At 72.2% G+C, this 56,991-nt stretch carries 43 protein-coding genes and 2 pseudogenes; 19 read left to right on the top strand and 26 right to left on the bottom strand.

Going from position 1 to position 56,991, the window contains the following annotated elements:
* Positions 1 to 118: pseudogene (locus DQ384_RS26040) on the top strand (IS5/IS1182 family transposase); the annotation flags it as partial.
* 59 nt (positions 119 to 177) lie between these two features.
* Positions 178 to 1,767: an FAD-binding oxidoreductase gene (locus tag DQ384_RS26035; protein WP_220183129.1), complete on the top strand. Its 1,590-nt coding sequence runs from the start codon at positions 178 to 180 to the stop codon at positions 1,765 to 1,767.
* Positions 1,768 to 1,893: 126 nt separating this feature from the next.
* On the opposite strand, the gene DQ384_RS26030 is transcribed toward DQ384_RS26035, so the two are convergent.
* From DQ384_RS26030 to DQ384_RS25975, 12 genes are all read right to left on the bottom strand, one after another.
* Positions 1,894 to 3,882 carry an acetoacetate--CoA ligase gene (locus DQ384_RS26030; RefSeq protein ID WP_114031493.1) on the bottom strand — a complete coding sequence of 663 codons (1,989 nt, stop codon included), beginning with the start codon at positions 3,880 to 3,882 and terminating at the stop codon, positions 1,894 to 1,896.
* Between the two features lie 187 nt (positions 3,883 to 4,069).
* A complete protein-coding gene (locus DQ384_RS26025; protein WP_245966784.1) occupies positions 4,070 to 4,777 on the bottom strand; it encodes an HAD family hydrolase in 708 nt (235 codons plus the stop codon).
* A 280-nt stretch (positions 4,778 to 5,057) separates the two neighbouring features.
* Positions 5,058 to 5,699 carry an HAD family hydrolase gene (locus tag DQ384_RS26020; protein WP_114031492.1) on the bottom strand — a complete coding sequence of 214 codons (642 nt, stop codon included), beginning with the start codon at positions 5,697 to 5,699 and terminating at the stop codon, positions 5,058 to 5,060.
* Positions 5,700 to 5,815: 116 nt separating this feature from the next.
* The gene (locus tag DQ384_RS26015; RefSeq protein WP_114031521.1) at positions 5,816 to 6,322 is read right to left on the bottom strand and encodes a DUF6912 family protein; all 507 of its coding nucleotides are present in this window, start codon (positions 6,320 to 6,322) and stop codon (positions 5,816 to 5,818) included.
* A gap of 381 nt (positions 6,323 to 6,703) precedes the next feature.
* Positions 6,704 to 7,354, bottom strand: a complete 651-nt coding sequence (locus tag DQ384_RS26010) for an HAD family hydrolase (RefSeq protein ID WP_114031491.1) — start codon at positions 7,352 to 7,354, stop codon at positions 6,704 to 6,706.
* A 51-nt stretch (positions 7,355 to 7,405) separates the two neighbouring features.
* Positions 7,406 to 9,148 (bottom strand): glycoside hydrolase family 3 protein, encoded by a 1,743-nt coding sequence (locus tag DQ384_RS26005; protein ID WP_114031490.1) that lies wholly within the window; start codon positions 9,146 to 9,148, stop codon positions 7,406 to 7,408.
* 173 nt (positions 9,149 to 9,321) lie between these two features.
* Positions 9,322 to 10,998 carry a phosphoenolpyruvate--protein phosphotransferase gene (gene ptsP / locus DQ384_RS26000; RefSeq protein WP_114031489.1) on the bottom strand — a complete coding sequence of 559 codons (1,677 nt, stop codon included), beginning with the start codon at positions 10,996 to 10,998 and terminating at the stop codon, positions 9,322 to 9,324.
* Positions 10,999 to 11,106: 108 nt separating this feature from the next.
* Positions 11,107 to 11,364 (bottom strand): HPr family phosphocarrier protein, encoded by a 258-nt coding sequence (locus DQ384_RS25995; protein WP_114031488.1) that lies wholly within the window; start codon positions 11,362 to 11,364, stop codon positions 11,107 to 11,109.
* Between the two features lie 60 nt (positions 11,365 to 11,424).
* Positions 11,425 to 12,081, bottom strand: coding sequence for an HAD family hydrolase (locus tag DQ384_RS25990; RefSeq protein ID WP_245966783.1), 657 nt, complete (start codon positions 12,079 to 12,081; stop codon positions 11,425 to 11,427).
* 112 nt (positions 12,082 to 12,193) lie between these two features.
* Positions 12,194 to 12,643, bottom strand: coding sequence for a PTS sugar transporter subunit IIA (locus tag DQ384_RS25985; RefSeq protein ID WP_114031486.1), 450 nt, complete (start codon positions 12,641 to 12,643; stop codon positions 12,194 to 12,196).
* An 84-nt stretch (positions 12,644 to 12,727) separates the two neighbouring features.
* A complete protein-coding gene (locus DQ384_RS25980) occupies positions 12,728 to 12,964 on the bottom strand; it encodes a PTS sugar transporter subunit IIB (protein ID WP_114031485.1) in 237 nt (78 codons plus the stop codon).
* A gap of 40 nt (positions 12,965 to 13,004) precedes the next feature.
* Entirely contained in the window at positions 13,005 to 14,039 is a 1,035-nt protein-coding gene (locus DQ384_RS25975; RefSeq protein WP_114031484.1) for an SIS domain-containing protein, read from the bottom strand.
* A gap of 155 nt (positions 14,040 to 14,194) precedes the next feature.
* Between DQ384_RS25975 and DQ384_RS25970 the strand changes: the two genes are divergently transcribed.
* The 3 genes from DQ384_RS25970 (at position 14,195) to DQ384_RS25960 (ending at position 16,912) form a co-directional block, all read left to right on the top strand.
* Positions 14,195 to 14,935, top strand: coding sequence for a GntR family transcriptional regulator (locus tag DQ384_RS25970; protein WP_245966782.1), 741 nt, complete (start codon positions 14,195 to 14,197; stop codon positions 14,933 to 14,935).
* A gap of 31 nt (positions 14,936 to 14,966) precedes the next feature.
* Positions 14,967 to 16,301, top strand: a complete 1,335-nt coding sequence (locus DQ384_RS25965) for a PTS transporter subunit EIIC (RefSeq protein ID WP_114031482.1) — start codon at positions 14,967 to 14,969, stop codon at positions 16,299 to 16,301.
* A gap of 110 nt (positions 16,302 to 16,411) precedes the next feature.
* Entirely contained in the window at positions 16,412 to 16,912 is a 501-nt protein-coding gene (locus tag DQ384_RS25960; protein ID WP_114031520.1) for an Rv3235 family protein, read from the top strand.
* Positions 16,913 to 17,001: 89 nt separating this feature from the next.
* Here DQ384_RS25960 and secA read toward each other — a convergent pair whose 3' ends face one another.
* Positions 17,002 to 19,803 (bottom strand): preprotein translocase subunit SecA, encoded by a 2,802-nt coding sequence (secA, locus tag DQ384_RS25955; RefSeq protein WP_114031481.1) that lies wholly within the window; start codon positions 19,801 to 19,803, stop codon positions 17,002 to 17,004.
* A gap of 306 nt (positions 19,804 to 20,109) precedes the next feature.
* Here secA and DQ384_RS25950 point away from each other — a divergent pair, with 306 nt between their 5' ends.
* Together DQ384_RS25950 and DQ384_RS25945 are read left to right on the top strand one after the other, a co-directional pair.
* Positions 20,110 to 20,391 carry an HGxxPAAW family protein gene (locus DQ384_RS25950; protein WP_114031480.1) on the top strand — a complete coding sequence of 94 codons (282 nt, stop codon included), beginning with the start codon at positions 20,110 to 20,112 and terminating at the stop codon, positions 20,389 to 20,391.
* Between the two features lie 63 nt (positions 20,392 to 20,454).
* Positions 20,455 to 21,708, top strand: a complete 1,254-nt coding sequence (locus DQ384_RS25945) for a winged helix-turn-helix domain-containing protein (RefSeq protein WP_114031479.1) — start codon at positions 20,455 to 20,457, stop codon at positions 21,706 to 21,708.
* 86 nt (positions 21,709 to 21,794) lie between these two features.
* Here the strand turns inward: DQ384_RS25945 and DQ384_RS25940 are convergent, their stop codons facing one another.
* The 6 genes from DQ384_RS25940 to mtrA form a co-directional block, all read right to left on the bottom strand.
* Entirely contained in the window at positions 21,795 to 22,499 is a 705-nt protein-coding gene (locus DQ384_RS25940) for a response regulator (RefSeq protein WP_114031478.1), read from the bottom strand.
* Between the two features lie 140 nt (positions 22,500 to 22,639).
* Complete coding sequence (hpf, locus tag DQ384_RS25935) at positions 22,640 to 23,302, bottom strand: ribosome hibernation-promoting factor, HPF/YfiA family (RefSeq protein WP_114031477.1); 663 nt, start codon at positions 23,300 to 23,302, stop codon at positions 22,640 to 22,642.
* Positions 23,303 to 23,869: 567 nt separating this feature from the next.
* Positions 23,870 to 24,574, bottom strand: coding sequence for a ComF family protein (locus DQ384_RS25930; protein WP_114031476.1), 705 nt, complete (start codon positions 24,572 to 24,574; stop codon positions 23,870 to 23,872).
* 115 nt (positions 24,575 to 24,689) lie between these two features.
* Positions 24,690 to 26,462 (bottom strand): LpqB family beta-propeller domain-containing protein, encoded by a 1,773-nt coding sequence (locus tag DQ384_RS25925; RefSeq protein WP_114031475.1) that lies wholly within the window; start codon positions 26,460 to 26,462, stop codon positions 24,690 to 24,692.
* Entirely contained in the window at positions 26,452 to 28,212 is a 1,761-nt protein-coding gene (gene mtrB / locus DQ384_RS25920) for an MtrAB system histidine kinase MtrB (protein WP_114031474.1), read from the bottom strand. The genes DQ384_RS25925 and mtrB overlap by 11 nt, the downstream gene beginning before the upstream one ends.
* Positions 28,213 to 28,247: 35 nt before the next feature.
* On the bottom strand, positions 28,248 to 28,925 hold the full coding sequence (gene mtrA, locus DQ384_RS25915) for an MtrAB system response regulator MtrA (protein ID WP_114031473.1): 678 nt from the start codon (positions 28,923 to 28,925) through the stop codon (positions 28,248 to 28,250).
* Between the two features lie 306 nt (positions 28,926 to 29,231).
* Between mtrA and DQ384_RS43725 the strand changes: the two genes are divergently transcribed.
* Genes DQ384_RS43725 through DQ384_RS25885 form a run of 5 tightly spaced genes read left to right on the top strand, consistent with a single transcriptional unit; the run spans position 29,232 to position 35,212 of the window.
* The gene (locus DQ384_RS43725; RefSeq protein WP_114031472.1) at positions 29,232 to 30,830 is read left to right on the top strand and encodes a DUF7847 domain-containing protein; all 1,599 of its coding nucleotides are present in this window, start codon (positions 29,232 to 29,234) and stop codon (positions 30,828 to 30,830) included.
* 20 nt (positions 30,831 to 30,850) lie between these two features.
* A complete protein-coding gene (locus tag DQ384_RS25905; RefSeq protein WP_245966781.1) occupies positions 30,851 to 31,525 on the top strand; it encodes a DUF4129 domain-containing protein in 675 nt (224 codons plus the stop codon).
* Entirely contained in the window at positions 31,522 to 32,721 is a 1,200-nt protein-coding gene (locus DQ384_RS25900; RefSeq protein WP_245966780.1) for a DUF4350 domain-containing protein, read from the top strand. The genes DQ384_RS25905 and DQ384_RS25900 overlap by 4 nt, the downstream gene beginning before the upstream one ends.
* On the top strand, positions 32,718 to 33,839 hold the full coding sequence (locus tag DQ384_RS25890; protein WP_245966779.1) for an AAA family ATPase: 1,122 nt from the start codon (positions 32,718 to 32,720) through the stop codon (positions 33,837 to 33,839). The genes DQ384_RS25900 and DQ384_RS25890 overlap by 4 nt, the downstream gene beginning before the upstream one ends.
* Positions 33,839 to 35,212: a DUF58 domain-containing protein gene (locus DQ384_RS25885; protein WP_114031469.1), complete on the top strand. Its 1,374-nt coding sequence runs from the start codon at positions 33,839 to 33,841 to the stop codon at positions 35,210 to 35,212. The genes DQ384_RS25890 and DQ384_RS25885 overlap by 1 nt, the downstream gene beginning before the upstream one ends.
* 15 nt (positions 35,213 to 35,227) lie before the next feature.
* Here the strand turns inward: DQ384_RS25885 and DQ384_RS25880 are convergent, their stop codons facing one another.
* On the bottom strand, positions 35,228 to 38,893 hold the full coding sequence (locus DQ384_RS25880; protein WP_114031468.1) for a WD40 repeat domain-containing serine/threonine protein kinase: 3,666 nt from the start codon (positions 38,891 to 38,893) through the stop codon (positions 35,228 to 35,230).
* Positions 38,894 to 38,964: 71 nt separating this feature from the next.
* On the opposite strand from DQ384_RS25880, the gene DQ384_RS25875 reads away from it, so the two are divergent.
* From DQ384_RS25875 to DQ384_RS25855, 6 genes are all read left to right on the top strand, one after another.
* Positions 38,965 to 41,703 (top strand): AfsR/SARP family transcriptional regulator, encoded by a 2,739-nt coding sequence (locus DQ384_RS25875; protein WP_220183128.1) that lies wholly within the window; start codon positions 38,965 to 38,967, stop codon positions 41,701 to 41,703.
* A gap of 95 nt (positions 41,704 to 41,798) precedes the next feature.
* Entirely contained in the window at positions 41,799 to 42,368 is a 570-nt protein-coding gene (locus DQ384_RS41515) for a hypothetical protein (RefSeq protein WP_181871409.1), read from the top strand.
* Between the two features lie 380 nt (positions 42,369 to 42,748).
* Positions 42,749 to 44,659: an adenylyl cyclase gene (locus DQ384_RS25865; RefSeq protein ID WP_114031466.1), complete on the top strand. Its 1,911-nt coding sequence runs from the start codon at positions 42,749 to 42,751 to the stop codon at positions 44,657 to 44,659.
* A 165-nt stretch (positions 44,660 to 44,824) separates the two neighbouring features.
* The gene (locus DQ384_RS25860) at positions 44,825 to 45,808 is read left to right on the top strand and encodes a metallophosphoesterase (protein WP_114031465.1); all 984 of its coding nucleotides are present in this window, start codon (positions 44,825 to 44,827) and stop codon (positions 45,806 to 45,808) included.
* A 96-nt stretch (positions 45,809 to 45,904) separates the two neighbouring features.
* On the top strand, positions 45,905 to 46,063 hold the full coding sequence (locus DQ384_RS41510; RefSeq protein ID WP_181871408.1) for a hypothetical protein: 159 nt from the start codon (positions 45,905 to 45,907) through the stop codon (positions 46,061 to 46,063).
* 565 nt (positions 46,064 to 46,628) lie between these two features.
* A complete protein-coding gene (locus DQ384_RS25855) occupies positions 46,629 to 50,078 on the top strand; it encodes a discoidin domain-containing protein (RefSeq protein WP_114031464.1) in 3,450 nt (1,149 codons plus the stop codon).
* 33 nt (positions 50,079 to 50,111) lie between these two features.
* Here the strand turns inward: DQ384_RS25855 and DQ384_RS25850 are convergent, their stop codons facing one another.
* Positions 50,112 to 51,101 (bottom strand): stage II sporulation protein M, encoded by a 990-nt coding sequence (locus tag DQ384_RS25850; RefSeq protein ID WP_114031463.1) that lies wholly within the window; start codon positions 51,099 to 51,101, stop codon positions 50,112 to 50,114.
* A gap of 37 nt (positions 51,102 to 51,138) precedes the next feature.
* On the opposite strand from DQ384_RS25850, the gene DQ384_RS25845 reads away from it, so the two are divergent.
* Entirely contained in the window at positions 51,139 to 52,089 is a 951-nt protein-coding gene (locus tag DQ384_RS25845) for an RDD family protein (RefSeq protein ID WP_245966778.1), read from the top strand.
* 165 nt (positions 52,090 to 52,254) lie between these two features.
* On the opposite strand, the gene DQ384_RS25840 is transcribed toward DQ384_RS25845, so the two are convergent.
* The 5 genes and pseudogenes from DQ384_RS25840 to DQ384_RS42335 form a co-directional block, all read right to left on the bottom strand.
* Positions 52,255 to 53,217 carry an ABC transporter permease gene (locus DQ384_RS25840; protein ID WP_114031462.1) on the bottom strand — a complete coding sequence of 321 codons (963 nt, stop codon included), beginning with the start codon at positions 53,215 to 53,217 and terminating at the stop codon, positions 52,255 to 52,257.
* A 3-nt stretch (positions 53,218 to 53,220) separates the two neighbouring features.
* Entirely contained in the window at positions 53,221 to 54,216 is a 996-nt protein-coding gene (locus DQ384_RS25835) for an ABC transporter permease (RefSeq protein ID WP_181871416.1), read from the bottom strand.
* Positions 54,213 to 55,229 (bottom strand): ABC transporter ATP-binding protein, encoded by a 1,017-nt coding sequence (locus tag DQ384_RS25830; RefSeq protein WP_114031460.1) that lies wholly within the window; start codon positions 55,227 to 55,229, stop codon positions 54,213 to 54,215. The genes DQ384_RS25835 and DQ384_RS25830 overlap by 4 nt, the downstream gene beginning before the upstream one ends.
* Complete coding sequence (locus tag DQ384_RS25825) at positions 55,226 to 56,275, bottom strand: ABC transporter ATP-binding protein (RefSeq protein ID WP_114031459.1); 1,050 nt, start codon at positions 56,273 to 56,275, stop codon at positions 55,226 to 55,228. Before DQ384_RS25825 ends, DQ384_RS25830 begins: the two co-directional genes overlap by 4 nt.
* Before the next feature lie 220 nt (positions 56,276 to 56,495).
* Positions 56,496 to 56,991 (bottom strand): annotated as a pseudogene (locus DQ384_RS42335) (ABC transporter substrate-binding protein); the annotation flags it as partial.

The following is a 56,991-nucleotide window of genomic DNA, read 5'->3' as shown; positions in this document are numbered from 1 at the left end:
ACGCGCGAACGCCCAGTTGAAGGCCTGGCGCATCCTGCGAAAGCTCCGCTGCTGCCCACTTCGCGCAGGTCAGATCGTCAAAGCAATCCTCGTCCTACAACTCCGGGAAGCCCGCTGAAATAGGCTCACTGAACAGGCGCGGGCTTTCGCGGCCGATGACCGTTATTGGAGGGTTCGGTGACCATCCGGGACCAGCTCGACCGGCGCGCCTTCCTGCGCGTCTCCGCCCTCGCCGCGGCCGCCGCGGCGGGCGCCTGCGGAGGTCCCACCCCGCCCGGCCACACCGCCACCGCCTCGGGCGGGACGACCCGAACCCCGTCCGGGACCGCGGCGGCCAGCGGCACGGCGACCGGCACGGCGACCGGCACGGCCGCCGCCGGGGCGCGGACCGCCCCCGGTCCGTCCGACTGGAAGGCCCTCGGCCGGGGCCTGGCCGGGAAGCTGATCCGGCCGGGCGACGCGTCCTACGACGCCGCCCGCCGCCTCTACAACCCGTCCTTCGACGCCGTGCGGCCGAGCGCCGTCGCCTACTGCGCCAACCCCTCCGACGTCGCCGAGTGCCTGGCCTTCGCCCGGCGGATGCGCGTCCCGCTGACCTCCCGCTCGGGCGGCCACAGCTACGCGGGGTGGTCGACCGGCACCGGTCTGGTCATCGACGTCTCGCGCATGAACACGGTGCGGGCCACGGCGGGACGCGCCGTCGTGGGCGCGGGCGCGCAGCTCGTGGACGTCTACGACCGGCTGGCCGCGCACGGCGTGAGCATCCCGGCGGGGTCGTGCCCGACGGTCGGCATCGCGGGCCTCACGCTCGGCGGCGGCCTCGGCGTGGTGTGCAGGAAGTACGGTCTCACCTGCGACGCGCTGGAATCGTTGCAGATCGTCACGGCCGACGGCCGGCTACGGACGTGCGACGCGAACCACGACGCCGACCTGTACTGGGCCTCGCGCGGCGGCGGGGGCGGCAACTTCGGCGTCGCGGTGTCCTTCACCTTCCGCGCCCACGCCGCGCGCGACGTCACCGTCTTCTACCTGAGCTGGCCGTGGTCGCGCGCCCGCAAGGTCGTGACCGCCTGGCAGGCGTGGGCTCCGTCCGCGCCGGACGCGATCTGGTCCACCCTGCACCTCAGCCACGACCCCACCCTCGACGTGCAACTGGCCGGGGTCCACGTCGGCTCGCGCGGCGAGTGCGAGCGGCTGCTCGAACCGTTCACCGCCGCGGCCGGGGCCCCGTCCGGGCGCGCGGTCCGGCAGGCGCCGTACCTGCGGGCGATGATGGAGATGGGTGGCTGCGCCTCGCGGACGGTGTCGCAGTGCCACCGCCAGGGCGACCTGCCGGGGCGCACGCCGAACGGCCTCTTCCCGCGCGACTCGTTCAGCGCCAAGTCGCACCTGGCGTACCGACCGCTGTCGGCGGCGGGCGTCAAGGCGCTGGTCGACCAGATCGCCGCCGGGGGACGCCACGCCGTGCTGCTGGACGCCCTCGGCGGTGCCGTCGGACGGCCGCGGCCGGACGCGACGGCCTTCCCCCACCGGCAGGCGCTGTTCAGCGTGCAGTACTACGCGCACATGACAGGGGCGGCGGCCTGGCTGCGGGCCGCGCGCACCGCCATGGAGCCGCACTTCGGCCCCCACGCGTACGTCAACTACATCGACCCGGAGCTGAAGGGCTGGCGTCAGGCGTACTACGGCGCCAACGCCGGCCGCCTGGCCCAGGTCAAGGCGGCCTACGACCCGGACCGGCTGTTCCGCTTCCCCCAGGCCGTCTGACCGGCCCGCGCGCCCTCGGGCGTCCCCGCCGCGTGCGACCGACGGGGGCGCCCGAGATCACCTTCAGGGCTGTCGGAGCATTCTGGGCTGTCGGAGCATTCAGGGCTGTCGGAGCATTCAGGGGGGTCAGGGCAGGAAGTGCTTCAGCACCTCGGGGTTGGCCATGGCGCCCGCGTTGGCGGCCTGCTCCACCGGCGTGCCGAGCAGGATCCTGCGGACGGGCACCTCCAGCTTCTTGCCGCTCAGCGTGCGCGGAATGCCCGGAACCTCACGGATCTCGTTCGGGACGTGACGCGGGGACAGCTCGCTCCTGAGCGCGTCCTTCAGCTTGGCCGCGAGCTCGTCGGTGAGCGTCTCGCCGGGGGCCATGGTCACGTACAGCAGCAGGCGGCCCTCCTGCCCGAGCTGCCCGGTGTCGATCACCAGGCTGTCCTCGATCTGCGGGAACCGCTCGACGACGCGGTAGAACTCGCTCGTCCCCATGCGGACGCCGCCGCGGTTGAGCGTGGAGTCGGACCTGCCGTAGATCACGCAGCCGCCGTCGGGGAGGATCTTGATCCAGTCGCCGTGCCGCCACACGCCCGGGTAGTCGGCGTAGTAGCTCTCGCGGTACCGCTCGCCGTCGGGGTCGTTCCAGAACATGACCGGCATGGACGGCATGGGCTTGGTGATCACCAGCTCGCCCACCTCGCCGATCACCGAACGCCCCTCCGGGTCGTAGGACTCCACCGAGGCGCCGAGGCAGCGGCACGGGATCACGCCCGCCCGCACGGGCAGCACCGGCACCGCGCCCACGAACCCCGTGCAGACGTCCGTGCCGCCGGAGAACGACCCGAGCTGCACGTCGGGCAGCACGTCGTACAGCCAGGCGAAGCCCTCGGGCGGCAGCGGCGAGCCGGTGGAGCCGACGCCGCGCAGCCGGGACAGTCCGGTGGGACGCAGCTCGGCGCGCATGGAGGCGATGATGTACGGCGCGCCGGTGCCGAAGTAGGTGACGCCCTCCTCCTCGGCCAGCCGCCACAGCGCGTCGGGGCCGGGGTGCGTGGCCGCGCCGTCGTACAGCACGATGGTCGCGCCCACGAGCAGGCCCCCGACCAGGTAGTTCCACATCATCCAGCCGGTCGTGGTGTACCAGAGGAACACGTCGCCCTCACCGATGTCCTGGTGGAAGGTGAGCGACTTGAGGTGCTCCAGGACGATGCCGCCGTGCCCGTGGACGATCGGCTTGGGGAGGCCGGTGGTGCCCGAGGAGTACACCACCCAGAGCGGGTGGGCGAACGGCACCGGCTCGAACTCCAGCGGCCCGGCCTCGGCGCACAGCCGGTCCCACGACTCGACCGGCGGCCCGTCCCAGGACCCGGCGCCCTCGCCGTCCCCGCCCGCGGCGGGTGCGCCAACCGCGCCCGCTGCACCGGCTCCTGCACCGGCTCCTGCACCGGCTCCTGTTCCGATCAGGACGGTCGCGGCCAGGCTCGGCAGCTTGGCGGCGATGTCAGCGACGACGGACGAGCGGTCGAAGCGGCGGCCGTTGTAGGTGTAGCCGTCGACGGCGATCAGGACCTTCGGGGTGATCTGCGTGAAGCGGTCGGTGACGCTGGAGGCGCCGAAGTCGGGCGAGCAGGAGGACCAGATCGCGCCCAGGCTGGCCGTCGCGAGGAAGGCGATCAGCGCCTCGGCGGTGTTCGGCAGGTAGGCCGCCACGCGGTCGCCGCGCCCCACGCCGAGCCGCGCGAGCCCCGTCCGGGCCCGGGCGACCCGCTCGGCCAGCTCGCCGTACGTGAGCACCCGCCGGGCGCCGGTCTCGTCCCGGGCGATCACCGCGCGCCGGGCGGGGTCGCCGCGCAGCGCGTTGCGCGCGTAGTTCAGGGTCGATCCCGCGAACCATTCCGCATGCTGAATCGTCCCACTGATGACGGGCCCGTCACCACGTTCGCCTTCGACCGAGAAATAGTCCCAGACCGACGTCCAGAACTCCTCGGGAGACTCAACGGACCAGCGCCACAGCCGCTCGTAATCCTGCCCGGAGCGCCCCAGCCACGCGGCGAACCGGGTGATCCTCGCGTCCCGGACCACCTCCGGGGACGGCTCCCAAAGCAGTACACCTTCCTCAACCATGGCCCCATCCTGCCCCCGCCCCCAGGCCCGCGCCATCCCGGACGCCCACACATCGGGGCGGCGCGCCCCTTGGCGTCCGAGCCATGATGTCCTGTCGCGAGGGTGACGGAGGCACTGCAACCGCCCCGTGTCAGCCCGACTGTGCGGACCACCAAGGGAAGCAGCCGGCGTCCGTCCGTCAGGGTGGTCAGCCCGCCTTGCGGTCCATCGGGGTGGTCAGGCGGGCCACGGCGGCGACCACCTCGGAGGGGTTCGTCAGGTCTTCGAGGACTATGTTCGCCCCGGCCTCCCGGAGTTCGGTCGCGGTCGAGCGGCCGGAGGCTACGGCGATCATGGACGCGCCGGCGATGCGTGCGGTCTGGACGTCCCTCGTCGAGTCGCCGATGAGGACGGTGTTGGAGCCGTCGCAGGTGAAGCCGTACATCCGCTTGACCCGGCCCTGCGCGACCTGCAGCAGGGTGGCCTTGGGGTACACCTCCTCGCCGTAGCCACCGACCTCGAAGTCGACGAACGCGTCCAGACCGAAGGCCCTCAGCTTGTGGATGGCGTTGCTCTTGATCGTGCCGGTGAGGACGGACTGGACGACGCCCTCCAGCCGGGACACGGCCTTGAGTGCCTCCTTGGCGCCCGGCATGACGCGGCCGTCCTTGTCCAGACGCCTGCGCCGGCCGGAGAAGGCTCCCGCGAGCGCGTCGATGAACTTCGGCAGGTGCTCGTCGCTCGTGACGATGCCGTTGATCGCGAGGGTCTCAAAGATGATCTCCGAGTCGGCGCGGCCCATCGCGGGTGCGAGCTTCACCAACGGGCGCCCGGTGACCTGCCGGAACGCGTCCGCGTATGCCTCACGGGTGACGATGGTCACGTCGACCAGCGTGAGGTCGACATTCCACAGCACGAGACGGTTAATGGGGGGCCTCCGAACGCGCGAAAGGTGTGCGCTCAGGGTACGACGACCACAGCCGTCCCGGGTCCACCCGATGCCGAACTCGTCATGCCCACCAACCCATCCCGGCCTTCCACACAACCAGGCCCGCACTCGCGACGCCCGGTGAGCCGGTCCCCGGCCGGCGAACCCGCGAGACGCTCCAGAGAGCGGCCGGGCAGGGGCACCGGCGATACACACGGCACACCACGTCGCGGGCTCGGCGCGTCCGGGCGGAGGGGGAAGAGGTGGGCTACCCGGCGTAGTCCAGGACGTGGCTGAGGGATTCCACGATCGGGAAGCCGGAGGCGGTCAGGTCGGCGCGGCTGGTCATGCCGCCGGTGTAGAGGACCGCCGTGGCGCCGACGTGCTGGGCGGCGTGGGCGTCGTCCAGGCTGTCGCCGACCACGAGGATGTCGGCCGGGTCCATGCGCAGGGCGGCGATGTGCGCCACCATGTGCTCCGCCTTGCCGCCGCCGGGAGACGTGGCGCTGCCCAGGCCGTCGATGCGGGCGAAGAACTCGTCGATGCCGAGCTCGGCGGCCTTGGCCACCAGCCGGTCGTGCGCCCACATGGACAGCAGCGACTGCGTGCGGCCGGAGTCGGTCCACGTGCGCAGGCAGCCCAGAGCGTCCTCGGCGAGGGCGCAGGTGAGCATCAGGCGGTGGTAGTGGTCGTGAAAGGCGGCGTCGAGCCGCTCCCACTCGCCCTCGTTCAGCGGGCGGCCGAGCATGCGCTCGTAGGCGACCCAGATCGGGCGGGTGTACGCGGCGCGGAAGCCGTCGGCGTCGAACGCGGCCAGGCCGTAGGGCCTGAACACCTCGTTGGTGGCCCCGACGACGGCATCGATGTCGTGAAAGAGCGTGCCGTTCCAGTCCCAGATTATGTGCTTCATATCAGAGTCAAGGATAAACCAAGCCCTCGGCGCCCTTCCTGCGGTTTTCCTGGTCGTAACGTGGTCTTCGGCGCGCAGATCTTCCGGATTCAGGGCGGCGTCCGCGTCGGCACGGGTCAGGCGAGCAGGTCGGGGATCTCCTGGGTGGCGTACCAGAGGAGTTCGTGCGCTTCGGCGCCGTCGACGTCGAACTGTGCGTCGCCGTCGCCGTTGTCGGCGGCGAAGACGGCCATCAGGGCGGCTTCGATGTCGGGGGCGGCCTGGGGGTCGTCGACGTGGACGGCCGCGACCTTGCCGAGGGGGACGGGGGCGGGGACACGCACGCGCGAGCGTTCTTCGAGGTCGACGCCGACCGTCACCGAGCCGTCCGGGACCTCGGCGGCGATCACCACGCGCCGGGCCGGGACGTCCACGCCGTCGGCGCGGTCGGCGGCGAGCATGCGCAGGGACGCCCGGGCGGCGTCGGTGAGGGCGACGTATTCGAGTTCCTCGGTGTCGCCCGAGACGTACCACTCGATCAGGGCCGGGGTGACGGCGTAGCCGGTCAGCGGGGCCGGACCGACCTCCCCGTCCGCGGCGGCCCGCGCGAGCGCCGGCAGCGTGCATGGCAGGTAGACGCGCATGCGTTCCTCAATCACGTTGTTCGCGAGTTTGCGATCTTGCGAGGTCTCGTACCGCATCCCGTGCCTGGCCGACTCGGGTGCGTGTAGCTCCACGACGCCGGAATCCGGCCCGGCAGGAACGCCGCCGATCACCAATGACCGATCACCTAAGAGTGTGCCAGCGGATCACCAGTGCACCGACCGATCAGCGCACTTCGGCGGCTGCCGTACGTCCGACCCACCACGACAATTGCGGCTACCACGGCGGGACCGGCCGGCCGCCCACGGATGTGGCAGCACCCCCGTATGTGACTCTGCGCGCGGAACCGGTGGGTCGGCACGGGTGCGGCCCATGGGGCGAGGTGCGACGTGCGGACGTCGCGGCCGGGGGTGGTGGCCGCGTCAGTCGAGTCTGAGTTTCAGGCGGCTGAGGGTTTCCAGGGTTGTGATGGTGGCGTCCGGGTCGCGGTGGTGTAAGCCGATCATGCCGAGGGCGCGGGCGGCGATGATGTTGGCCTCGATGTCGTCGATGAAGACGCAGTCCCCCGGGGACAGGCCCACCAGGCCGAGGGCGTGGTGGAAGATGCGCGGCTCGGGCTTGCGCATGCCGACCTCGCCCGAGATGACGACCGCGTCGAAGCAGACGTCCCACCCGTCCCTGAGGTAGTGGTCGCCCCAGGAGTTGGAGACGAGGCAGGTGGCGACCCCGGAGGCACGGGCGGCGCGCAGCATCTCGTACATCGGCTCGACCGGGCGGAAGCCCGCGAACATCCGCGCGAGCAGCCCCTCGGCGACCGGCGGCCCACCGTCCAGCGTGAGCAGCCGGGCGGCGAGGTCGCGCTCGAACGTCGCCGCGTCGACCTCCCCCCGCTCCAGCGCGTGGATGGGATTCTCGCCGTCGGCCCCGCCCTCGTACGCGTGGGCGACCAGGTCGCGCATCAGGTCGCGGTAGTGCGCCGCATCGATGCCGTCGGCGGTGAGCCACTCGGTGATCGCCTCGTGGAGGCCCGTGGTGAGGACCCCACCCCAGTCGATCAGCACACCTTTCACCACATCTGCTCCCTATGTCCAGCTCGGCCTTTCAGAGTAAGACGCGCCATGTCGCTAGCGGTCGTCCAGCCCCACCGGAAGCACTCCCTCGGGGGTCAGCGCGCCGCTCAGGGCCTTGGCGGCGGCCCTCAGCGAGGCGTCGCCGTCCGAGTAGACCGCGAGCGCGGTGTCGTAGCCGCGTAACCGCTTCAGCTCGTACGGCGCGCCCATGGACACCACGACGACCGTCTTGCCGGTGCCCGCCATGGCAGCGAGCAACTTGGTCTGGGCGGGCCCGGCGTCCTCGGTGGTGACGATCACGGTGTCGGCCCTGGCGGCGGCCGACCGGGCGCGCGCGATCTCGGACTCCGTCGGGGTGTCCCCTGTGGATGCGGCCGACGCGTCGTCCAGCATGCTCGCCAGGCGCTTGCCCGCCGGGCCCGTGACCAGCACGTCACCCTTCACGGGGAGCCCGTCGGCGCCCTTGACCGGCGTCACCGACCGGTCGGCGATGCCCTGGACGGTCTCGCGGTGCTTTTTGGAGCGCAGGACGCCGGCGGCGTTCTCCGCGTCGGCCGCAGGGGCGGACAGGATGCCGCGCGATTCCTTCAGCTCCAGCAGGCGGGTCACCGACCGGTCCAGGCGGTCGGCCGGGATGCGGCCGGACTTCACCGCGGCCAACACCGCCCCGTACGCCGCACGGAAATCGGGGGGCATGAGCAGCAGGTCCACCCCCGCGAGGATCGCCCGCACGGCGACCTCGGCGTCGCCGTACTTCTCGCGCACGGCGGCCATGTCGAGCGCGTCGGTGCACACCACGCCGTCATAGCCGATCTCGTCGCGCAGCAGGCCGGTGAGGATGGGCTTGGACAGCGTGGCCGGATCGCCCGAGGGGTCGAGCTCCGGCATCACGACGTGCGCGGACATGACGATGTCGACGCCGCGCCGCGCGGCCTCCTCGAACGGCGGCGCGTCCAGCTTCTGCCACTGCGACCGCGAGTGGCGGATCACCGGCAGGCCGGTGTGGCTGTCGGCCTTGGTGTCGCCGTGCCCGGGAAAGTGCTTGGCGGCCGCGCCGACCCCGGCGTCGTGGAAACCCTCCACTGCGGCGCCGACCATTTCGGCCACCCGCCCGGGATCGGAGCCGTACGACCGCGCCCCGATCACCGGGTTCGCGGGGTTGACGTTGACGTCGGCGACCGGCGCGAAGTCCACGTTGATGCCGACCGCGCGCAGCTCTTCGCCGGTCACCCGGGCGGCGGCGCGCGCGGAGGCCGGGTCGCGGGTCGCGCCGATGGCCATGCTGCCCGGCACGTCGGTGACCAGCGGGCTCAGCCGTGAGACGACGCCGTTCTCCTGGTCGGCGCCGATGATCAGGGGGATCTTCGACGCCTTCTGCAGGCCGTTGGTGAGCCCGACCACCTGCGGGACGTCCTCGACGTTGCCCGCCCACGGGAAGAGGATCACCCCGCCGGGGCGGTATCTCTCGACGACCTCGGCGGGGCTGCCGACGCCGAACCGGGCCTTGTTCTCGGCCCCGGCGCCGTTCGCGCGCGAGCCGTACAGGACGGGCATGAACAACTGCCCAACCTTGTCCTCGACGCTCATCGCGGCCAGCGCGGACGACACAGCCGGGCTCGGGGCCGCGCTCGAAGCCGGGGGCGCGTCCGGGGACGGGCTCGCGGGCGGGGTGCCGGCGGGCGACGAAGGAGGAGCGGTGGTGGAGGGCGGCGAGGACGCCTGCGGGCCGGCGCCGGCGCACGCGGCCGTCACCATCGCGATCACCAGGAGCGCAACCAGGCGCAGAGGTCCAGCCATGCCGTCAACCGTATCCGCGCCTTGACCTAACCGCTCCCGGCATTTGACCTACGAGCCCACATACCTCCGCCAATCACCAGTTCGCTCAGTGCGAACACGTGAGCGAATCGAGAGGGTCGGATCTGCCCGAACCTCGGGTCCGCGCGAAACGCCCGACAGCGAGCCGCGTGCCGTCAGACGGAGAGCTGGGCCAGGCCGGGGAGGTGGGCGCGGGCGGCGGCGCGGGCGTCTTCAGCGCTGCGGGCGGCGCGGGCGGCGGTGGCGGCGGCCTGGCACTGGGCGAGGGTGTGGCGGGCGAGGGCCGCGCGTGCCCAGGGCAGGGCGGGCGCGCCCATCGAGAGGGACGTCACCCCGAGGCCGGCCAGCACGCACGCCAGCGCCGGGTCCGAGCCCGCCTCCCCGCAGACTCCGCACGGCACGCCCGCCGAGGCCGCCATGGCGACCAGGTCGAGCAGGACGGGCTGCCAGGGGTCCTGGAACCGCGTGAGCCCCCCGACCTCACGGTCGGCGGCCAGGGTGTACTGGGCGAGGTCGTTGGTGCCGACCGAGAAGAAGTCCACGACCGAGGCCAGCTCGGCGGCCCGCAGCGCCGCGGCGGGGATCTCGATCATGACGCCCGCGGACGTGAGCCCGGCCTCCTCGCAGGCCCCGGCGAACCAGGCGGCCTCCTGCGCGTCCGCGACCATGGGGGCCATGACGTGCAGCCGCGCCGAGGTGCCCTCGGCGGCCCGGGCCAGGGCGCGCAACTGGCCCATCATGACGTCGGGGTAGGCCCGCAGGATGCGCAGCCCGCGCTCGCCGAGGGCCGGGTTGGGCTCGTGCCCCGGCGCGGGCAGGAAGCCCAGCGGCTTGTCGGCCCCCGCGTCCAGGACGCGCACGGTCACCGGAGCGCCCGGGAAGGCCGTCAGGACCTCCCGGTACGCGGCCATCTGCTCCTCTTCGGACGGCGCGTCCTCGCGGTCCAGGAACAGGAACTCGGTGCGGTAGAGCCCGACGCCCTCGGCGCCGTACCGCAGCGCGGCCCGCATGTCGCGCGGCCCGCCGATGTTGGCCAGCAGGGCGACGGGGCGCCCGTCGGACGTGGCGCCGGGGCCGCCGGAGGAGGCGGCGAGGATGGCCTCGCGCTCCTTGGCCACGTGGAGGGTCGCCGCGACCTCCTCCTCGGAGGGGACGAGGCCGACCATCCCGGTGGTGCCGTCGACCAGCACGTACGTGCCGTTGACGATCGTGCCCGCGCCCGCGCAGGCGACCACGGCGGGCACGCCCATGGCGCGGGCCAGGATCGCGGTGTGGCTGGTGGGGCCGCCCGCCTCGGTCACGAACGCGGCGACGATCTCGGGGGACAGCAGGGCGGTGTCGGCGGGCGCGAGGTCGCGGGCGACCAGCACGTACGGCTCGGACGGGTCGCCGGAGGGCAGGCCGGGCATGGGCACGCCGGTCAACTCAGCGATCACGCGGTCGCGGATGTCGTCCAGGTCCGTGACCCGCCCGCCGAGGTACCCGCCGATCTCGGACAGGACATCCCGATAACGCATGAAGGCCTCGTACACGGCGCGCTCGGCGGACGTCCCGGCGTCGATCAGCGCGGCCACGTCGGCGGAGAGCGCCGGATCCCGGGCGATCATGGCCTGCGTCGCGAGCACGTCCTGCGCGTCGCCGCCCACGGCCTCGCCCCTGGCCTCCAGCTCGACCGCGACCCGCTCGACGGCGGCCTCGGCCCGCGCCGTCTCCCCCACCGGGTCGTCGTCGTGCCGCGACCCGGCGGCGGGTTCCGGCACGGCGCCGCCCATGACGTACGCGGGCCCGTACCCGGCGCCGGGGCTGACCCCCGCTCCCGTCAGCCTTTCCATCACCCTGACCGCACTTTCAAGAACTCTCGGAAGAACCAGAAGACCGTCTTCGCCGGACGGTCGCAGCACACGGTCTCAGACACGGCCGGGCGCACCGACGGCGGGGTCTCAGGGGGCCGAGACGATGGCGACCAGCTCGTCCAGGAGCCGGTCGGCGCCCTCCCCCTCGGCGTGGATCACGATCGCCTCCCCATGCCGGACGTCGAGCGCCAAAATGGACAGGATGCTCTTGGCGCTCACCGGCGAGCCGCCCGGTTTGGCGACGGTGACGTCGATGGGGGCCTTGGCGGCGGTCTGCACGAACGTCGCGGCGGGCCGGGCGTGCAGCCCCACCTGCGACTCCACGATGACCTTGCGCTCGGGCACGATTCCTCCTTGGCGGGGCGGTCCAGACCACCCGCTCGAAATTGGGCTACGGACAGCGGGTTATACCGGGAAATCGCCGTACAGCGGTAGCGGCCAGTCCACCCCCGCCAGGTCGGACACCACGAGATCGGCCGCGGACAGCTCGCTCGCGTGGTGCGTCGTGGCGACCCCGACACAGGTCATACCCGCCGCCTTGGCCGCCGCGATCCCCGCCAGCGAATCCTCGAAGGCCACGCACTCCCCCGGACGGACGCCCGCGGCGCGGGCGCCCAGGAGAAAACCGGACGGATCCGGCTTCCCGACCGTGACGTCCTCGGCGGAGACGATGGTCCGGACCACGTCGCCGACCCCGACGAGCTCCAGGCAGCTCTCGGCCCACCACCGGTGCGCCGAGGTGACGAGCACCACGGGCAGGCCGTGGCCGTCGATCCGCCGGATCAGGTCGGCGGCGCCCGGCACCGGGCTGATCTCGGGAAGCCCCGGCCGGTCCAGGTAGGAGATCAGCTCGGCCAGCAGGTCCTCGACGCGCCTGCCGGGGAAGAGCGTGGCCTTCTCGGCGAGCACGTCGGGCCCCCTGCGGCCCATGAACTCCCTGAGCAGGGTCTCGTCGTGGTCCACTCCGTGGTTGGTCAGCAGAAGGCCCCACAGCACCAGACTCCGGCGCTCACTGTCGATCAAGGTGCCGTCCAGGTCGAACAACGCGGCCTTCGCTCCCACCCGCCCGTCACTCCCCTTTGGTCCAGTTTTCAACGCTCCACTGTCTGCCCATCCAACATGTCCGGAGCTCCCGGGATTTCCCCGGCCCCGGCGGAGCACCGCTCCCAGGGCCTCAGTGCCACAGGAAGAGCCCGTCACCCGCCCGGACGGCCCCGGAGGGGACGAGGGCGCCGACGGTGCCCGGCAGGGCGTCCAGGGCCACCACCGGGCACATCGGGGACCTGCCGCCCGCCTCGACCAGGGCGGGATCCCAGGCGACGACGGGCCGCCCGGCGCGCACCCGCTCCCCCTCCGCGGCCAGGACGCGGAACCCCTCGCCCCGCAGCTCCACCGTGTCGATGCCGAGGTGCACCAGCACTCCCCGGCCGTCGTCGCCCACGATCACGTAGGCGTGCGGGTGGAGCTTGACGATCGTGCCGTCGATCGGGGCGACCGCCGTGCCCGGCTCCCTGGCCGGGTCGATGGCGGTGCCGAGCCCGACCAGGCCTTCGGCGAACACCGGATCGGGCACGGCGGCAAGCCCCACGACACGACCCGCCACAGGGGCGAGGACAGTGGTCATGGCAGGTTCACCTTCCGGCGTCCCGGCGGTGGGGTTCAGGCGATTCCAGGCGGTCCGGGCGGCCTCCGACGAGAGGCCGCCCCCTCAGGCGATGAGATCGTCGATGTCGGAGGCGATGGTGTCCGCGTCGGGGCCCACCACCACCTGCACGACGTTGCCCGCCGCCATCACTCCGTGGGCGCCCGCGGCCCGCAGGGCGGCGTGGTCGACCTTGGAGGCGTCGCGAACCTCGGTGCGCAGGCGCGTGATGCAGGGTTCGATGTCGATGATGTTGTCGGCTCCCCCGAGCCCGGCGATGATCGCACTCGCGTCTGCCGCCATTTCGGACCTCCTCGATACGCCCGGGGCAACGCTAGTGACGCTAATCGGTCTGCGTCACCTTGTTGAGGCCCCGCGGGGAGTCCGGGTCGATGCCGCGACGGCGCGCGAGCGCCTCGGTCACGAGCTGGCCGGGGATGATCAACCCCATGGGGGCCACCCACTCGGGCAGCGCGGGCCCGTTGAGCGCCGCGGTGGAGGCGGCGGCGAGCTCGTCCCCGCCGCCGACGCCGAACGCGGACGCTCCAGCGCCGGTCACCCGCCGCGCGAGCGCGACCGTGCCCTGCAATGTCGGCCCCTCGCCGGCCGCGATCAGCAGCGCGGGAGTGCTCTCGTCCACGACGGCGATCGGCCCGTGCAGCAGGTCGGCGTACGACAGGCCCATGGCGTGCAGGTAGCAGGCCTCCTTGAGCTTCAGGGCCGTCTCCAGCGCGGTCGAGAAGGCCATGCCCCGGCCGGAGACGACGACGCCGGAGACCTCGGCCAGCCCGTCCACGACCGCGTCCAGGTCGCCGGGGTCGGCGATGAGCGCCTCGACGGCGTCCGGCACGCGCTGGAGGTCGTCGGCGTCGACGTCGGCGCCGAGCCCGAGCGCCAGCACGGCGAGGGCGGCGAGCTGGGTGGTGTAGGTCTTGGTGGCGGGGACGGCCTTCTCTTCGCCCGCGACGGTGCACAGCGCCAGGTCGGCGGCCTGGGCGAGCGGGGACTCCTCGCCGCCGTTGGTGATCGCCACGGTGGAGGCGCCGCAGTCCTTGGCCCAGGCCAGCGTCTCGACGATCTCCTCGGTCCTGCCCGACTGGGACAGCGCGACGGCGAGCACGCCGCCGAGGTCGAGCTTGCGCTTGTAGGTGGTCGCGATGGAGGGGGCGGCGAGCGAGGACAGCCGTCCGGCGTGCGCCTCGATCAGGTAGCGGCCGTACACGGCGGCGTTGTCGGAGGTGCCCCTGGCGATGAAGACGAGCTGCCGCGCGCCGCCGGCGAGGCCCTTGACCTCGTCGACCCTGGGAAGCAGGGCGTCGAGGGTGGCTCGCAGGGCGGCCGGCTGCTCGGCTATCTCGCTGCGCATCTTGGTCGTCATCCGTGCCCGTCCTTCAGCTTCGGAGGGCGAGATCGGGCCGTTATCGATCCGTCGCCGGTCCGTACGTTGACACTTATTTCTGGCTTGTGGTCTAGTCCGGACTAGACCAGTACAAACTTTAACGTATGCCGACGTTGAGATCGAGAGGAGAGATAGTGGCCCAGATCGACCCCGACAGCCCCGTGCCGAAGTACTTCCAGCTTCGCGAGATCCTCCTCGACCTCATCGAGAGCAACGAGCTTTCCATCGGGGCGGCGATCCCCTCCGAGCGGGAGCTGTGCCAGCGCTTCGGCCTGTCGCGCATGACTGTACGCCAGGCGGTCGACCACCTCGTCTCCGAGGGGCGGCTCCACCGCGTCGCGGGCAAGGGCACGTTCGTGGCCCGTCCGAAGATCGAGATGGCGCTACGGCTCACGTCCTTCAGCGACGACATGCGGGCGCGCGGCATGGAGCCCGGCTCGCGCGACCTGGACCGGCGGGTGGTCCGGGCCAGCGCGCACCTCGCGCGCGAACTCGGCATACAGCCGGGCGAGGCGGTCCACTTCATCGAGCGCCTGCGGACGGCCGACGGGGAGCCGCTGTGCATCGAACGGGCGCACATCCCTGTATCTTTCGCGCCGGATCTGGCATCGTTCGACCTGTCCGGCCGGTCCCTCTACGCGCTCCTTGAGACGCGCCACGGGGTCGTGCTGGACGCCGGAGAGCTGACCATCGACGGGGGCATCGCCGATCCGGGCGACGCCGACCTGCTCAAGCTCCCCCGGGGCGGGGCCGTGCTGCTGCTCCAGCGGCGGTCGTTCTCGGGCGGCGTCTGCGTCGAGTTCGGGGTGTCGACCTATCGCGCCGACCGGTACCAGCTCCGCACGGTGCTGGAGATCCCGACGCGGCGTAGCTGAATCCTCCCTTCCCATACCTGGAGGAAAGCCGATGAGCTCCGCCTCGACCGATGCGGGCCTCCCCGCGCCCCCGCCCCCGAGATCCGGCGCCATGGCGATCCTGTCGCGGATCGGCCGCTCGCTGATGCTGCCGATCGCCGCCCTCCCCGCGGCGGGCCTCCTCTTCCGGCTCGGCCAGGACGACCTCCTCGGACGCACCCAGAACGCCGCGCTGGACAAGATCGCCGAGGTGGTGGGCGGCGCGGGCGCGGCGCTCTTCGAGAACCTCCCCCTGCTCTTCGCGATCGGCGTGGCGGTCGGGTACGCGCGGCGCTCCGACGGGTCGACGGCCCTCGCCGCGTTGGTCGGTTACCTTGTGTTCGACCGGGTGTCCAAGCTGCTGTTCTTCGACGCCTCCGGCTACGCCGTGCACACCCGCGTGGCCCAGACGGTCGTCGGCGCGGACGGCAGGACGTCGCAGGTGCTCAACCTCGGGGCGGGCAACCCGACCGGCGTGCTCGGCGGCATCGTGATCGGGCTCGTCGCGGCCGTCCTCTACCAGCGCTACTACCGCGTCAAGCTGCCCACCTGGCTGGCGTTCTTCGGCGGGCGCCGGTTCGTCCCGATCGTCACGGCCTTCGCCGCGCTGATCCTCGGCGTGGTGTTCGGCCTGCTCTGGCAGCCGGTCGGCGAGTGGATCACCGGGTTCGGACGCTGGCTCGCCGACCACTCCACCGCGGGCGCGGGCATCTACGGCCTCTTCAACCGGCTGCTCATCCCCCTCGGCCTGCACCACTTCCTCAACTCGATCGTGTGGTTCCAGGTGCCGGACTGCACGGTCGCGGGCCGGCAGTTCGCGGGCGACCTGACCTGCTACCTCCAGGGCGATCCCGGATCCGGCGAGTTCATGGCCGGGTTCTTCCCCGTCATCATGTTCGGCCTGCCCGCCGCCGCCATCGCCATCTGGCGGGCCGCCCCGCCCCACCGCCGCCGCGCCGTGGGCGGCATCATGATCTCGGCGGCGCTCGTGGCGTTCGTGACCGGGGTCACCGAGCCGATCGAGTTCGCGTTCATCTTCGTCGCGCCGCTGCTGTTCGTCATCCACGCCCTGCTCACCGGCCTTTCGATGGCCCTGGTCGCGGCCATGGACGGGCACCTGGGGTTCAACTTCTCCGCCGGCGCCATCGACGCGGCGCTGAACGCCACCAAGTCCAACACCGACAAGTTCTGGCAGATCATGCTGCTCGGCCTGATCTACGCGGTGGTGTACTACGTGGTGTTCAGCTTCCTGATCAAACGGCTGGACATCTTCACCCCCGGGCGGGAGCCCGAGCCGGACCCGGACTCCGGCGAGCCCGCCGCTCCCCCCGGCGGCCGCGGCTCGTGACGCGCCCGGACGCGGTCCGCGTGACCGGTCCGTGACAACGCGCATCAGCCCGGCCGGGCGGGTGCTCCTTAGTGTCGTCCCGATTCGCCGACGACTCCGGAGTGCCCGCGATGTCCCGTCTCTCCCGCCCCATCACGCTCCCCGCGCTGCGTACCGTCCCCCCGGCCGACCCTCCGTACGACGAGGAGCGCCGCCCCGGCTCGCCGCCGACGGCCCCCGTTCCCCCGCAGGGCTCGCCGGCCGTCGCCTGCGACGGGCCGCCGCCCGAGACACGCCCCGTCGCGCTCGCCGCCCGGAGCGGCGCCTCGCCCGACGAGCGCGGGCTGCGCGGCCTCGGCCAGGCCCTCGCCGAGGTGCTGGCGGGGCGGCGTCCGCCGGGCGGCGTGGCCGACCGCCTGACCGGCCGGGCGTACGCCGAGCTGGTGCGGGCCGGACGCATGATCGACACCAGACGGCCGCCGGTGGCGGGCACCCCGCACGTGCACCGGCCGTGCGACGGCGTGGTCGAGGCCTGCATGCTCGTCCGCTGCGGCGAGCGAAGTCGCGTGCTGGCGCTGCGGGTCGAACGCCGGGGCGTCCAGTGGCTGTGCACGGACTTCGAGACGGCCTGAACGTGGAACGGCCCCGTGACCTGTGCGGGTCACGGGGCCGGGTGATCCGGGCCCTCGGCCGCCGGCGCGGCGGTCGAGGGATGGGACGGTCAGGCGCTGACGTGCTTCGGGTCGCCGTGGCAGCGCTTGTACTTCTTGCCCGAGCCACAGGGGCACGGCGCGTTGCGCTCGACGTTGCCGTAGGCCGCGCGCTCCTCGGCGGTGGTGCGCACGCGGGTCTGCTCGACCTCGCCGCTCTCGCCCGGCGCGCTGTAGATCATCTCGGTGGGACGCTGCGGGCGGCGCAGCGCCTTGGAGATGATCGCCTCGGTCTCGCTGACCCCGGCGTCCTGCGGCACCTCTTCGACGATCGGGTTGTCCTGCACCTCGACCTCAAGGTTGAACAGGTAGCCGACCGACTCCTCCTTGATGCCGTCGAGCATCGCGGTGAACATGTCGAAGCCCTCGCGCTGGTACTCGATCAGCGGGTCGCGCTGGGCGTAGGCCCGCAGGGCGATGCCCTCCTGCAGGTAGTCCATCTCGTACAGGTGCTCGCGCCACTTGCGGTCGAGCACCGACAGGATGACCCGGCGCTCCAGCTCGCGCATGGTGTCGGAGCCGAGCGTCTCCTCGCGCTTGGCGTACGCGGCGAGGGCGTCGGCCTTGACCCAGTCGGTGATGAGCTGCGGCGTGAGGTTCTCGCGCTCGCCGCCGGCCTCGCTCTCGATGAGCTCCTCGACCGTGCCGGTGATCGGGTAGAGCTGCTGGAACGCCTTCCACAGCTTGTCCAGGTCCCACTCTTCGGCGAAGCCCTCGGAGGTGGCCGCCTGGACGTACCCCTCGACGACGTCGGTGACGAAGGTGCTGACCTGCTCGTGCAGGTCGGCGCCCTCCAGAACGCGGTGGCGCTCGGCGTAGATCACCTTGCGCTGGCGGTTCATGACCTCGTCGTACTTGAGGACGTTCTTGCGGATCTCGAAGTTCTGCTGCTCGACCTGGTGCTGGGCCGAGGCGATGGCCTTGGAGACGATGCCGGACTCGATCGGCACGTCCTCGGGGATGTTCAGCCGCGTCATGATCATCTCGACGCGGGCGGCGTTGAACAGCCGCATCAGGTCGTCCTCGAGGGACAGGTAGAAACGCGACTCGCCCGGGTCGCCCTGACGGCCGGAACGACCGCGGAGCTGGTTGTCGATGCGGCGGGACTCGTGGCGCTCGGTGCCGAGAACGTAGAGGCCGCCGAGCTCGACGACCTCCTCGTGCTCGGCCTTGACGGCCTCCCTGGCCTTCTCGAGCGCCTCGGCCCACGCCTTCTCGTACTCGTCGGGGGTCTCGGACGGGGACAGGCCGCGCTGCTGAAGCTCCAGGTCGGCGCGGAACTCGGAGTTGCCGCCGAGCATGATGTCGGTGCCTCGACCGGCCATGTTCGTCGCGACCGTGACGGCGTGCTTGCGGCCCGCCTCGGCGACGATCGCGGCCTCACGGGCGTGGTTCTTGGCGTTCAGGACCTCGTGCTGGACGCCCACGCGCTTGAGCATCTTGGAGAGCTTCTCGGACTTCTCGACCGAGGTGGTGCCGACCAGGACCGGCTGGCCCTTCTCGTAGCGCTCCTTGATGTCGGCCACGCAGGCCGCGAACTTGGCGTCCTCGCTCTTGTAGACGACGTCGGCCTGGTCGCGGCGGATCATGGGCCGGTTCGTCGGGATCGGGATGACGCCGAGCTTGTAGGTCTGGTGGAACTCGTTCGCCTCGGTGGCCGCCGTACCGGTCATGCCGGCGAGCTTGGCGTAGAGGCGGAAGTAGTTCTGCAGCGTGATCGTGGCGAGGGTCTGGTTCTCGTCCTTGATCTTCACGGACTCCTTGGCCTCGATGGCCTGGTGCATGCCCTCGTTGTAGCGGCGGCCGTGGAGCACGCGGCCCGTGAACTCGTCGACGATCAGGACCTCGCCGTCGACGACGATGTAGTCCTTGTCCTTCTTGTACAGCTCTTTCGCCTTGATGGCGTTGTTCAGGAAGCCGACGAGGTGGGTGTGCTCCGGCTTGTACAGGTTGTCGATGCCGAGCCAGTCCTCGACCTTCTCGACACCGGCCTCCAGGACGCCGACCGTGCGCTTCTTCTCGTCGACGATGTAGTCGCCGGTGCTCTCTTCGCCGTCCTTGCCCTCGACGCCGCGGCGGAGGCGGGGGACGATCTTGGCGAACTCCTGGTACCACTTGCCGGACTGCTCGCCGGGGCCGGAGATGATCAGCGGCGTGCGGGCCTCGTCGATCAGGATGGAGTCGACCTCGTCCACGATGCCGAAGTTGTGGCCGCGCTGGACGCACTCTTCGAGCGACCACGCCATGTTGTCGCGCAGGTAGTCGAAGCCGAACTCGTTGTTGGTGCCGTAGGTGATGTCCGCGTTGTACTGGCGGCGGCGCTCGTCGGACGGCATGTTCGCCAGGATGACGCCGACCTCCAGGCCCAGGAAGCGGTGGATGCGGCCCATCGTCTCGGCGTCGCGCTTGGCGAGGTAGTCGTTGACGGTGATGACGTGGACGCCCTTGCCGGAGATGGCGTTGAGGTAGGCCGGCAGCGTACAGGTCAGGGTCTTGCCCTCACCGGTGCGCATCTCGGCGATGTTGCCGAGGTGCAGGGCTGCGCCGCCCATGATCTGAACGTCGAAGTGGCGCTGGCCGAGGACGCGGCTGGCCGCCTCGCGGACGGTGGCGAAGGCTTCGGGAAGCAGATCGTCGAGGGATTCGCCGTCGGCGTGACGCTGCTTGTACTCGTCGGTCAGCGCCCTCAGCTCTGCGTCGCTCAAACTCTTGAAGTCGGCCTCGATGGAGTTGACCTGCTCGGAGATCCGCTTCAGCTTGCGCAGAACCTTGCCCTCACCGGCGCGAAGGATCTTGTCGAAAATGGCTGGCACTTTTTGTAAAGCTCCTCGCAGGTCTGTACCGCGGCCCGGCGGCCGGGACATGAGGACGTAACAGAGTTCCCCGTAACCATGGTAGGCGGTTTCACCACCGCACACAGCCACCGTCAATGACGCTGTCGGGGCCGCCGGAGTTCCCGGCTTCCCCCCTGCCGGACCGTTTACACGGGTTACACCGGTACGGCCTGCGGCGACCGGTGGTGACGTTGTATATCGTGCGACGGTAAGGGGAGGGAATCTTTGCCACGTGGCGCGCCCCCTCCCGACGTCACGCGAGTCGAACGAGATCGAGGAGTCAGGATGGCCGAGAGCGCACCGGCGCCGGCACACGGCGGGCAGTCCCACGCGGGGCGTCCGACCTCATGGCTGGCCGTCACCGTGATCCTTCTGGGGTTCACCATCGGCGGGGTGGCCCTGTGCCTCGGCCCGAACTGGTTCCTGTTCTGGCTCGGCGGCGGCATCGTCGTGGTCGGCGGCATCCTCGCCCTCATCTTCGACATCTTCTCGGACGTCATCGAGGACGCCCCCCGCGAGATCGCCGTCCAGGAGCACCACTCCCCCTTCGAGAGGCACGGCGCCTGATTCGCCCCAGGCACAGAACACCTTCATAGGGGCTTTGTCGGTGGCAGGCTCTACCATCGGTCCATGCCCAGTGGTCTCCCCGCTCCCGTGACAGAGCTCTCCGCCGACGACGCCCGCCGCCTCATCCTGCGCGCCCAGGGGTTCCTCGGCGCCGACTCGCGGCGGGGCGGGGTGGGCGCGATGCTGCGGCGCCTGGCGGCCGTCCAGCTCGACACCATCTCGGTGCTCGCCCGCTCGCACGAGCTGGTCGCCTACGCGCGGCTCGGGGCGGTGGGCAGGGCCAAGGTGGAGCGGGCCTACTGGCACGACCCGGCGTCGGCGTTCGAGTACTGGTGCCACGCCGCCTGCGTCCTGCCGATCGACCACTGGCCGCTGTACGCCTTCCGCCGCCGCGCCTACCGCGACCGGCGGTTCCGCTGGCACGAGGTGCCGCCCACCATCGACAAGGTGCTCCAGCAGGTGCGAGACGAGGGTCCCCTCACGACCACCGAGCTCGGCGGCGCCAAGAACGGCGGCCCGTGGTGGGACTGGTCCGATGTCAAGATCGCGGTCGAGTTCCTGCTCGACATCGGCGAGGTGGTGTGCACGCGCCGCGTCGGCTGGCGGCGGGTGTACGACGTCGCCGACCGCGTCGTCCCGGCCGCCCTTCTGGGACAGGAGCTGACCGACGCCGAGTGCGTCGTGCGGCTGGCGCGCGTCGCCGGGGCGGCCCTCGGGGTGGCCACCCGCGCCGACATCGTCGACTTCCTGCGGCTCAAGGGCGTGTACGCGACCATGCTCGACGACGCGCTGCTGGACGGGTCCGCCGGGCTCGTCCCCGTCCGCGTCTCCGGGTGGGCCGCCGCGCGCCGGGCCGGGACCGGGGCGGCCGCGGGGCGGGCGGTCGCCAACGCGTGGGCCGATCCCCTGGCGCTGGAGTCCGCGCCGAAGGGCCGCCACCGCACGACCCCGCTGTCGCCCTTCGACTCCCTGGTGTGGGACCGGGCCCGCACCGAGCGGGTGTTCGGCTTCACCCACCGCCTGGAGGCGTACGTCCCGAAGGACAAGCGGGTGCACGGCTACTTCACGATGCCGGTGCTCGCCGGCGGCCGCCTGATCGGCCGCGTCGACCCCGCCCGCGAGGGCACGACGTTCGTCGCCCGCCACGTCGCCTTCGAGCCGGGCCCGACCGGCCGCGTCCCCGCGGCCGCGGTCGAGGCCATGAGCCAGGCTCTGCACGAGGCCGCGACGTGGGTCGGCTGCGACACCGTCCGCGTGGACCGCGTCAGCGCGCCCGAGCTGGCTCTCCCGCTCCAGGCGGCTCTGCGCGAAAGCTGAAGTGACTCCCCGCCGTGGGCTTGGGCGCCTGAAGGGCGCACAAGCCCCGCGCGAACGAACAGAGGGCCATCAGCACGGACGACCGCTCAGGTTATTTCGAGCAGGCGCTCCCGCACGGCGTAGACCACGGCTTCCATGCGGGAGTGGAGTTGGAGCTTCTCCAGGATGTTGCGGACGTGGTTCTTCACCGTGTTCTCGGAGATGAAGAGCTCCTTGGCGATCTCGCGGTTGTTCATGCCCTTGGCGACCAGGCGGAGCACCTCCATCTCGCGCTCGGTGAGCCTGGGGACGGGGAGCTGCGGCGGCCGCTCGGCCTCCTTGCGGCTCATGTTGGCGAACTCGCTGATGAGCTTCGCCGCCATCGCCGGGTTGATCAGTGACTGTCCTTCGTGCACGCCGCGCACGGCGTCGGGGACCTCGTCGATCTGGACGTCCTTCAGCAGGTAGCCCGTGGCCCCGGCCTTGATCGCCTCGAAGAGGTCTTCTTCCTCGTCGCTGACGGTCAGCATGATGATCCGCGCGCTCGGGACCGAGGCCTTGATCACCCGGGTCGCCTCTATGCCCCCCTGACGGGGCATGCGGACGTCCATGAGGACCACGTCGGGCAGGAGGCGGTCGGCGATCTCGACCGCCTCCTGACCATCGCTCGCCTCGCCGACCACATCGATGTCCGGCTCCGCGGCCAGCGCCAGTTCCAGGCTCCGCCGGATCAGCGCGTGATCGTCAACGATCAGCACGCGGATCGGCTCGTCACGCCCGGAGCGGCCGGCCGTTTCGTCGGTCTGCGTCACGCCTCCTCCTCGTGGGGAGCCTGATCGCGCCGGGTAGGTCGATCCCTACCGCACGACGCTCCCGCGACCCGTCGGAACCGCCATCATTACATGGGTTTCCGGGTCGCGGGGTTGGTCGAGAGGATCTTCGAACGCCGCGGTTACTGTTCTACGAGCCGCAACACTCCGTACGCGTACCCGACACGTCGGTACACGACGCTGGGATGCCCGGATTCCTTGTCTCTGAACAGGTAGAAATCATGGCCGACGAGTTCCATCTCCAGCAGTGCCTGGTCGATGGTCATCGGGTCGGCGTTGTGGAACTTCTCGCGGACGACGAGGGGGCCGTCGCCGTCCATCTCGATCGGCACGATGGGTTCTTCGAAGCCGGAGTCGCGCGGGGCGCGGCCGGCCTTCTCCTGGGCCTGGGGCTCGGCGGGAAGCGGTTCGGGCAGGGGCTCGTAGGTGTCCGCCAGGGCGGAGGTGAGGGCGGCCACCGATGGGGGGCAATGGTTGCCGTGGTGGACCTTCCGCCGGTCGGCGATGCGCCGGAGCCGTCCTTCGAGTTTGCCGAGGGCGATGTCGAGCGCCGCGAAGCGGTCGTCGGCCGACGCCTCGGCACGGATCGCCGGACCCTTGGAGTGGATGGTCAGCTCGACCCGCTCCCGGTCTTCCGTCGCCCGCACGTTCGCTTCCTTGGACACCTCCACATCGACGCGTATGAGCTTGTTGTCCAGTCGTTCGATCCTGGCCAGCTTGGTCGTCACGTGATCGCGGAACCGGTCACTCACACTGGTGTGCCGTCCCTTGACGATGATGTCCACTCAAAGGCCCCCCTTCGTATCGACTGCGAGGAGGGCACCCGTCCGGCCGACCTGGTCTTCGTCCCCACATCCGCCTGCTGAGGGTCTCGCGGCTCTGTGCCACTACTGCCCTTCTCTTCTGACGGAGGACATCTGGACCTCCGGGAAGGCAGGACTTACCTCTAAGCCGCACCGTGATCGGTCGACAAAGAGTCGCCTTACGTGGGCCGTTTCGCCTGCGGCTGGCATCGGCTAGCCGGGCCGGCCCCTCTGCGGGGGTCGGTCCGGCGCAACCACGGACCCGAACGGGTGCCATGCTCAGACGCTAGTCGCTGCCGGGCCGAATGTCAGCCGCGGGAGCGCCCAAAGGATCACATTGAGTGATTTCCTTGAGGATCCGAGCCCTGGAGCAGACCCCACGTTGGCCGTGCTCGTGCTCGGCGCCGACGGCCTTCCTGTGTCCCGTGAGCTGCACCTTTCACACTCCCCGGTACGGACATGTGTCCCCGGGGGCAGCCGAGCGTTTTGGTGATTTCATTACTGTTCGTAATCTTTTTCAGTCTGATGTCGCCGGGCGTGTCGGGCGTGTCACAAATGCCGCCGGGTCGCCGCGAGCGCCACCGCGAGGGGGACCGCGACGCCCTCGGCGCGCAGCGCGCCCGCCGCCTCGGCGAGCGTCGCCCCCGTCGTCACGATGTCGTCCACGAGCACCGCCACCGGGCGCGCCGAGAGCCGCCCGCGCGCGGCGGTGGACGCCATGGCGCGCCAGGTACCGGGCCCCGCGACCTCGAAGGCTCCCGCGAGATTTCCGGCGCGCTCGGACGCGCTCAGGCCCGCCTGGTCGCGCACGTGCCGCCGGTGCCTGAGCACGGGGGCGGCCACGACCGGGCAGCCCCGCGCCCGCAGCCGGCGCGCGGCGAGCGCGGCCAGCCGCCCGACGGGATCGTGCCCGCGCCGCCGCACGGCGCGCGGAGAGCTCGGCACCGGGACCAGCAGCAGCGGGGCCGTGGGCGTCCCCGCGGCGGCGACGAGCGTGGCGACCAGGCAGGCGGCCAGCGCGGGCCGCAGGGCCGTGCGGCCGCGTTCCTTGTAGGCGAGGATCACCCGGCGCGGGACGCCCTCGTACGGGGCGGCCGCCCAGCACTCGGGCAGCCCGCGCGGCGAGGAGCCGGGCGGCCTGGGGAACGGGTCGGCGCGCATGCGCCCCAGACAGGGGGGACACAGGACGGCGCCCGCCCCGCCGCACCCGGCGCAGCGCGGCGGAAGGATCAGGTCGAGGACGGTGGTCAGCACTCGTCCACCATGCGTCCCGGCACCGACGGAAATCCGGCCGCGCGCCTGGTCATCCGGGTTTTCCACAGCGCCTGGCCGCTTCCGGTCACGAACGCCCGTTCGTCCACAGGCCGGGTCACCCCAGCGGGTACATCGGAGCGCTCGCGCCGTTCTTCTCCAGCGGCGTCCACTGGCGCTTCTGCGTGTCCCACATCAGCACCTGGCCGTCCGAGGTGCCCGCGAGGACGGGCGCGGGCTCGGGCGCGGCGGTGATCGTCTCGATGCGTGCCGCAGACCTCGGCGTGTCGGTCACTCCCTGGGTGACCGACACGGCGGTCAGCTGCCGGTCGTTCTTGCTCCTGGTGAGGACCAGCAGCGTGCTCGCGTCGCGCCAGGCGATGTCGGCGATCTCCTGCCCCGCCTGGGCCGGGACGAGCGTGCGGACGTTCCTCACCTCCGTGCGGGACTTGGTGATCGCGCCGACCAGCACCTGCTGGCCGTGCCCGTCGTCGGAGACGACCGCCACGCGAACGCCGTCGCGGGCCACGCGGAACGCCGTGACGTCGGTGGGCTCCAGATCGGGGGCGCTGACCGGAACCGGGCGGGACGCCTCGCGCGCCCGCAGGACCTGTGACCTGCGCGGCCCGGCCCGGGAGACCGACCAGAGGTCGCCGTGCCGGTCCCAGGACGGCGGGGTGAGGCCGGGCGCCTCCAGCCAGCGCTCCCACGGGCTGCCGGGCGCGGCGCCGGTGACCCAGATCCTGCCGCCGCCCTTCTCCAGGGCGGCCACCCGCGAGAAGCTCCGGTCGGACACCGCGAGGGAGGTGAGCTGCCGCGCCGGGCCGGCGCCCGCGGAGAGCGGCTCGTCCTTGTCCTTGTCGATGACGTACAGCCTGCCCTGCCGCAGGTACAGCGCCTGGGCGCTCGCGTCGACGACGTCGGGGTCGTACCCCTGGTAGTCGCGGGGGGCGATGATGAACGGCCCGCCGGGGAACTGCTCGCCGTTGACCCTGACCTCGATGCGCCGCGACTCGGTGAGCGGCTTCAGCGTCCAGGACAACTGGGCCGACAGGGCCCTCTTGTACCGCGCGACCCGGGCCGAGTCGACCACGTCGGAGGTGAAGTCGACCACGACGGTGTCGCCCTCGACGGTGACGTCGTTGACGTCGCTGACGTCCACGTCGCCGCCGAACGCCGATTCGACGGCGTCCTGGAGCGGCGTGGTCGGCCCGGCGAGCAGCCGCTGGACCAGCGACTTGGCCAGCCCCTGGCTGGGGTTGATCGGCACCCACACCTGGTCGATGACCAGGCCTTCGAGGTCGCCCGCCGCGAAGTAGAGGTCGAAGGACCGGTAGGCGCGCTTGAAGTCGTCGTTGGACAGCAGAAGCCCGGCCGGGGCCGTGGAGATGCGCCACTGGCCGCGGACCCGCACCAGCGTGAAGCCGCGGCTGAGGTCGTTGCTCGCGGAGGCGTCCCGGGGCACGTAGTGGCTGTCGCCGTCCAGTTCGCCGAGCTTGACACCCTTCAGCGTGACGTGCGCCTGCGTGAGGTCGTCCCCGGGCGTGTCGGTCTTGACCTCGCCCTGGTCGTAGATCATCACGGCGTCGAAGGGACTCCAGGTGCGTTGCGCGTCGCCGGTGAGGTACTGCTTGGCGACGGTGCGCAGGGGGTCGTCGAAGCTGGCCGCTGCGGCGAGGAAGCCGCTGACGATCTCGGTCGGCAGGGCGTTCGGCTTCGGGGGCGCGGGCAGCATGCGCACGTACGGCTGGCTGAGCGGGTCGTTCTTGCCCGGCCCCCGCGCCGTGAAGATGTTGCCCCCGGTCCGCACCGTGGAGCACGCGGAGGAGGCGACCGCGAGGGCGGCCATGACCAGCGCGCAGAGCGCGGCCGTCGAAGGTCTAGTCCGCATCGAAGGCCCCCTCGACCGCGGGCGACAGCACCGGAGTGGCGTGGCCGCGCCAGGTGCGCCGCATCTCGATCTCCGGCGGCACCAGCGGCAGCGGCGAGCCGCGCAGCTCGGCCCCCGCCTGCCGGGGCAGCGACAGCCGGAACTGCGACCCCTCGCCCGGTATGCCCCAGGCTTGCAGCCAGCCGCCGTGCAGCATGGCGTCCTCGCGCGATATCGCCAGGCCGAGGCCGGTCCCGCCGATCGTGCGGGCCCGCGAGGGGTCGGCACGCCAGAAGCGGTCGAACACCATGTTCTCCTCGCCCGGCTTCAGGCCGACCCCGTGGTCGCGCACGGCCACGGCCACCGCGTCGCGGTCGGCGCCGAGGGCGACGACGATGTCGCGGCCCTCACCGTGCTCGATGGCGTTGAACAGCAGGTTCCGCAGTATGCGCTCGACACGGCGGCTGTCCACCTCGGCCATGCAAGGCTCGCCGGGAAGCCGCAGGTCGAGCCGGGTCGCCCGGCGCTCGGCGAGCGGCTGGGAGTCGCCCACGGCGCGCAGCACGACGTCGCGCATGTCCACCGAGTCGATGTCGAGCGTCGCGGCCCCGGCGTCGTACCGGCTGATCTCCAGCAGGTCGGCGAGCATGGACTCGAAGCGTTCGAGCTGGTTCTGCATCAGCTCGGCCGCGCGCGCGGTGGCCGGGTCGAACTCCTCACGGCTCTCGTACAGCAGGTCGGCGGCCATGCGGACGGTGGTCAGCGGCGTGCGAAGCTCGTGGGAGACGTCCGAGACGAACTGCCGTTGCACCTGCGACAGCTCCTCGAGCTGGTGGATCTTCAGGGCGAGGTTGGACGCCATCTCGTTGAACGAGGCGGCCAGGCGCGCCAGGTCGTCCTCGCCGCGCACCTTCAGCCGTTCCTCCAGCCTGCCCGCCGCCAGCCGCTCGGCCGCCTGCCGGGTGAGCCGGACCGGCGTGACCACCTGCCGCGTCACCAGCGACGCCACCGCGGCCAGCAGCAGCACCAGCGCAACGCCGACCACGAACAGCCACTGCTGGACGGCGGACAACGTCTTGACGTCGTCGTCCAGCGGGAAGAAGTGGTAGATCTCGTAGCCGTCGACGAGCGCGCCGAGTGCCAGCGCGGGCACCGCCTCGGTCCTGCCCACGTAGTACAGCGGGGTGTACTGCGCGGGCGTCTCGCCGTCCTTCGCCCGGTAGACGGTGTCGCGCAGCTTCTGGGGAACGCTCCTGGAGTCGACGTCGTTGGTGCCGCGATCCTGCCCCACCTGGCCCGCGTTGAGGATCACGACGCTGTAGCGGCCGTCGGCGCGCGTCGTGAGCGCGTTCGCGGCCTGGTCGACCGGGCTGGTGAAGATCAGCTCCGAGTCGTCGGCCTGCGAGGACGGCGTCTGCTTGCCCGGGGTGGCGAGCGGCTGGTTGAGGTAGCTCTCGACCGTCGTCACGTTGGCCCGCGCCTCGGCGGTCGCGGAGTCGAGCCGGCCGCGCAGGATGGCCGTGTCGATCATCTGCCACAGGAAGAAGCCCAGCACCGCGACCACCGTCATGGAGATCATGAGCGTGCTGGTGACCACCCTGAGCTGGAGCGAGCGCCGCCACACCCGCCGGACCCGGCCCGCGGCGCGGCGGGCACGCCTGCGGACGCCGCGTACGATCTGGCGCGGCGTCCGCCGTGTCTTCTTCTTCGGCTTGGGCCTTCCCCCCGGGCGTGCGGGGCCGGAGGAGCCGGGAAGGGGCGCGGTGGCCATGGAAGGTCCGGGGGTCACGGCACGGCCGGGCCTGCCTACGCCGGGCCGGCCTTGTAGCCGACGCCGCGGACGGTGACCACGATCTCCGGATGCTCAGGGTCCTTCTCGATCTTGGCGCGGAGCCGCTGGACGTGCACGTTGACCAGGCGCGTGTCGGCCGCGTGACGGTAGCCCCACACCTGCTCCAGCAGGACCTCGCGGGTGAAGACCTGGCGTGGCTTGCGGGCGAGCGCGACCAGCAGGTCGAACTCCAGCGGGGTGAGGTTGACGGTCTCCTCCTCCCGCTTCACCGAGTGGCCGGCGACGTCGATCGTGATGTCGCCGATCTGCAGGACCTCGGGGGTCGGCTCGTCGGTGCGGCGCAGCCGGGCGCGCACGCGCGCCACGAGTTCCTTCGGCTTGAACGGCTTGACGATGTAGTCGTCGGCGCCGGACTCCAGGCCGAGCACGACGTCGATCGTGTCGCTCTTGGCCGTCAGCATGACGATGGGCACGCCCGACTCGGCCCGGATGCGGCGGCAGACGTCGATGCCGTCGGCCCCGGGCAGCATCAGGTCGAGAAGGACCAGGTCCGGCCGGGTGTCACGGAACGCGTCCAGCGCCTTGTCGCCATCTGATACGAACGAAGGCTCGAAGCCCTCCCCCCGAAGGACAATGCCGAGCATCTCGGCGAGAGCGGCGTCGTCGTCGACGACCAGCACGCGTCCTTTCATGGCCCCTCATTCGTTCTGCACAGGTTCTAGAAGGTTGTGGTGAAACCGGGTAGACCGACCGAAGGCTACCCGCGTGTCATCGCGGGAGGATAAACGATCGAACGTTGGCTTCACCAAAGGCTGAATTTTAGGCGCACGTGACTCAACCCGCCAATGATCTGGCTCGACGAGCTTGCCATGTGGCGTGGCGCGGGAGTGTAGGGCCCCTCCCCAAGTCTGCGTCAAGTGGGCCGTACTCGGCCATCCCGTGACCTGATCACTTCGGTGAGAACCCCGAAGAGCCGCGCGACATGCCAGGATTGGGATATGTCAGACGGTCACGGCTCCGCGTCCAGTACCCCCGAGGGCTGGGCGAGCGACCAGCCTCCGCCGTACACCGGCCAGGGCGGGACGCCGTGGACGTCCCCCAGCGCGTCCGGCGGCTCCGGCGCCGCCGGCCAGGCACAGCCGGGTCAGGTCCCCCCAGGTCAGAGCGCCTCACCGCAGGACGGGCAGCAGCCGTTCGCGCCTCCGTCCGGGCAGCAGGGCTACGGGCGGCCGGGCTACGGGCAGGACCCGTACGGGCAGGTATACGGGCAGCAGCTTCCTGGGCAGGCGTACGGGCAGGACGCGTACGGGCAGGACGCGTACGGGCAGCAGCAGGCGTACGGCCAGGGCGGTTACGGCCATACCGGCTATGGGCAGGCCCCGGGTTACGGCGCGCCGCAGGGCTTCATGCCGCCCCCGGCGGCGCCGCGTCCCGGCATCATCCCGCTACGGCCGCTGGGCTTCGGCGAGATGCTCGACGGCACGATCAAGCTGATCCGGTCGAACCCGAAGGCCACGCTCGGCCTGTCGGCGATCGCCGCCGCCATCGGCACGCTGCCGCTGGCGATCGGCCAGGCGATGTACTACCGCTCGGTCGGCGACCTGATGGCGGACCCCATGACGATCCGGACCGACGTGCCGACGGGCGGCCTGGTGGCCCAGGTGGGCGGCGCGTTCCTTTCCTACGTCATGCAGTTCTTCCTGGTCACGATCCTGACGGGCATGCTGACGCGCATTCTCGGCCGTGCGGTGTTCGGCGGGCGGATCACGATCGGCGAGGCGTGGCGGCTCACCCGGTCGAGGTTGCCTGCCCTGTTCGGGCTGGCGCTGTTCACGGGGCTGATCGTCGCCGTGCCGCTGGTCGCCGGGGTCGTGCTGGTGGCCGCTCTGGCGGCCGCCGGGGCGAGCGTGGGATTCGTCGTGGTGTCGGCGATCGTGCTCGGCCTCGGCTACCTCGTCTACTGGGCGATCGTGACCACGCGCCTCGCGCTCGCGCCGGCCGCGGTGGTGCTGGAGCGGCACGGGGTGACCGCGGCGATGAGCCGGTCGTGGACGCTGGTCAGGGGCGCCTTCTGGCGGACGTTCCTCATCATCGTCGCCACACTGCTGCTCGGCGTGCTGATCGGCAGCCTCCTGTCGACGCCGGTCGGCATCCTCACCTTCATCGTGTCCTTCGGCGCGCCGGGCAGCTTCGGGGCCATGGTGATCACGACCGTACTGGCCATCGTCGGCGGCATCCTCAGCTCCATGATCACCTACCCCCTGCAGGCGGGCGTCAACGGGCTGCTCTACACCGACCGGCGGATGCGCGCGGAGGCCTTCGACCTGGTCCTGCGGACCGCCGCCGGGGAACAGCAGCGCCTGGGCTGGGTCCCGGCCGCCGCCGACGACCTGTGGCACCCGTCCCACGCGGCCGGCGTGCCCTACGGTCAGCCCGGACCGTACGCCCAGCATGCCCAGAACGCCCCTTACGGCCAGGCGGGGCCGTACGCGCAGAACGCCGCTTACGGTCCCGGCCAGGCGACGCCCTACGGGCCCGGCCCCGGCTCGCCCTACGGACCCGGGCCGGCAGGACCCCAGGGCCCCGGAGCGCCGTGACCGTTCCTATGATCATGTCCGTGATCGGCGCCGCGCCCCCGGGCCTCCTGACGATCTTCGACGACATCGGCCGCGACGAGGCGCGCCGCAAGGCCGTCGAGGAGCTGATCCGGCCCGAGTACCAGCAGGAGTCGCTGGTGGACCGCCTGATCAGGATCGTCGGGGAGTTCTTCGACGGCCTGCTGGACAGCACGCCCGGAGGCGTGCCCGGAGGCGTCGTCGCGCTCGTCGTCATCACCGTGCTCATCGCCGCCCTGGCGGGCCTGATCGTGTGGCAGGCGAGGAAGGCCACGCGCGGCCGCCGCGCCGCGCAGGAGGGCCTGTTCGGCACGGGGGAGCTCACGGCGGACGAGCACCGGCGGGAGGCCGAGCGCCTCGCCGGGGAGTCCCGCTGGGCGGAGGCCGTCCGCGAGCGGCTGCGCGCCATCGCCCGCGACCTGGAGCACCGCGCGATCGTCGCACCCCAGCCCGGACGCACGGCGGACGAGCTGGCCACCGCCGCGGGCGCCGAGCTGCCCGTGTTCGCGGACCGGCTCGCGCGGGCCGCGCGGCTGTTCGACGACGTGACCTACGGCCAGGACCCCGGGTCGGCGCAGGACTACGCGACGATGACCACCCTCGACGACGACCTGCGCGCCGCGCGTCCCGCGACGCCCGCGACGGCCGGCGCGCGCCCCTCGGCGGGCGGCCGATGAGCGTGCGGCCCGTGGGCGTGCAGGCGCCCCCGCGCGCGGCCGGCACCTCGGCCCCCGTGTCGCCGACGCCCCGCGGCCTGTGGCGCGGCGGCCGTGGCTTCGTGGCGCTCGGGCTCGCGGTGCTCCTCGTCGCCGTGGTGACCGCGCTCGTCACCGGCGCCTCCACCGAGGGCCGCCGCCTGGATCCGGCCGACGCGACGCTGACCGGGTCCAAGGCGCTCGCCCGGCTCCTGGCCGCCCGCGGCGTCCGGGTCGAGCGGGTCTCCACCGTGGAGGAGGTCGAGCGGCTGGACGGCCCGGACAGCCAGCTCCTGGTCTACGACACCTGGTCACTCAGCCCCGGCGACCTGGAGCGGCTTGGGAAGACCCGGGCCGACCGGCTGATCATCGGCTTCAGCTCCGCCCTGCCCGTGCTCGCCCCCGGCATCACGGCCCGGGGCTCGACGTCCCTGCGCTCGCGGGAGCCGGGCTGCGCGCTGCCCGCCGCCGCCGGCGCCGGCAGCGCGTACCTCGGCGGCCTGACCTTCGACGTGCCGGGCCGGGGCGCGCTCGGCTGTTACGCGGGCCCCGACGGGCCGAGCCTGGTCCGCGCGTTCGGCCCGCTCACGGGCCCGTCCGCGGTGACCGTCGCCGGGGACGGCTCCTTCATGACCAACCAGCGGCTCGCCGAGGACGGCAACGCGGCGCTCGCGCTCAACCTCGCCGGGACCAAGCCGGTGCTGATCTGGCTGGTCCCGGGCGACACCCCGGCCGCCGTGGGCTCGGGCCGCGCCACGCCGGGCGAGCTGGTCCCGGCCGGGGTGATCTGGGCGCTGGTCCAGCTCGTCGTCGCCCTGCTGGTGGTGGCGCTGTGGCGGGGACGCCGCCTCGGCCCGGTGGTGGTCGAGCGCCTGCCCGTGGTCGTCCGCGCCGCCGAGACGGTCGAGGGACGGGGCCGCCTCTACCGCGCCCGCCGGGCCCGCGACCGCGCCTCCGCCGCGCTGCGGGCGGCGAGCGCGTCCCGGCTCACCCCCCGGCTCGGCCTGCCGGGGGACGCGACCGCCGACGAGATCGTCGCCGCGGCCGCCCTGAAGTCGGGGCAGGATGCGGTGTGGGTCCGTTCGGTCATGTACGGCCCGATACCGGCGGACGACGCCGGGCTCGTCGCCCTCGCGGGCCACCTGGACACCTTGGAAAGGCAGGTACGAGAGTCGTGACCACACCTCCGCCCGGAGGCCCGCCCGGGGCAACGCCCGACCGGCCCACCCCGCCCATGGCCCCCGGGCCGCGTCCCTCGGCCGAGGGTCTCGCGGACGCGCCCGCGCGGCCCGCCGCCGTCCCCCCGGGTCTCACCGGTCCCCCCGGTCCCGCAGTCCGGGGCACGCGCGAGGGCGACCTGGCCAGGGACGCGCTCGCAGCGCTGCGCGCCGAGGTCGGCAAGGCCGTCGTCGGGCAGGACGCCGTGGTGACCGGCCTGGTCATCGCCCTGCTCTGCCGGGGCCACGTGCTGCTGGAAGGCGTGCCCGGCGTGGCCAAGACGCTGCTCGTGCGCACGCTGGCCGCCACCCTGGCCCTGGACTTCAAGCGCGTCCAGTTCACCCCCGACCTGATGCCCGGCGACGTCACCGGCTCGCTGGTGTACGACGCCAGGACGGCCGAGTTCGCCTTCCGCGAGGGCCCGATCTTCGCCAACCTGCTGCTCGCCGACGAGATCAACCGCACCCCTCCGAAGACCCAGGCCGCGCTGCTGGAGGCCATGGAGGAGCGCCAGGTCAGCGTGGACGGCTCCCCCGTCAGGCTGCCCGACCCGTTCGTGGTGATCGCCACGCAGAACCCCATCGAGTACGAGGGCACCTACCAGCTCCCCGAGGCGCAGCTCGACCGGTTCCTGCTCAAGCTGACCGTGCCGCTGCCGCCGCGCGACCAGGAGATCGCGGTGCTCGAACGCCACGCGCTGGGCTTCGACCCCAAGGATCTCTCGCACGTCAAGCAGGTCGCCTCCGCCGCCGACCTCGCCGCGGGCCGGGCCGAGGTCGCCAAGCTGCACGTGGCCCCCGAGGTGCTCGGCTACGTCGTCGACCTGGCCAGGGCCACGCGCATGTCGCCCTCGCTACAGCTGGGCGTCTCGCCGCGCGGGGCGACCGCGCTGCTGGCGGCGGCCCGCGCCTGGGCCTGGCTGTCTGGCCGCTCCTACGTCACGCCCGACGACGTCAAGGCGCTGGCCAAGCCCGCGCTGCGGCACCGCGTCCAGTTGCGCCCGGAGGCCGAGCTGGAGGGCGCCACGGCGGACGGCCTGCTGGACGGCGTGCTGGCCTCGGTCCCGGTCCCCCGCTGATGGCGCTGACGGGCCGCGCCGGGCTGATCGCCGCGCTCGGCGCGATCGTCGTGCTGGTCGCGCCGCGGCCCGCCTACGCGGTGCTCGGCCTGCTGCTCGTGCTCGGCGCGCTGGTCATGGTGGACCTGCTGTTCGCGGGCGGCGTGCGCCCGCTGCGCTTCCGGCGCGGCGGCGAGCGGCTCGTCCGGCTCGGCGAGTCGGTGGCCGTCGAGTTGATCGTGGAGAACCCTGGACGCCGCCGCGTGCGGGGCACGGTGCGCGACGCCTGGCCTCCGTCGGCGGGCGCCAGCCCTCGTCACCTGCGCCTGGACGTCCCCGCCGGGGAGCGGCGCCGCCTGGTCACGACGCTGACGCCGACGCGGCGCGGCGACCGCGAGGCCGTCACGGTGACCGTGCGCTCGCTCGGGCCGCTCGGGGTGGCCGCGCGGCAGGGCTCCCACCGCGTGCCGTGGGCGGTCCGCGTGCTGCCGCCGTTCCTGAGCCGCAAGCACCTGCCCGCCAAGCTGTCGAAGCTGCGGGAACTGGAGGGCGTGCACCCGGCGCTGGTGCGCGGCCAGGGCACCGAGTTCGACTCCCTGCGCGAGTACGTCGTGGGCGACGACGTGCGGTCGATCGACTGGCGTGCCACGGCGCGGCGCGCGGACGTCGTGGTCCGGACGTGGCGGCCCGAGCGCGACCGGCGCGTGCTGATCGTCCTGGACACCGGCCGCACCTCGGCCGGCCGCGTGGGCACCTCGCCCCTGCCGCTTCCCCATCCGGGCACGCCGGTCTCGCCGGCCACCGGAGCGGTCCCGGCGAGCGCCGCCGCCGGGTGGCCGCGCCTGGACTGGTCGATGGACGCGGCGCTGCTGCTCGCCGCCCTCGCCACCCGCGCGGGCGACCGGGTGGACTTCCTGGCCCACGACCGCGTCGCGCGCGCGTGGACGTCCGGCGCCTCGCGCACCGACTCGCTGTCCGCGCTGGTCAACGTGATGGCCCCCCTTGAGGCCGAGCTGGTGGAGGCCGACGCCGAGCGCATGGTGGCCACGGTCATGTCCCGCGCCAGGCGGCGCTGCCTGGTCGTCCTGCTGACGGACCTGAACCCCGCGGCCATGGACCAGGGCCTGCTGCCCGTGCTGCCGCAGCTCTCGTCGCGCCACCTGGTGCTCGTGGCCGCCGTCGCCGACCCCCGCGTGGCCGAGATGGCGGCGGGCCGCGGCACGTCCGAGGCGGTGTACGACGCGGCGGCGGCCGAGCACCTGCGCGGCGAGCGCGCCCGCCTGACCGCCCGCCTGCGCCGCCACGGCTGCGAGGTGGTGGACGCCACCCCCGACGACCTCGCCCCGGCCCTGGCGGACGCCTACCTCGCCCTCAAGGCCGCCGGCCGCCTCTGACGCGGCGGCGGCCGGTCACCTGGAGCACAGGCCGGCCTGGCCGAGCTCGGGGACGTCGCGCCGCCACGCCTCCATGGTCCGCGCGTCCGGCCGTCCCCCCGCCCGCAGGCAGACGGCCGCCGCCGCGCGCTCACCGTCCAGGACGTGCGTGCGGATCACCCCCTCCGGCGTCGCGCTGACGAGCGTGCGGCCGTCCGGGGCGAACGCGGCGGTCAGCTCGGGCGGGTGGTCCCGGGTCAGGCCGTCGAAGACGGTCCCCAGGGGCAGGCGGCTGCTCTCGTCCCACAGCGTGATCCTGTCGCCGGATCCGTAGACGGCCAGCACGCGGCCGTCGGGCGACCAGACGGGAGCCGAGTTGTCGCCCTGGGTCACCGGGAATGCCGGGCCGCTCGCCCCGCGGAATCCCGCGTCCCAGACCGTGAGCCCGGACGTGCCGCGGATCGCCACGCGACGGCCGTCCGGGCTGAACGAGTACTGCCCGGCGGCGAGGCTCCCGGATCCACGCGGGCGCGCCACCCGCGCGAGCCGCACCGGGTCGACGAGGGTGAGCTCGGGATCGTTGCCCGCGACGAGCAGCTTCCCGTCCGGGCGGTAGGCCATCGCGCCCGACCCCGTCACGCCCTGGACGACGTGCGCGTCCCCGCGCCGCAGGTCCCACAGTTCGAGGGGCGAGCCGGTCCCCAGGGCCATCGGGGCGACGGCGAGCGTGGCGCCGTCCGGGCTGAAGGCCAGGCCGTCCACGGCCGTCGCGTCGCGGGCCTTCACGGTGAAGGTGGAGGTCACGGCGCTGGGGGAAAGGTCCACGACGATCACCGCGGGCCGCGCCGCCCCAACACCGCGGCGGATCACCGCCCCGGCGGCGAACTTCCGGCCGTCCGCGCTGAAGGCCAGCGCGGGGGCCGCCCAGGACTCCCCCAGCTTGACCGGGGCTCCGATCGGCCGCGACCCGGCCACGTCCCACAGCCGTAGCTCGCCGGCTCCGTAGAGGGCGAGCACGCGGGCGCCCGGGCCGAGCAGCACCTCGCCGTCGGCGGACGAGCCCGGCAGCGCGGGCCGGTCCAGCAGGATCGACACGTCCAGCGTCAGTACCGTGCCCGTGTCCGTGCGGACGCGCAGGCGGCGGGCGGGCTCGTCGAACCGCAGTTCCTCGACGGGGGTCCCGAGATCGCGGTCCACGACGATCAGGCCGTCCGTGGTGTTCAGCACGCGCAGCGTGGACCCCTCCCACAGCGCGACGAACCGGCCCTGGTAGCCGAAGGTGACGGCACTGGAGATCGGCCCCGCGCCGTCGCCCTTCAGCGGGGTGCCCGTCCGCGCGTCCCTCAGCAAGACTTTCAGGCCGCCCACCTCGGGGACGTTCTGCGTGACGGCCAGCGAGCGGCCGTCCGGGGCGAAGCGGGCGTCCCTGAGGTCCTTCTTCTCCGGCAGCCACCCGGCTCGAAGGCGCCGCCCCGTTTCGAGGTCCCACAGCTCCGCCCGGCCGGACCCGGTGGCGTAAATGAGCCCGAGCGTGCCGTCGGCGTTCACGGCGTTCACCGTCGCGCCGGATCCCGCCCGCACCCGCCGCCGCGTGGCGACATCCCACCACCCCGCGAGGCGGTCGCGGAACTCCGGGACGGCCAGATGCCGCCCGGAGGGGTCGAACTCCAACTCGGCGATGGACCCCTCGACCGCCGCCGTCCCGAAGACACCTCCCATGGGCGTGCCCGACGCCATGTCCCACAGGCGCACGCCCCGATCGTCCTGGACGGCGAGCACCCGTCCGTCCGGGCGCAGCGCCGCGCCCGTCACCGACGGGCTCACGCCCCCGAACCTGCGCACCTCCCGGTGGGCCGGGACGTCCCAGGCCGTCACCTCCCCGGACCGCACCGCCACCAGCGTGCGCCCGTCGCCGCTCGTCGCGTACGCGGTGGCGGCGGTCACGTCCGGGTCGGTGAAGGAGTCGACCTCGAACTGCGACAGCGAGTCGTACAGGGCGCCGCGCGCCTGGGGAAGCGAGGGGCCGAGCCGCCATGCCGCCACGCTCATCAGCATCGCCAGCCTCGGATCGCGACGGCGCAGGTCGGAGGCGCGCAGCGCGAGCAGCCGCGCGTTCGCCTCGTCGCGCTCACGGGCGGCGGCGCGGCTCTGCTGCACGGCCAGCCCGCCGCCGGTGACGGCGAGGACGAGCAGCACGCCGAGCGCCGCCGCCAGCATGCCCCGGCGCCGTGACGTGCGCCTGGCAAGCGTGGCGGCGGCGTCCAGGAACTCGCGTTCCAGCGGGATGAGCGTGACGTTCCTGCGCTCGGCGGCGGCCCAGCGCAGGGCGCGGTCGAGCGTCGAGCCGTGCAGCAGGTCGCCGGGCCTGCGGCCGTCGCGGTCCCAGGACCGGGCGGCGTCGGTGAGCCTGCGGTGGACGGGCAGGCCCGCGCGGTCCTCGGCCACCCACGCGCGCAGCCGCGGCCACGCCTGGACCAGGGCGGGGTGGACGAGCGTGAACGCCGCGTCGGTCTCGGCGACGAGCCCCGCCGCGCCGTACACCGTGAGCAGGGACGCCGCCGGGCCGCCGCCCGAGGGCAGCTCCTCGCGGGGCACCTGCCTGATCGTCTCGCCGCCGTCCTCGGAGGCGCCGATCATACGCAGGAACACCTCCGGCGCGACCGCGCGCTCGCCCTCGGACAGCTCCTGGTAGAGCTCCTCGGCGATCGTCCCGAGGTCCGGCTCGGCGACGCGCGACGCGCCCGGAGGACGTACGCCCGCCGCGACATCGCCGCCGTCCGCGAGCAACGCGTCGGCGGCCTGACCGCCGTCCGCGTCCACCCGACCGTCCACCCGACCGTCCACCCGACCCTGCGTCTCGGCCCGTCCGCCCGCCCGTGCCCGGTCAGCCGGCCGCACCCCGCCGTCCAGGCCGCCGAGCAGGCCGAGCAGCAGGTCGCGGGCCGGGGGACGCGCCTCCGGATCCTGGGCCAGCGCCGCCGCGACCAGGCCGCCGAGCGGAGCCGCCAGCCCGCCGGTGTCCGGGACGAAGCCGAGCATCCGGGTGACGACGGCGAGCGGCTCGCGGTCCGCGACGGCGTCGCGGCCCGTCGCGGCGAACAGGACGGTCAGCCCCCACGCCCAGACGTCGGCGGCGCCCGTGGCCGCGCGGCCGGCGAACAGCTCGGGCGCCATGTAGTTCGGCGTGCCCAGCATCGGGCCGGTCGTGGTGGCCGGGACCTCCAGCCGCCGGGCCACCCCGAAGTCGATCACCCGCGGCCCGTCCGGTCCCAGGATGATGTTGTCGGGCTTGAGGTCGCGGTGGACGATGCCCACCTCGTGGATGGCCGTCAGCGCGGTGGCGACCCCGATGGCCAGCCTCAGCAGCAGGTCCCCTTCGTACCGCCCCGACTCCTCGACCACCTGGCGCAGGTTGGGGCCGGGGACGTACTCGCTGACGATGAACGCCTCGGAGACGTCCGTCCTCGCCTCGATCACCCGCGCCGTGCAGAACGACGCCACCTTCCGGGCCGCCGCCGCCTCCTTGGCCAGGCGCGCCCGCGCCGCGGGGTCGTCCAGCCGGGGCACCTTGACCGCGACGCGCTCGCCACCCTCGCCGTACCCCTCGTAGACGACGCCCTGGCCGCCCGCGCCCAGCCGGCCCGCCAGCCAGTACGCTCCGAGCCGCTGCGGGTCGGACGGGGTGAGCGGCGACAACGGCATCGCGTCCTCCCTGCGATATCGAGGGTTCCGGTTGTCAGATACCTCTGACCCGAGCGACTATGAAGCCTGTCATGCAATTCCGGATCATGGGTGCCCTACGGGCGCACGCGGGCGCGGACGACCGCACCCCGACGGCCCCGAAGCACCGCGATCTGCTGGTGATCTTCATCCTGAACCCGCGCCGCCCGCTCACCGTCGCCCGCCTGCGGCAACTGCTGTGGCCCCGCGAGGGCGGCGAGAGGTCCGACTCGCTGGTCCGCGGGTACGTCGGCGCGCTGCGCCGGCTCGTCGGCGACGACGTCATCACCACCGTCTCGGGCGCCTACACCCTGGCGGTCGACGACGACCAGATCGACGCGCACCGGTTCCGCCGCCTCGTCGAGGAGGGCCTGAACGCCGCCGGCGCCGGGCAGGAGGAACGCGCCCGCGCCCTGCTCGGCGAGGCGCTCGACCTGTGGCGGGGGCCGGTCCTGGAGGACGTCGACCCCGCCGGGCACCGATGGGCGGAGACCGCCTCCCTGCGCGAGGACCTGGAGGAGCTGCGGCTGCTCGCCGTCGAGCGCCGCAACGACCTCGACCTGGCGGCCGGGCGGCATCGCATGCTCGTCGCCGGCCTGGGCCGCCTCACCCGGCTGCATCCCCTGTGGCAGCGCTTCCACGGCCAGTACATGCTCGCGCTCTACCGCAGCGGGCGGCGCGCCGAGGCGCTCGACGCGTACGGCCGCCTGCGGGAGGCACTGGACGACGGGCACGCCATCGAGCCCGACCCCGAGCTGCAACTGCTGTACCACCGGATGCTGCACGACGACGTCTCACTGCACATCGCCGCCGGGCCGCCCGTGCTGCTCCCCCACGACGTCGCCCACTTCACCGGCCGCGACGACCTGCTCGGACGCCTCGACCGGCTCACCGCCGACCCCGCGAGCCCGGCGATGGTCGTGGTCCACGGGCAGGCCGGGACGGGCAAGTCGGCGCTCGCCGTCCACGCCGCCTGGCGTGCCCGGCCGCGCTACCCCGACGGCGTCTTCTACGCCGACCTGCGCGGCGACCACGGCCGGCCGGTCCACCCGGCGGCGGTGCTGGAGGACTTCCTGCGCTGGCTCGGCTGCCCCGTCCAGGCGATGCCCGCCACCCTCGAACGGCGGGAGAACCTGTTCCGCACCTACACGGCCAACCGCAGGCTGCTCCTGCTGCTGGACAACGCCGTCGACGAGGCCCAGGTACGTCCCCTGCTCGCCTCGTGCCCCACGATCGTCACCAGCCGGTCCCCGCTCGGCGGCCTCACCGACGCCGAACGCCTGCCCGTCAACGTCCTGGACGACGGCGACGCGGTGGCGCTGCTCGTCCGGCTGATCGGCCCGGGGCGGGCGGACGCCGAGGCCGCCGCGACGCGCAGGCTCGGGCGCGTCTGCGGCGGGCTGCCCATCGCCCTGCGCGTCGCCGGATCCCGGCTCGCCGCGCACCCCGGGTGGACGGTCGGCCACCTCGCCGGGCTGCTGGAGGACGAGCACCGGCGGCTCGACCTGCTGCACTCGGGGGACCAGACGGTGCGCAGCGTGTACTCCGTGGGGTACGAAGGGCTGCCGGACAAGGCGCGGCGCATGCTGCGGACGCTCGGCGCGCTGTCCGCGCCGGACTTCGCGCACTGGGTCACGGTGTTGTTCGGCGACGAGGCCGAGACCCTCGTCGAGGCGGGCCTGCTGGAGACGCACACCATCGACGTCGCGGGACAGGTCCGCTATCGGATGCACGACCTGACCCGCCTGTACGCCCGCGAACGTCTCGTCGCCGAGAGCGGCGAGAACGCCGTCCGACAGGCCCTCACGACCCTCATCGGCGTCGCCATGACGATGGTCCGCGCCTCCCGCTTCCCCCTCACCTCCGGCTCCTTCAGCGGCTCGCTCCCCGGTGCCCAGGGCTCCGGCGGGGGGCGTGCTCGCTTCGCCACCACCGACATCAAGGAGTCGGTGAACTGGCTGCTCGCGGAGCGCGCGTTCCTCACCTCCCTCGTGGAGGACCTGCACAAGGCGGCGCTCTGGGACGACGCCCGCCGGCTCGCCCACCTGCTCACCCCCTTCCTGGAACGCCACCGCTTCCTCGACGGCTGGCGCCGGATCGGCGAGCTCGGCCTCGACGCGGCGCGCCAGGCCGGCGACGTCCACGCCGAGGCGCTCGCGCTGCGCGACCTCGGCGACCTGCACCGGGCCGAGCGGCGCTGGGACCTCGCCCACGACCGGCTGCGCCTCGCCCTCGGCGTCTTCCTGCGCACGGGTGACGCCAGGAACGCCGCCCACACCCGGCGCAGGCTCGGCCAGGTCCTCCTGGAACAGGACCGGCCGGAGGACGCCGAGCGCAACCTCGTGGCGTCCCTGGCCGGACTGGACGACCACACCGACCCGCACGGGGCCGCGGACACCCGCCGCGCGCTCGGCACGCTGTTCCACCGCGCGGGCCGTCTGGACGAGGCCGCGGCCGCGCTCGTGCGGGCGGTGGCGCTGCTGTCCGCGACCGGCGACCGGCACAGGAAGGCCGACGCGCTGCTCGACCTCGCCTCGGTACGCCTCTCACAGCGACTGGTCCCCGACGCGCGCACCGCGGCCCAAGAGGCGAGAAGCATCGCCGTCCGCCTCGGCGACCGCCTGCTCAACGCCCACGCCCTCGTCGTCCTGGCCGAGGTCGACCTCGCCGAGGGCTCTCCGGGCCGCGCCCGGGAACTCGCCGACGAAGCACTGACGGTCCTGCGGGGCACCGACGACGACCGCCCACGCTCCCGGGCCCTCGCGATCCTCGAAGCCACCCGCCGCCCCTGACGGCCGGCGGTCCTCACGCAAGCTCAACTTTTCCTCAACACGTCCCGGCCTACCTTCCTGACCAGCGACAGGACACCACTCCACGGAGGTAGACCATGAAGACCGCGACCACCGCCACGACCACGACGGCCACCCGCCGCCTGCGCACCTCGCTCACCGCCCTGGCCCTCCTGGGCGCCACGGCCACCGGAATGCTCGCCGCCGCCCCCGCCGCCGGCGCCGCCGCGACCCCCGCGGCCGCCACCGCCGCGACGGCCCAGACGTCCACCGCCGCCCTCGCCTCCACGACATCGGACGCGGCGTCCATCCTGTCCAGCGTCCGCCGCAACTGCGGCATCGTGACCTGCTCCTGGTACCTCTCCAAGAAGGTCACCCGGAACCTCAAGGACATGATCGGAGCCGGCACCACGTTCACCACCGGCGCCGCGTACATGGTCTGCAGCAAGATCCCCCACCCGGCCGGCATGGCCGTCTGCGCGGCCGCGATCCTCTACAAGGGCGCCCCGGCGGCCTACAACATCACCGCCGGCGCCAACCGGGGCGGCTGCTTCGTCATCCGCGTCAACATGGCCTACATGGCCTCGGGCGTCCCGGCTCTCCAGCTCGCCAAGGGGATGACCTTCTCCAACGTCGGCCTGAGCAACAAGTACTGCGACGCGAGCTGACCCGCACACCTCTCGCGGCCCGAGCCGGAGGCCCTCGCCTCCGGCTCGGGCTGTCCCGTTGGCACCACTCCTACGCGAAAAGTCAAGGCCTCGCGGACATGGCGTTGGATCGGTTCACACGGTAGAAACATCCCAACAACATCCACCTTCCCCGGCTGGATGCCCGTCAGCGAGAAAGAGAGCGCTCTCCCAGCGCAGGCCCGCCTTGTCCAGCCGCCCACCCCCTAAGTAGACAGGTCGATGACCATAGTGATCCCCCCGGCGCGGAGAGCGCTTCCGTGCCCGTCGAAGCACCCCATTCGCCTCTTCCCCATGCCCGCCGCCCACCCGGCGTCTTCTGTCCAGACAGCGCCGCACGCCGAGCGGAAAGGACGAACCGTATGACGACCCAGCCCTCTGACAGTGGACGTCCCGCGAGGCGGCGCCTCAGCCGGGCGTTCGCGCTGGGCCTCGGGCTGATCACCGCCGCCGCCATGACGACGGGAACGGCCGCCACCGCCGACGCGGCGGGTGCCGGCACCCCGGACTTCGGGGCGAACGTCACCATCTTCGATCCGAGCATGCCGGTCAGCCAGATCAAGGCGACCCTCGACGCGGCGCACGCCGCGCAGGTCGACAACGAGATGGGCACCACGCGCCACGCCTACCTCTTCAAGCCGGGCACGTACGGCACCAAGGAGAACCCGCTCCAGTTCAAGGTCGGCTACTACACCGAGATCGCCGGCCTGGGCGCCTCGCCGACCGACGTCGTCATCAACGGCAAGGTCGAGGTCTACAACCGCTGCCTGGAGAACGGCGGCACCGGCAACTGCCTGGCGCTCGTCAACTTCTGGCGCACCCTGTCCAACCTGTCGCTCAACGTCGTCGCGGCCGGCCAGGACGGCTGCAGGTCGTCGGCGAACTTCTGGGCCGTCTCCCAGGCCGTGTCCATGCGCCGCCTCAACGTCAGCGGCGGCAACCTCTCGCTGATGGACTACTGCACCGCCGGCCCGCAGTACGCCAGCGGCGGCTTCATCGCCGACTCCAAGCTGCCGTCCGTCACGAACGGATCGCAGCAGCAGTGGCTGACCCGCAACTCCGAGGTCGCCGGCTGGTCCAACGGCGTGTGGAACCAGGTCTTCTCGGGCGTCGTCGGCGCTCCGAGCGACGCCGCCTTCCCGAACCCGCCCTACACGACGCTCGAGACCACTCCGGTGAGCCGCGAGAAGCCGTACCTGTTCGCCGACGCGCAGGGCAGGTACAACGTCCGCGTGCCCGCCGCCCAGAAGAACACGCGCGGCGTCACGTGGGCCAACGGCATGACGCCGGGCCGCACGCTACCGATCTCCGACTTCTACGTGGCGAAGCCCTCGGACTCGGTGAGGGACATCAACCAGCAGCTCGCACGCGGCAAGCACCTGCTGCTCACGCCCGGCGTCTACGACATCGCGCGGAGCATCGAGGTCAAGCGTCCCGACACGGTGGTCCTCGGGCTCGGACACGCCACGCTGACCGCAGTCGGCGGCTCGACCCCGCTGGAGGTGGCCGACGTCCCCGGCGTCGTCATCGCCGGCGTCACGGTCGACGCGGGCCTGGAGAAGTCGCCGGTCCTGCTGCGGGTCGGCAAGAAGCACGGCGGGCATGACGACCACGGCAGGGACGACGACCACGGCAGGCGTCCCGGTGCGGCCGACAACCCGACCACCCTGTCCGACGTGTACTTCCGCGTCGGCGGCCCGCACGTCGGCAAGACCGACACCGCGCTCGAGGTCAACAGCGACAACGTGCTCATCGACCACACCTGGGTGTGGCGCGGCGACCACGGCGTCGAGGGCTTCACCGACACCCAGCGCTGGAACACCAACACCGGCCGCTACGGCGCCGTCATCAACGGCGACCACGTGACGGCGACGGGCCTGTTCGTCGAGCACTTCCAGCGGTACAACACCGTCTGGAACGGCGACGACGGCACGACGATCCTGTACCAGAACGAGCTGCCGTACGACCCGCCGACCCAGGCCGACTGGATGAACGGCGCCGTCGAGGGCTTTGCCGGCTACAAGGTCGGCGACCGGGTCAGGACCCACAACCTGTACGGCGGTGGCGTCTACGTCTTCAACCAGAACAACCCGGCCATCCACACCGAGAACGGCTTCGAGGTTCCGCAGACCCCGGGCGTCAAGCTGCACCACATCATGACCGTCAACCTCAGCGCCGGAACGATCGACCACGTCGTCAACGGCGTCGGCGGCCCGGCCGACACGACCAGAATCGGCTCCCCGGTGTACATCGCCGAGTACCCGGCCCCGTAGAACACCCGCGCCACCGCGACCCGGCGGGCCGGAGTCCCCGGCTCCGGCCCACCGGGTCGCCGCCGGCCGGGTCGCCGCAGATGATCGGAGGGGTTGGGCCAGGGTTTTCTGGGGTGTCGGTTCGTGGCCATCGAGTAGTGGTGGATGGGGGCGAAAGATGGCTGCATGCGTAAATCACTGCTTGCGGCCGCCATGGTCGCCGCGTCGCTGACCGCCGGGATCGCCACGCCCGCCCTGGCCGGGGACGCGTCCGGCTCCGACGGGTCGCGCGGTCGCGGACCCTCCTACACATTCGCGCTGCTCGGCGACACCCCCTACGGCCCGGCGCAGGAAGCGTCCTTCCCCGGCCTGGTGAAGGACGTCAACGCCGACAAGGACGTCAAGCTCGTGCTGCACGCGGGTGACGTCAAGAGCGGGTCCACCTCCTGCGAGGACGCGCACCTGACCGCGACGCAGAAGCTCTACCAGGCCTTCGAAGACCCGTTCGTGCTGACGCCCGGCGACAACGACTGGACCGACTGCCACCGCGTGGCGGCGGGCGGCTTCCTGCCCACGGAGCGGCTCGAAGCGGTGCGCCGGATCTTCTTCCCGGTCCCCGGGCGCACCCTCGGCCGCCACCCGATGCGGGTGGAGACCCAGGCCTGGGACCGCCGCCACCGCGCCTACGTGGAGAACGCGCTGTTCACCGAGAAGGGCGTCGTCTTCGCCACGGTGCACGTCGTCGGCAGCGCCAACGACCTGGAGCCGTGGAGCCAGCTGCCCGGCGGGGACCGGCCCGAGCTCCGGCTGGCCGAGTACGAGGCGCGGAAGGCGGCGGCGCTCGACTGGATCGACAACGCCTTCGACACCGCCCGCCGCACCCGCGCCCCCGGCGTCCTGCTCCTGATGCAGGCGGAGCCCACGCCGACCCAGGGGTTCACGGAGATCCGCGAGCGCATCGTCGAGCGGTCCCGCGCGTACGGCAAGCCGGTCCTGCTCGTCCACGGTGACGAGCACGTCCAGGAGGTGGAGCCCGGCTACGCGGGCGTGCCCAACCTGACCCGCCTGGAGACCTTCGGCGACACCGCCAGCCAGTGGCTGCGCGTCACCGTCAAGCCGAAGTCCCCCGACGTCTTCTCCTGGGAGCAGCGCACCGTTCCGGCCGCCTGAGCCCCGTCACGCTCCGGCTGCAGCCACCTCCAAGAAGGGTCCAAGCGCGGTCCGGTTCTCTGAGGGTGTCCGCACCACGACACCTTGGAGACGAACATGCGTAAGCTAGTCCGCCGCGCCGCCATGACGACCGCGGCCCTCGCCATCGCCGGCACCGCCCTCGCCGCCACCAGCGCCCCCGCGAACGCGATGCAGCCCCAGTGGTACCCCTGCTGGGTCAGCGGCTACGGCTGGATGCACTGCATGGACGTGTGATCCTCCCGGATCTGCACAGGCGTCGCGAGGTCCGCGACGACCCGGGCGCCCGCCACGGCATCCACCGTGACGGGCGCCCTTGGCGTTCAAGGGAACGGGGAGCGAGGAACCTTTTCCGGCCGGGCGATCCGCGTAGGCCGATCCCCATAGGACGACGCCGGCTCCCGGGACATGGCGGGCCGTTCGTTTCCAGGCCGAGCGCCGGCTCCGCGTCTCACATGGCGGACCACCATAAAGGGACAGCACCGAATCTCCGTTTTGGACATCCTTAAACAGTCCGTAAAATACCCTTATTCATCCGATCTTTCGGACCAATGCGCGGCGATACCGGCCCCCGACGCGCCCGCCCGAGCGCTCGCACTCGGTTTTCCCCATCGGTCATCGGATCTCCCGCATCCTGGACGGCGTTCACATATGTAAACGCGGTCCATCATCTTGACCCGGGTTCGTTAAGAGAGTTACCTTTCCCCTCATCGCGCGGTGACCCCCCACCCCCCGCTCCGTGCCCCGGGACGTTCGACGGTGCCGTCCCGGTGGCCGGACATCCCCCAAGGACCGCGACATCATGCCAACCCCCCGATGGACGGCCGTCCTGACGGCCGTGACCCTCGCAACCTCGGCCTCCGCGATCCTCGTGCTCCACGCGGCGAACGCGGTGGCCGTCCAAGCCCCCCTCCAAGCCCCCGCCCAGAGCCTCGCCCAGGCGGCCGCCCAGATCCCCGACCTCACCTCCGCCAACAGGCGGGCCCCGATCGCCGGGCTGCCCGACTGGAGCAAGGCCGGGTACCGGGGCGGCGCCGCGCTCCCGGGCACGAGTGACGTGAACCCCAGCGCGACCTGCCAGATCACCCCGGCCGAGCTCGCCTCCACGTACAACGTGCGCCCTGACGACGGGGCCGACGACTCCGCCGGCCTGCAGCAGGCCGTCGACTTCGTCAGGACCTCCTGCTCCCCCTCGGCCGGGTACACCAAGCTGTCGCTGATCACCCTGCCGGCCGGACGGATCGACGTCAGCCGCCAGATCGGCCTCGACGCCGACTATCTGCTGATCAAGGGCGCGGGCCAGGACCAGACGACGATCGTCTTCCGCCCCGACGTCAACACCCGCTACGACGCCCTCACCCCGGACGGCAGCGACTGGGACGAGGACGGCATGACGTCCGGCGCGGGCAAGGGCGGCTGGACGTGGCCCGGCCGCGGCCTGTTCCGCGTCCAGACCCGCGAGGTGTCCTCGAAGTACACGAGCGACTACGCGGCGGCCCCGGCCAACCGCAAGGACCTCTTCGAGGGCAGCGTCAACCAGCACTGGGCCGGTGGGGTGGCGATCCGGCAGGCGTCCGCCGCGGGCTCGACGCTCATCTCGCTCGCGAGCAACGCCAACATGGCCCTGTTCAAGGCCGGCGGCTACCTGTGGGTGGGTGGCGCCAACTCGGTCAAGTGGTACCAGCAGCAGACGGCCACCGACTCGACCATGTACCTGAACCAGCACATGCGGCAGCAGATCTTCCAGATCGCGGCCGTGGACACCACCAACCGGACGGTGACGATCGACAAGCCGATGGAGTGGGACCTTCCGGTCGACTCCACCTCCGACGGCTCGGCCGCGATCGGCGGCACGGCCTACCCGAGCCGGGTGACGCCGCTCAAGGTGGTGCAGGGCGTCGGCCTGGAGGACCTGGGGATCACCCAGGAGATGAACGGGCTGCCCAAGCTGGGCGGCGGCACGTACACGCTCAGCGAGGCCGACGCCGTGCACAACTACGGCAACATGGCCCCCGAGTACGAGATGCATGGCATCGTGCTGAAGTGGGCGGTGAACTCCTGGATCCGGCGTGTGAAGACGCACATGACCGGCTCCCACCCGATCGTCACCGAGAACGCCAAGAACATCCAGGTGCAGGAGACCTCGCTCGACGGCGCGTGGAACAAGGGCAAGGGCGGCAACGGCTACTTCCGCGGCTCGCGCGTCTGGGACTCGCTGTACGCGTACAACACGAGCAGGAACCTGCGGCACTTCACCTTCCAGTGGTCGGCCTCGGACAACGTGGTGATCGGCCTGGACACCGACTCCGACCTCAACCTGCACGGCGGCTGGGAGCACCGGAACCTGTTCGAGGGCAGCACGGTGCGCGTGCCCTTCGAGCACTCGTCCAAGAACTGCCGCGCCAACTGCGGCGAGGAGGGCGGGGGCGCGCCGGACGACTCCACCTGGTACCCCATCTGGTGGGGAGCCGGGCCCAAGGCGCTCAAGTGGTCGGGCTCGTCCGGCCCGCAGAACGTCTTCTACGGCAACACGATGAGCAAGCAGCTCACCGCCGGCGGCCCGTACACCGGCTACTACACCGACCCGCGGCGCGTCTACCAGTTCGGCAGCACCGCCGCCGACGCGACGAAGTTCCAGCACCTGGCGATCGGCGGGACGACGATCCCGGACTGGGCCTCGCGGGAGTCGGTCGACTACTCGGCGAGCCCGAACGCGGGCGTCAACGCCACGAAGACGGACGCCAGTGGCTCGCTGTTCCTTCGTTCGGGCACCTCCACGCCCAGCCCGACGCCCACGGTGACCCCCACCGTGACGCCGACCGTCACCCCCACGGTGACCCCTCCGCCGGGCGGCGGGAACCTGGCCTGCGGCAAGACGATCACCGCCTCCGCCAACGGCTCGACCGCGGGCAGGGCCGTCGACTGTGACGCCGCCACGGCGTGGCAGTCCACGACGACCAAGCCCGCCTGGCTCACGGTCGACCTCGGCACGGCTCAGAACATCACCCGCATCGCGGTCAAGTGGGGCGCCGGCTACGGCACTTCGTACAAGTTCCGCCAGTCCAGCGACGGGTCGAGCTGGTCCACCTTCCAGAACGGCACCGGCCTGGACGGCGGCACCGACGAGGTGGCCGTCAACGTCACCACCCGCTACCTCCAGCTCTACCTGAGCCAGTACGCGGGAAGCAGCGGCTTCACCGTCAACGAGCTGGAGCTGTACGGCCCGGACGGCCCCACCTCGACCCCCACCCCGACGCCGACCCCCACCCCGACGCCGACACCGACCGTGACCCCGACACCGACCCCCACGCCGACGGGCCCGAACCGCACGGTCAACGTCTCCACCCCCGCGCAGCTGAAGGCCGCCATCGCGGACGCCAGGCCGGGTGACACGATCAGGCTCGCCGACGGCGTCTACCACGACGAGTTCGTGATCACGACCTCCGGCACGTCCGGCAACCGCATCACGCTGTCCGGCTCCCGTAACGCGATCCTCGAGAACGACCTGGCCGGCGCCGGCAGCGGCTGCCCGAACGGCCACCTGCAGTACGGGCTGTACCTCAACGGCGCGAGCTACTGGAACCTGACCGGGTTCACCGTGCGCGACTCCAAGAAGGGCATCGTCATGGACGGCGCCAGGAGCACGGTGATCGACGGGGTGTACGTCCACCACACCCAGGACGAGGGCGTCCACTTCCGCAAGGGCAGCTCCGACGGCGTCATCAGGAACTCGACCGTGACCGACACCGGCCTCGTCCAGCCGGGCTACGGCGAGGGCGTCTACATCGGCTCGGCCAACAGCAACTGGGCCTGCTTCGGCGGCTCCGACGGCGTCGACCGCAGCGACAACGTCCAGGTGCTGAACAACACCATCGGCCCGAACGTCGCCGCCGAGTCCGTCGACATCAAGGAGGGGACGAGCGGCGGAGTCATCAGGGGCAACCACTTCGACGGCACCGGCCAGAAGAACGTCAACTCCGGGGACAGCTGGCTGGACGTCAAGGGCGACGGGTACACCATCGAGTCCAACACCGGCGTCAACCCCTACACCGAGGGGGTCCGCGTCCAGACCGTCTACGCGCCCTACGGCTGCGGCAACGTCTTGCGCTCCAACGACTTCACCATCGGCAGCGCGACCGGGTACGCGATCTTCGTGAACAACCAGTCGTCCTGCGCCGCCAAGAACGTCGTCTACGCGTCCAACAAGTCCAGCGGAGGCAGGGGGCTCACCAACATCCCCGTCACCCCCTGACATCGACTCAGCGGGCGCCCGGCGTCGCTCCCGTCAGTTCGACGGGGCGACGTCGGGCGCGCGTTCGACGTCGCCGCTCTCGCCCGCGCGCAGGGCGCGGCGCCCGAAGTACACGACGTACGCGAGGAACGCCGCCTCCGCCACCGCGCCGATGCCGATGCGCGCCCACGTCGGCAGCGGGGACGGCGTGACCAGCGCCTCGATCAGGCCCGACACCAGCAGGACCACGACCAGCCCGAGGGCGACGCTCACCACGGCGCGGCCCTGCTCGGCCAGCGCCTCGGCGCGCTTCCTCGGCCCGGGGTCGATGGCCGTCCAGCCGAGGCGCATGCCGACGGCGGCGGCGAGGAAGACTGCGGTGAGTTCGAGCAGGCCGTGCGGAGTGATCAGGCCGAAGAACACGTCGAGCTTGTCGCGGGAGGCCATGAGCCCGGCGGAGACGCCGACGTTCGCGGCGTTCTGCCACAGCACGTACGGAATCGGGACGCCGAGCAGCACGGACATGGCGATGACCTGCATGGACACCCAGGCGTTGTTGATCCACACCTGTCCGGCGAACGCCCCGGCCGGGTGCTCGGAGTAGTAGTTCGCGAAGTCCTGCTCGACGAGCTGCTTGATCTGCTCCGGGCTCGCGATGGCCGCCTGGACGTCCGGGTTCCTCGCGACCCAGTAGCCGACCACCGTGGAGACCAGCAGGAACACCGCGGTGGTGGCCGCCCACCACCAGCGGGCGCGGTAGGCCACCACGGGGAAGGAAACGGTGAAGAACCGGGCGAACTCCCGCCACGCGGGCGTGTGCGCGCCGGTGACCGCCGACCGCGCCCGCGCCACCAGCGCCGACAGGCGGCCGACCAACAGCGGGTCGGAGCCGGAACGGACGATGGACAGGTGGGTCGCGACCCGCTGGTAGAGGTCGACGAGCTCGTCCACCTCGGGACCGGTCAGCGCCCCGCGGTGACGCACCAGGGTTTCCAGCCGATCCCAGGTCGGCTTGTGCGCGGAGACAAACGCGTCGATGTCCACGCGGAGAGCCTATTGTCCCGATGGATAGGGTGGGGTCGTGGCTGATGTCGTGACCGGTGAGGCGGTCGTCGTCGAGGTACGGGTCGCGCAGATGCCGAGCCGCGCGCTCGCGCTCGCGATCGACATGGCGGTCCAGCTCGCGAGCCTCTTCGGCGTCAGCCTGCTGCTCGGCATGGTGACGTTCGTCACCGAGGAGGCCGTCGCGGTGGCGATGGCGATCCTGCTCAGCGCGCTGGTCGTCGTCGGCTACCCGGTGATCTTCGAGACGCTCGGCCGGGGCCGCAGCCTGGGCAAGCTGGCGCTCGGGCTGCGGGTGGTGAGCGACGACGGCGGGCCAGAGCGGTTCCGGCAGGCGCTGTTCCGGGGGCTCGCCGGGCTCGTGGAGTTCTGGCTGTGCTTCGGCGCTCCCGCGCTCATCAGCTCGCTGGTCTCCGAGCGGGGCAAGCGGCTGGGCGACATCTTCTCCGGCACGATCGTGATCTCCGAGCGCGGCCCCCGCCAGGCTCCGCCGCCGCAGATGCCACCCGCTCTGGCCGCGTGGGCGACGACGCTGGAGCTGTCCCGGCTGCCCGAGGGGCTCGCGGCCACCGCGCGGCAGTACCTTTCGCGGCTGCCGCAGCTCTCGCCGCAGGTCCGGCACGAGATGGGCGCGCGCATCGCCTCGCAGTTCGCCGCGTACGTCTCCCCGCCGCCTCCGCCGGGCGCGCCGGCGTACGCGTACCTCGCCGCCGTCCTGGCCGAGCGCCGCCGCCGCACAGAGGTCCGGCTGGCACGCCAGATGGGCGCCCCCTCCTACGGCCGCCACGCCACGACCGGCGCTCACCTGGCGACCGGCCACACGCCGGCCTACGGGACGACGCCGCCGCCCGGCCGTCCCGCCGCCGCCCCGCCTCCGCAGGGATATCCCGTACCCCTTCCGCCGCCCGTTTTCGCGCCCCCACCAGGGACGACGACGTCCACGCCGGGCGGCTTCACGCCGCCCGCGTAGGTTTTTCGCCAAGCGGGTGCATACAACGGGCAACGACGGGCACTGAGACGTCCAGCGAGCCACTGGGGCATTGGTTCGCTACGTGGGAACGGGTATGGCCCGGCGCGCGAGGGAGAGGTCGCGCCGGCCATACCCACCACACCCACCACCGGCCGCGTGTCGCGCTCACGCGAGCCTGACCCGCGCGTCCAGCAGGGCGTACGCCACGTCCACGAGCAGGTTGGCGACCACGACGGCGGCGGCCGTGATCAGCACCACCCCCATGATGACCGGCAGGTCGCTGCTGACGTACGCCTGGACGACCGCCTGGCCCACGCCGCCGAGCCCGAAGACCGACTCGGTGACCACCACGCCCCCGATGAGCGTGCCCACGTCGACGCCGAGCTGCGAGACCACCGGCGTCAGCGCGGACCGCAGGCCGTGCCGGACGATCACGCGGGGCTCGGGGACGCCCTTGGCGCGGGCGGTGCGGATGTAGTCCTCGCCGAGGACGTCCAGCATCGAGCCGCGCGTGAGGCGCAGGTACGTCGCCGCCTGCACGGTCGCGAGCGTGACCCACGGCAGGATCAGGTGCCGTGCCCACTCCCCCGGGTTCTCCGAGAGGCCGACGTACGAATCGGGCGGGAAGACCGGCACGCCCGCCTTGGTGAGCTGGAAGAACAGCAGGTAGAGCAGCAACAGCCCGATCACGAAGGTCGGCATGGACACCCCGGCCAGCGCCAGGAACGTCATCAGCCTGTCCAGCGGCGAGCGGGCCCGCGTGGCGCTGAGCACGCCGAGGCCGACGCCTGTCAGGAACCACAGCACCGCGCCGCCGATGACGAGCGACAGCGTGGGCGGCAGGTCGCCGGCGAGGAGCGTGCCCACCGACTCGCCGTTGAAGTAGGACTTGCCGAGGTCGCCGCGGATCAGACGGCCCATGTACTCGCCGTACTGCACGAGGATCGGCTGGTCGAGGCCGAGGTCGCGGCGGATCATCTCCACCTGCTCGGGAGTGGCCTGGCGTCCGGCCAGCGTGCGCGCCGGGTCGCCGGGCGCGACGAAGAACATGAAGAACGTGCCCAGCGTGACGAGCCACAGCACGACCACCCCGAGCAGCACCCGCCGGATGAGAAAGCGCCGGAACATGAGTCAGCCCTTCGTCGTCGCGGGGGTGGTACGCCGGGCCCTGCCGCGTCCGCGCAGGACGCCCCGGCGCCGGCTGAACAGCCGTTCGGTCCTCGGGTCGATGGCGTCACGGATTCCGTCGCCGAGCAGGTTGAACGCCAGCGTGGTGAGCAGCAGACCGCCCGCGGGGAACGTCAGGTACCACCAGGCGACCCGGTAGAAGCCCTGCGCCTCGCTGAGCAGGTTGCCCCAGGACGGCGTCGGCGGGACGATGCCGAGGCCGAGGTAGGACAGGGTGGACTCGAACACGATCGCGGCCGGGACCAGCAGCGTGACCAGCACGATGACCGGGGCCAGCAGGTTCGGCAGGATGTCGACGAACATGATCCGCGTGTCGCTCGCGCCCAGCGAGCGGGCCGCCTCGACGTACTCGCGTTCCTTGATCGACAGGGTCTGCCCGCGCACGATCCTGGCGATGGCCGCCCAGGAGTAGAACGCGATCACCCCGATCGTGGCGGTCAGCGACGGCCCGGCGATGGAGACGACCGCGATGGCGAAGATCAGGTACGGGAAGGACAGCACGACGTCCATCAGCCGCGACAGCAGCGTGTCGACCACCCCGCCGTAGAACCCGGCGAGCAGGCCGACCGCGACCCCGAGCGCCGCCGCGAGCAGGGTGGACAGCACGCCGACCACCAGCGAGACGCGGGCGCCGTACAGCACGCGGACGAACAGGTCGCGGCCGAGCCGGTCGGTGCCGAACCAGAAGGTTCCGTTCGGGGGCACCGGCAGGCCCTGGCCGGTGATGCCGATGTCGCGGAACTGGTCGTCGGGGCCGTGCCCGGTCCACTGCGCGACGAGCGGCGCCGCGGCGGCGAGCACCAGCAGGGCGATGACCACGATCGCCGAGGTCAGCGCGACCCGGTCGGTGCGGATGCGCGCCCAGGCCAGCGTCCACGGTCCGCGTCCGGCGACGGGACCGCCGGGCACCGCGCCGGGCCGTATCTCGGTGAGCGTCACCGGGCCTCGCCTTCGTCGTCGCGGGCACCCGGCTCTGTGGCGGGGCCGTCGAGGGGGAAGTGGCAGGCGGTCCGGTGCGGGCCGCCCTCCAGGGGCGGGGGCACGGTCGCGCAGAGGTCCCGCGCTCTCGGGCAGCGCGGGTGGAACCGGCATCCGGACGGCGGGTCGATGGGCGAGGGCACGTCGCCGGTGAGGACGACGCGGGTACGCCGGTCGGCGACATCGGGGTCGGCCACGGCCGTCGCCGAGAGCAGCGCGTGCGCGTACGGGTGGCGCGGGCGGTCGTACAGCTCGTCCGCGGGGGCCGTCTCCACGACCCGGCCGAGGTACATGACCGCGATCCGGTCGCTGACGTGCCGGACCACCGACAGGTCGTGCGCGATGAACAGGTAGGTCAGCCCGAAGTCGTCCTGCAGGTCCTTGAGCAGGTTGAGGATCTGCGCCTGGATCGACACGTCCAGGGCCGACACCGGCTCGTCGCAGATGATCAGCCGCGGGCGCAGGGCGAGCGCGCGGGCCACGCCGATGCGCTGGCGCTGGCCGCCGGAGAACTCGGCGGGGAATCGGTTGTAGTGCTCGGGGTTGAGCCCGACCCGTTCCATCAGCTCCGCGACCGTGCGCCGCCGCTCGCGGGGGGTGCCGACGTCGTGGATGACCAGCGGGTCGGCGATGATCGAGCCGACCCGGCGGCGCGGGTTCAGCGAGCCGTACGGGTCCTGGAACATCACCTGGACGTCCCTGCGGACCGGACGCATCGCCTTGCGCGGCAGGTTGGTGATGTCCCGGCCGTCGAAGAGGACCTTGCCGGACGTCACCGGGTGCAGGCCGGCGATGCAGCGGGCCAGGGTGGACTTGCCGCAGCCGGTCTCGCCGACCAGGCCGAGCGTCTCGCCGGGGGCCAGCGTGAGGCTGACGCCGTCGACGGCGTGCACGCGCCCGACCGTGCGGCGCAGCACCGCGCCCTCGTTGACGGGGAAGTGCTTGACCAGGTCGTCGACTTCGAGAAGGTTCACCGGGCCCCCGTCTCGGTCTCGGTCTCCTGATCAGCCGCGCGCAGCCGGGCGGCCTCGGCCTCGTCGCCGAGCCCGACGGCGTGGTGGGGCAGCCAGCACGCCGAGGCGTGGTCTCCGTCGCCGGTGACCCGGGACAGCGGCGGGCGCTCGGCCGTGCAGACCGGCATGGAGTACCGGCAGCGCGGGTGGAACGCGCACCCGGCCGGGACCGCGATCATGCTTGGCGGCTGCCCGGGGATCGGCCGCAGACGGCCCTCGCGCACGCCCGTGCTGCCGGGGATCGACTCCAGCAGGCCCTTGGTGTAGGGGTGATGCGGCCGGTAGTAGAGCGTGCGCCGGTCGGCGCGCTCCACCGGCAGCCCGGCGTACATCACCATCACCTCGTCGGCCATCCCGGCGACCACCCCGAGGTCGTGGGTGATCAGCACGAGCGCGATGCCGAACTCGCGCTGAAGCCGGATGATCAGCTCCAGGATCTGCGCCTGGACGGTCGCGTCCAGCGCGGTCGTGGGCTCGTCGGCGACCACCAGCTTGGGGTTGAGCGCGAGCGCCATCGCGATCATCGCGCGCTGGCGCATGCCCCCGGAGAACTGGTGCGGGTAGTCGTCCACGCGGCGCGCGGGCTGCGGGATGCCGACGAGGCCCAGCAGCTCCACCGCGCGCCGCCGGGCCTGCGCGCGGCTCACGCCGGACTCGTGGACCCGGATCATCTCGGCGATCTGCCAGCCGACCCTGTAGAGCGGGTGCAGGCTGGTCAGCGGGTCCTGGAAGATCACGCTGATCTCGGCGCCGCGGATCCGGCGCAGCCGCTCCTCGTCGAGCGTCAGCAGATCGATTCCCTCGAACAGCGCGCTGCCCGAGATGTCCGCCTCGGGCAGCAGGCCGAGGATCGCCTGGGTGCTCACGGTCTTGCCGCTGCCCGACTCCCCGACGATCGCCAGCGTCCGCCCCTGTTCGACGCTGAACGACAGCCCGCGGACGGCCCGCACGAGGCCGTCCGCGGTCGGGAAGCCGACCGTGAGATCTTTCACCTCCAGAAGGCTCATCCAACGGTCCTTCGTCCGTGGTCGTCGCGCACAGGTCCGTTCACCGCTTCTCGCCGGCCTTCCTCGTCATGGGCCTTTGTTCCGAACCTTGTCTCTGGTCTTGTTTCCGAGCCTTGTTTTCCGGGCGTTGTTTCCGGGGCTCGTGGTGGGCCTCCGCCCGGCCGCCGTGCGGGCCGGGCGGAGACGCCGGGCAGTGCTCGCCTGATCAGGTCTCGGCCGGTCAGGGGCTCGCCGGGTCCAGCCACAGGTTGGTGACGTCGAAGAGCTGGAAGGACGGCAGGTAGATCGGGTTCTTGACGCGCTTGGAGTGGTAGATGGGCGTGTTCTGGTTCTGGAACGGCACGATGACGGCGTCGGCCATCACCTGCTGGTCCACCTGGTGCCACAGCGCGCCGGCCTTGGCCTGGTCGGGCTCGGCCAGCGCCTGCTTGATCAGGTCGTCGACCTTGGGGTTGCTGTAGCAGCCGTAGTTGGACGTGCCCGGGGTGCAGTTGGTCTGGAAGAGCGGCTGGGACACCGCCCGGCCGTTGTTGCCGTACCAGTCGGGCACCCACCCGGGCGCGGAGATGTCCCACTTGCTCGCCTTGGCGAGGGATGGGTTCTGCAGGAACGCCCCGTAGTAGTCGCCCTGCCGGACCGGCACTCCCTTGACCGTGATGCCGCATTCCTTGAGGTCGGCGGAGTACGACTGGAACACCGCCGGGTGGTTGCCCGCG

The sequence above is a fragment of the Sphaerisporangium album genome (genome assembly GCF_003323745.1).
GTDB classification, from domain to species: Bacteria; Actinomycetota; Actinomycetes; order Streptosporangiales; family Streptosporangiaceae; genus Sphaerisporangium; species Sphaerisporangium album.
Note: the sequence above shows the minus strand (reverse complement) of the source record. Positions and strands in the feature narration are given on the sequence as shown.

What these genes read in the sequence shown, in the direction of transcription:
- DQ384_RS26030 (WP_114031493.1), bottom strand. Translation starts at nt 3,882, where the DNA reads ATGGTTGAGGAAGGTGTACTGCTTTGGGAGCCGTCCCCGGAGGTGGTC.
- DQ384_RS26020 (WP_114031492.1), bottom strand. Translation starts at nt 5,699, where the DNA reads ATGAAGCACATAATCTGGGACTGGAACGGCACGCTCTTTCACGACATC.
- DQ384_RS26015 (WP_114031521.1), bottom strand. Translation starts at nt 6,322, where the DNA reads ATGCGCGTCTACCTGCCATGCACGCTGCCGGCGCTCGCGCGGGCCGCC.
- DQ384_RS26005 (WP_114031490.1), bottom strand. Translation starts at nt 9,148, where the DNA reads ATGGCTGGACCTCTGCGCCTGGTTGCGCTCCTGGTGATCGCGATGGTG.
- ptsP (WP_114031489.1), bottom strand. Translation starts at nt 10,998, where the DNA reads ATGGAAAGGCTGACGGGAGCGGGGGTCAGCCCCGGCGCCGGGTACGGG.
- DQ384_RS25985 (WP_114031486.1), bottom strand. Translation starts at nt 12,643, where the DNA reads ATGACCACTGTCCTCGCCCCTGTGGCGGGTCGTGTCGTGGGGCTTGCC.
- DQ384_RS25980 (WP_114031485.1), bottom strand. Translation starts at nt 12,964, where the DNA reads ATGGCGGCAGACGCGAGTGCGATCATCGCCGGGCTCGGGGGAGCCGAC.
- DQ384_RS25975 (WP_114031484.1), bottom strand. Translation starts at nt 14,039, where the DNA reads ATGACGACCAAGATGCGCAGCGAGATAGCCGAGCAGCCGGCCGCCCTG.
- DQ384_RS25965 (WP_114031482.1), top strand. Translation starts at nt 14,967, where the DNA reads ATGAGCTCCGCCTCGACCGATGCGGGCCTCCCCGCGCCCCCGCCCCCG.
- DQ384_RS25960 (WP_114031520.1), top strand. Translation starts at nt 16,412, where the DNA reads ATGTCCCGTCTCTCCCGCCCCATCACGCTCCCCGCGCTGCGTACCGTC.
- DQ384_RS25950 (WP_114031480.1), top strand. Translation starts at nt 20,110, where the DNA reads ATGGCCGAGAGCGCACCGGCGCCGGCACACGGCGGGCAGTCCCACGCG.
- DQ384_RS25945 (WP_114031479.1), top strand. Translation starts at nt 20,455, where the DNA reads ATGCCCAGTGGTCTCCCCGCTCCCGTGACAGAGCTCTCCGCCGACGAC.
- DQ384_RS25925 (WP_114031475.1), bottom strand. Translation starts at nt 26,462, where the DNA reads ATGCGGACTAGACCTTCGACGGCCGCGCTCTGCGCGCTGGTCATGGCC.
- mtrB (WP_114031474.1), bottom strand. Translation starts at nt 28,212, where the DNA reads ATGGCCACCGCGCCCCTTCCCGGCTCCTCCGGCCCCGCACGCCCGGGG.
- mtrA (WP_114031473.1), bottom strand. Translation starts at nt 28,925, where the DNA reads ATGAAAGGACGCGTGCTGGTCGTCGACGACGACGCCGCTCTCGCCGAG.
- DQ384_RS43725 (WP_114031472.1), top strand. Translation starts at nt 29,232, where the DNA reads ATGTCAGACGGTCACGGCTCCGCGTCCAGTACCCCCGAGGGCTGGGCG.
- DQ384_RS25900 (WP_245966780.1), top strand. Translation starts at nt 31,522, where the DNA reads ATGAGCGTGCGGCCCGTGGGCGTGCAGGCGCCCCCGCGCGCGGCCGGC.
- DQ384_RS25885 (WP_114031469.1), top strand. Translation starts at nt 33,839, where the DNA reads ATGGCGCTGACGGGCCGCGCCGGGCTGATCGCCGCGCTCGGCGCGATC.
- DQ384_RS25880 (WP_114031468.1), bottom strand. Translation starts at nt 38,893, where the DNA reads ATGCCGTTGTCGCCGCTCACCCCGTCCGACCCGCAGCGGCTCGGAGCG.
- DQ384_RS25875 (WP_220183128.1), top strand. Translation starts at nt 38,965, where the DNA reads ATGCAATTCCGGATCATGGGTGCCCTACGGGCGCACGCGGGCGCGGAC.
- DQ384_RS41515 (WP_181871409.1), top strand. Translation starts at nt 41,799, where the DNA reads ATGAAGACCGCGACCACCGCCACGACCACGACGGCCACCCGCCGCCTG.
- DQ384_RS25865 (WP_114031466.1), top strand. Translation starts at nt 42,749, where the DNA reads ATGACGACCCAGCCCTCTGACAGTGGACGTCCCGCGAGGCGGCGCCTC.
- DQ384_RS25860 (WP_114031465.1), top strand. Translation starts at nt 44,825, where the DNA reads ATGCGTAAATCACTGCTTGCGGCCGCCATGGTCGCCGCGTCGCTGACC.
- DQ384_RS41510 (WP_181871408.1), top strand. Translation starts at nt 45,905, where the DNA reads ATGCGTAAGCTAGTCCGCCGCGCCGCCATGACGACCGCGGCCCTCGCC.
- DQ384_RS25855 (WP_114031464.1), top strand. Translation starts at nt 46,629, where the DNA reads ATGCCAACCCCCCGATGGACGGCCGTCCTGACGGCCGTGACCCTCGCA.
- DQ384_RS25840 (WP_114031462.1), bottom strand. Translation starts at nt 53,217, where the DNA reads ATGTTCCGGCGCTTTCTCATCCGGCGGGTGCTGCTCGGGGTGGTCGTG.
- DQ384_RS25825 (WP_114031459.1), bottom strand. Translation starts at nt 56,275, where the DNA reads ATGAGCCTTCTGGAGGTGAAAGATCTCACGGTCGGCTTCCCGACCGCG.